The sequence below is a fragment of the Candidatus Thermoplasmatota archaeon genome (genome assembly GCA_035540375.1).
In the GTDB taxonomy this organism is placed as follows: Archaea; Thermoplasmatota; SW-10-69-26; order JACQPN01; family JAJPHT01; genus DATLGO01.
Map to the genome: position 1 here is coordinate 56,534 of DATLGO010000048.1, position 44,334 is coordinate 100,867.

A 44,334-nucleotide genomic window follows, 5' to 3' on the forward strand; every position below is an offset into this window, starting at 1 on the left:
ATCGAATGACGTTGTCCTCGTTCGCGTCGTTCCACAAGCCGAACCAGGCGTGGAACTTCGCCGCGCCCGGCAGAATCGTGGGGGGAAGGCCCAGGCGGCGCGTGAGGCTGTCGCCGCGGTGCGCGTCCTTGTACGCCCCGTCCACCGACGTCGCCGTATTCGGGGGCCCGACGAGCGCGGGATCCGCGTAGCGCAGCGCCTCGAAGTAGCCGAAGCTCGCATGGTAGCTGTCCAGGATGCGCACGCCGACCGGCGGGTGCGAAAGCTGGGTCGGGGTCAGAGGGCAGCTCTCGCTGCCACTCGTATGCACCGCCTTCACGCAGTTCGACTGTCCGAGGTCGGCTTCGAACGATGGAGGCTCGGCGAGCTCGACGGACACGTCCGTCGCAGCTTCGAGGCGGTAGGGGTCCTGCGCGAGGACCGACGGGACGACCAGGGACAGGACGAGAAGCAGCGCCATCGATGCGATACGCACAGGCAGGCCTCGGTCCCGAGGTCGGCCAACGGGAGATATAGATACCGGCCCCACGTCGGGGCGAGGTCGCCCACAATCTACTTCTACGCCCGAGCGGGATCGGCGCGGGATGACCCGCGCCATCGTCCTCGCCCTTCTCCTCGCGCTTCCCGCCGCCCTCGCCGGGTGCTTCGCGCCCGCCGATGAGGACCTGCGCCCCGGAAGCGTCGACCTGCTCGAGGGACTCGTCGTCGAGGGCGCGAAGGCGACACGTCTCGAAAACGGCGACCTGAACCTCGTGTGGGAGGGCGTGATCGAGGGCAAGAGCGTCCCCGTCGTGTTCCCGGTCCCGGAGGGCGTCACGTACGTCGAGGCGACCGCGACGGTTCCTGCCGGACGCTCGCTCGACCTGCGCGTCGTCGGCAACTCGACGGGGCGGCTCCTTTGCAACACCCACAAGACGGCGAGCTTCCTCGTCGACGCGAAGGGCCGCGTCTCGTGCTCGGGCCTCGGCGTCGCGTCGCCGGGCGAGGACTGGAAGGCGATGCTCGGCGCGTCGAATTCGCTCTCGGCGCCCGCACCGTTCGTGCTCTCGGTGAACCTCAGCACCGCGCCCCTCGACGGGTCCGCCGCGCTCATCCGCTGGGACCGGCTCTCGCGCCCGATCCACAAGGCGCTCGAGACGGAGACGGTGAAGGTGCCCGCAAGCGTCGACGGGGCGAAGCTCCACGTCGAGGTCACGCGCCCCGCTATCGAGGAGAAGGTTCCGACCATCCTCGTGTCGAGCCCGTACAACTACAATGCGCGCGCGGCGGGCAACCGCCCGTCGGATTCGCTCATCCTCGCGATGGTGCCGCGCGGGTATGCCGTCGTCGTCGCGGACGTGCGCGGCTTCGGCAACTCGGAAGGGTGCGTCGAGGTATGGGGTCCGAAGGAGCAGAAGGACCAGTACGACCTCGTGGAGTGGGTCGCCGCGCAGCCGTGGAGCGACGGCAAGGTCGCGTTCTACGGGCAGAGCTACGTGGCGACGACCCCCGTCGAGGCGGCCGTCCAGCGCCCGCCCCACCTCACGACGATCGCGATCGTCGCGCCCGTCATGAACACGTGGGCCGACTGGCACTTCGGCGGCGTCCCGAACGGCGAAAACGTCGGGTCTCCGCGCAGCTACCAGCAGGGCGGCACGGAGACGACGCCCGAGGACGGGAACCCGCTCGCGACGGTCGCGCACACGGCGAACGGCTTCTGCGACGTCACGCTCGCGGCGCGCGCGAACGACCCGCGCGCGCTTTACGACGCGTTCTACAAGGAGCGCAACTTCACGGCGCGCGCGAAGGAGATCAACGTCCCCGTGTTCTACACGCAGGGCTTCTGGGACGAGAACGTGAAGGGCGAGATGATCGTCGGCTTCTTCGACGCGCTCGACGTCCCGAAGCGCGCCTTCTACGGCCCCTGGCACCACCAGCACGCGGTGCGCGCGGACATGGAGCTCACGCTGCGCGCCTGGTTCGACCACTGGCTCAAGGGCATCGAGACGGGCGTCATGGACGGACCCCTCGTCGAGGTCCGCACGCCGCAGGGCCTCGCGCGCGAGGCCGAATCGTGGCCGCCGGCCCACGCGACGCCGCGCGCGTTCCACCTCGCGTCCGGGAAGCTCCAGGACGCGTCCGGGGCGGGCGAATCCACGTATCTCGCCTTCCCCGCGAAGACGGTCCTCGCGAACCTCCTCCCGATGGCGCCGACGCCGACCGCGGTCCGCTTCGCGTCGGAGCCGCTCGCCGAGCCTCTCTACGTGTCGGGCAAGGGCGTGTTCCGCTTCAACGCGAAGCTCGCGGGCGCGGACAACTCCTACTTCGCGGCGTACCTCCGCGACGTCGCGCCCGACGGAACCTCGACGCTCCTCACGTTCGGGTGGCTGAACGCGGCCCATCGCTTCGGGCACGAGCGGTACGAGCCGGTGCCGCCGAACGCCCCCGTCGCGTACGCGCTTTCGCTCCTTCCCGCGGACCACGTCGTCCTCGCGGGCCACAAGCTCGTCCTCGAAGTCCGCTCGGCGGACCTCGCGGACTGGTCGCAGGCCGGCGGCGCGACGGAACCCGGTCTCGTGACGCTCGACCACGCGCGAAGCGCGCTCGAGCTGCCGACGCTCCCGCTCGAATCGCTCGCGCCCGCGCCGCGGTCGGCCGCGTGATCACGCAAGCGGCGTCGGCGCGAATCCGGCCGCAAGGCGCGCGAGGAGGTCGCGCGCCGCGTCCCACTCCTCGCGTCCCTCGGACGTGGCCTCGAAGCCGCGCGCCGTTTCGATGGCGCGCGCGTCCCGCAGGAGCCGGTCGAGGCTGTCCTCGGCGACGTCGCGGTCGAGCGCGGGGTCGAACGCGGAAAGGCGCGCAAGGAGGTCCTCCCGGCGTCGCGGGGCCGCCGCGACCTCTGAAAGGATGAGCGACTCAGCGACCGTCCGTCGGGCGCGGTCCAGGTACTTTTCTCCCAAGGTGCCCAAGGTCCCTTTCACCCGACGTCGCAGGCGGGCGGGCGAGCAAGAACGTGGCGCCTTGGAGAAGGGCTGTACAACAATCCTTGACCGGATTCCCGCGCGAGCCCGGGCGGGCTCCTATCGAGGCGAATCTTCATCATCGAGGCCGCGCGTGGGCGCGGCATGCGGTTCTCGTTCGAGGCGGCGGGGTTCGACCTCGCGCCGGGCGCCCTTTTCGGCGGCGAGATCCTCGCGGAGCCCGGCCCCGGCGGCCTGCGCGCGGAGCCCGCGGGAACCCCGGACCGCCTCCACCTCGTGGACGGCCGCATCCGCGCGACGGGCCGCGTGCTCTACGCGGCCCGGGAGACGTGGACGCGGAGCGACCTCGGCGCCGAGCCGCGGCGCCGCGTCGTCGCCTCGCTCTTCGCGGGAGGGCTCACGGTCCTCGTCATCGCGGATGCCGGCGACGAGCCCCGCGAGGGCGTCCCCGCGACGGTCGAGGGCCCGTTCCGCATGGTCCTCGCCCCGGGGGACGAGCGCGCTCCGCCCCGGCCGCGCGCGGACAGCCTCGTCACGTGCCCGCTGACCTTGCGCACGGCGCACGTCGCGCCGGGAAGGACGCCGGTCGTCGAGGCCGACGTCGTCCGCGTGTGGCCGGTGGAGGTCCTCATGCCGGGGGAAGGCGGGCGCGCCGAGCGCCTGCGCCTGTGAAGCAAAGGTATAAGACGGACCACGGATTCCAGCGGTTGCTCCCGAGGTTGTTCCGGGCCCGAAGAGCCGGGATCCGGAAGGAATTCGGGGCCTTCAGCAACCCCTCGAGGTCGAAACCATGGCTCACACGGCCCGCATCTCCCTTGCCGGCACCGACCCCAAGAAGGTCGACAGCGTCTGCATCCAGATCAAGACCATCGCCGAGCGCACGGGCGTCCGCATGTCCGGCCCCGTCCCGCTCCCGACGAAGCGCCTCGTCGTCCCCGCCCGCAAGTCGCCCGACGGCGAGGGCTCGGAGACGTACGACCACTGGCAGCTGCGCGTCCACAAGCGCCTCATCGACATCGACGCCGACGAGCGCGCCCTCCGCCAGCTCATGCGCATCCAGGTCCCGGACTCGGTCAACATCGAGATCGTCCTCCGCACGTGAGGACCCGACCGGTCCACAGGGGCGGTCCGCCACAGGGGAACGCGCGATGCGTTCAAGAGGGTGGAGGAGAGACGACAGCACCATGTCGGACCTTCGCTCGTTCATCGGCAGCCGCTGCCCCCACTGCGCCCAGGACATCCTGCAGCCCGCTCCGGAGACCGCGCGGATGCCGATCAAGGACCGCCTCTCCTGCCTCGCGTGCGGCACCGTCTTCCGGCTCGCGGACCTCGAGGAGCGCGTCGCGCGCGGCGGATTCCTCGCGCGCCTCTTCGCGCGCCCCGACCGGCGCTCGGCCTGAGCCAAGATTTTAGGCGCGCCGCGGACCTTCGCGGCGCGTGCGCCTTCTCTCCATTCTCCTTCCCGAGGGCTTCGACGAGGCCGACGCCGCCCTCGCGTTCCACACCCTGCGCGCGGCGCGGGCCCTTGGCGCCTCCTTCGAGACGGAGCTGCTCGCCGCCGACCCCGTGGTGCTCGGCGCGCACGGGCTGCGCGTCCTTCCTTCCCGCCTCGGGTGGGACCTCGCGCGAAGCGAGGCCATCGTTATCCCGGCCGTCGACCCCGCGCGCCTTCCCGCGACGCTCGAGGACGCGACCCTCCTGCGCGCCCTCGCCCGCTTCGACACGGGACGTCGCCGGGTCTGCGCGCTCGGGAACGGAGCGCAGCTCGTCGCGCGCGCGGGACACGTCCGCGACCGGCGCGTCGCGGGCGCGGGCCCCCCGGGCGAGGTCCTTCGCGCCTCCGGGGCGACCGTGGAGCCGGGCCCGGTCGTCGTCGACGGCCACGTGATCACCACCCTTCCCGGCGCGCGCGCCCGCCGGGAGGGCCTCCTCGCGCTCGTCGCGGCCCTCGAGGGGGAAGCGTTCGCCGCGCGGCTTGCGGCCGAGGGCGCCGCAAGGGCTTAGCCCTCGCCCGCCCGTCGCGGAGCCGTGCCCGTCGACGAGCAGGTCCGCAAGACGCTCAGGGTCCCCGCCGAACTCCCGCCCGTCGCGAAGCTCCTCGGGATGGACCTCGCGAGCGTCGGGGCCGGCATCGCGACCTTCACGCTCGTCGCGGACGAGCGCCACCACAACCCGATGGGTTCGGTCCACGGAGGGATCCTCGCGGACCTCGCGGACGCCGCGATGGGCTTCGCGGTCATCAGCACCCTCGCCAAGGACGAGACGTTCACGACCGTGGAGATGAAGGTCGACTTCATCCGCCCGGTCTTCTCCGGGAAGCTGAGATGCCTCGCGCGCGTCGTGAACCGCGGCCGGACGCTCGCGTTCGCGGAGGCGGAGATCGAGAACAAGGAGGGGAAGATCGTCGCGAAGGCGACGAGCACGAACATGGTCCTCAAGCGCGCGGGCGACGCCGACCCGTTCCACCACCGCCTCCGCCACCGCGAGGGCCACGACGGGTGAGCCGCGGAGCGATTCGCAACGGTTAGATAGGCTCACGCGCAGTCGAGCACGGGTATCGGGATGCCTCTCGACTTGATCAGCATCGGCGTCGGCGCGGCCGCGGGCGGGATCGCCACCGCGATCGCCCTGAATCTCGGAGTCCGCAAGGTGAGGAGCGCGCCCCTGCGCGTATCGCCCCTCTGGGGCGTCGACGACGTCCGCTCGCCGGGCGCCGCGCCCCCGCGCATCATGACCGAGTACATCGGCGAGGGCGTCGCCATCCCGGACGGCGCGCGCATCCTCGTCCCGAAGACCTCGCTTGCCACGGTGCCTCCCGACGTGCTCGCGCGCGCCGAGGTCCGCACGCACGCGGAAGTGCACACGAACGTCGTCATCGGCGACGACCGCGTGCTCGTCGTCTCGGGGGCGCTCCGCCCGAAGACCTGGGCCGCCTCCACGCTCGACGAAGCCGCCGTCGCGCGCCTCAAGGCCGAATTCCAGCGCCTCTGGGAATCCGCCGAGCCCTACTTCGAACGCGTCACGGTCGCGGAGGCCGGGGAGTTCGCGGGCCGCATGGTCGAGATCACGGGCACCGCGGGCGACCTCGTCGACTACCAGTCCCGCAAGATGCTCAAGGTCACCGACCGCGAAGGTCGTTCCGTGAGCGTGGTCACGAAGGACGCGGGCGCTGCCGGCTTCCAGGGCGCGACCGTCCGCGTGACGGGCCGCGTGAAGGGCGACGGCGCCCACCCCTTCATCGAGGCCCGGTCGATCGAGCGCGTCGCGACCGAGGAGCGCCGCGCCGCGGTCCCGGTCCGATAGGCCCGATCGTTTTTTCTCCCCCGCGGGGCCTTGCGGCCCCGTGGGTTCCCTTCTCGTCCGGAACGCCGTGATCCTCACCCAGGATGCCGCGCGCCGCGTCGTGCGCGGGGACGTCCTCGTCGAGGACGGCGTCATCGCCGCCGTCGGCGAGGTCCGCGCGACCCGCCCCGACCGCGTCGTGGACGCCGCGGGCGGCCTCGTCACGCCCGGCCTCGTGAATGCGCACACGCACGTCCCGATGACCCTCTTCCGAGGGCTCGGCGACGACCTCGTGCTCGAGCGGTGGCTCGAGGACCGCATCTGGCCGGCCGAGCGCAGGCTCGACGAGCGCGCGGTGCGCGCGGGAATGCGGCTCGGCCTCGCCGAGATGATCCGCACGGGCACCACGCTCTTCGCGGACATGTACTTCTTCCCCGAGGCCCTCGCGGAGGAGACGCGTCGCGCGGGCCTTTACGCGGTCGAGGCGCACACGTTCCTCGACTTCCCCACGCCCGACGCCAAGGTGGAGGAGATGGAGTCGAAGGCCCGCGCGTTCGTGAAGCGCTTCGCGGACGATGCTCTCGTGACGCCCGCGCTCGGGCCGCACTCGACCTACGCCTGCTCGGAGGCGACGCTTGCGAAGGTCTCCGGGCTCGCGGACGAGCTGGGCGGCGCGCGACCCCTGCGCGTCCTCACGCACTGCGCGGAGACGAGGCGCGAAGTGCTCGACGTCGAGGCGAGGAACGGGCGACGTCCCGTCGGGGTCTTCGAGAGGGCGGGCCTCTTGCGCGACGGCGTCGTCCTCGCCCACTGCGGCTGGGTGACGAAGGAGGAGGCGCGCCGCATCGGGGCCGCCGGCGCGTCCGTCGCCCACTGCCCCGTCTCGAACATGAAGCTCGCGACGGGCGGCGTCATGCCGCTTCCGGAGCTCGACGCCGCGGGCGTCGCGGTCGGCCTCGGGACGGACGGCGCGGCCTCGAACAACACGCTCGACGTCCTCGAGAGCGCGAAGTTCGCGGCGCTCGCGCAGAAGAACCACCGGTGGGACCCGACCGTCGTGCCGGCTGAGCGCGCGCTCGACCTCGCGACCCGCGACGGCGCGCGGGCGCTCGGCTTCGGGGACGTGACGGGCTCGATCGAGCCCGGCAAGCGCGCGGACCTCGTCCTCTGGTCGACGGACGCGCCGCGGATGGCGCCGATCCACGATCCCGTGAGCGCGCTCGTCTACGCCGGGCGCGGCGACGACGCGCGCCTCGTCGTCGCGGGCGGCCGCGTGCTCTACGAGGACGGTCGGTTCGCGACGCTCGACGTGCCGCGGGTCGTGCGCGAGGCGCGGTCGGAGGCCGAGCGCGTCACGCGGCCGTGACCTTCTCGACGAGGCGCGTCTCCTCGATGCGCCAGACGCCGCGGTCGCGCCGCCATTCGGGCGTCGCGCGCGTGACCTCGACGCGGGAACGGAAGAGCGGTCCGTCGAGGACGATGGTCTCGTATTCGCCGCCTTCCCCGGCTGGGTTGATGCCCTTCGACCGCGCGAGCGCCTCGAGCGCGTCGCGCGACTCCTTCGTGAGACGGCGTCCGAGCCACTCGGGGCCGAGGCCGTCGGCGCTGGCCGCGACGAACCTCACGTCGAAGGCCCCCGCGATGAGCGTGTCGAGGATCTCGAGCGGCGGCTTGTGCCAGAGCGGCGTGAAGGTCTTGAGGCCGAGCCGCTCCCCGACGCGCTCGACCCGGACGCGCTGGTATTCGCTCGCGACGGCGCCCGCGACGAGGCCGTCCACGTCGAGGCCTTCGAGGCCGCGCGCGAGGTCGTCCACCTCGCGCTCGGCTTCGCCACCGCTCTCGATCGTCACGAGCGGGAGGCCGATCGCCTCGGCGAGGACGGGCGCGACGTGGAGGTTCGGGACGTGGAACATCCACGAGTCGTCGCGGGCGGGAACGACCGTGACGAGGTGGGTGACGTCCCAGCCCTGCGAGCGCGCGACCCATGCCGCGAGCGTCGAGTCCTTGCCGCCCGAGAACAGCGCGGCGACGCGCACTATCGGCCCGCCTCGAGCAGCGCGCGGAGGATCTCGGGCCGGGTGTCGCGCAGCGCCGGACGCTTCGCGCGCGCCTCGCGGACCTCGGCGAGGTCGATCTCGAGGCGCAGGATACCGGGCTCGTCGTCGGGAAGCCTCGCCTTGAGGTCGCCTTTCGGACCCCACGCCTGGGCGCCGCCCCAGAACGGGATGGTGTCCTGGAAGCCCGCGATGTTCGTGTAGAGGAGGAAGGCGGTCGTTTCAATCGCCCGGGCGGGCATCACGGCCTCGAAGTAGCGCTTCGACGTGACGGGGGACGCGCTGATGCAGACGATGATGTCGGCGCCCGACATCGCGAGCGTCTTCGTCACCTCCGGGAAGAAGAGGTCGTAGCAGATCGCGAGGCCGACGCGGCCGTGCGGGGTTTCGAAGACGGGAAGCGTCGAGCCTTCGCGGAACCAATGCCCCTCCTCGAACACGCTGAACGTGGGGAGGTACACCTTGTCGTAGGCGCCCTCGAGCCCGGGACCGATGATGTAGGCCGCGTTGTGCACGACGCCCCGCGCGCGGCCTTCCCGAGGCCCTCCCACGACGACGGTCATGTCCTTCGCGCGCGCGGCGTCGCGGATCGCGCGGACGGCCTCGGCCGTCTCGGCCGCGGCGAGCGGGATGCCGTCGCGCAGGCCGTAGCCCGAGAGGTACATCTCGGGAAAGGCGACGAGGTCCGCGTCCTCGCGCCGCACGACGTCGAGGACGTGGGCGAGATTGTCCTTGACGCTGCCGAGCACGGGTCGGTGGGCGACGAGCGCGACGCGCATGCGGGGGCATCGCGCGGCCCCCCCATTGAACCTTTTTATGCGGAGGGGGCGTTCCTGCCGCGTGGACCTCGCCCCGAACGCGGACATCCCGGCCGCGCGCCGCATCCTCGTCCGCTTCCTTGGCGACGCCGTCGAGCGGGCCCGCGCGGAGGGCGTCGTGCTCGGGGTCTCGGGCGGCGTCGATTCGGCCGTCGTCCTCGGGCTTGCGGTCGAGGCCCTCGGCTGCGCGCGCGTCGCGGCCTTCGCGATGCCGCACGCGACCTCGGACCCGACGGACGAGGCGCACGCGCGGCTCGTCGCGGAGCGCTTCGGGGTCGGCCTCGCGCGCGCGGAGGTGACGCCCATCACCGACGCGGTGGAGGCCGCGCTCCCCGACACGCCCTTCGATGCGCGCTCGCGCGGAAACGCGAAGTCCCGCGCGCGCATGATCCTGCTCTACGCGCACGCGAACGCGACGAACCGTCTCGTGCTCGGCACGGGCAACAAGAGCGAGCTCCTGACCGGCTACTTCACGAAATACGGCGACGGCGCGGCGGACCTCTACCCGCTCGGCGACCTCCTCAAGACGGAGGTGTTCGCGCTCGCGCGCCTTCTCGGCGTCCCGGAACCCGTCGTCGCGAAGCCCCCGAGCGCGGGCCTCGCGCCGGGGCAGACGGACGAGAGCGACCTCGGCATCGCGTACGCGGACCTCGACCGCGTCCTCGTCGGCCTCGAGGCGGGCCACGACGCCGCGACGATCGCGCGCGTCGCGCGCCTATCGCCAGCCCTCGTCGAGCGCGTCGTTCGGAGGATGCGCGATTCCGAGCACAAGCGATCGAGCCTCGTCGTGCCGAAGCTGAGCTTCCGGACCCCGGGCCTCGACTGGAGACAGCCCCGCGAGGGCGCGGCGGCGGAGGGAACACGATGACGCGGATCCTCGGCGTGAGCGGCACGCTCCGGAAGGGCGGGAACACGACCATCCTCCTCGAGGAGGCCCTCAAGGCCGTCGCGGGCCGCGCGGAGACGGACCTCGTCGCGCTCGCGGACGCGGCGAACGGCGAGCAGCCGCCGAAGGCCGCGCTCGCGGATCTCGCGCGCCGGTTCGAGGCCGCCGACGCGGTCCTCATTGCGACCCCGAGCCACTTCGGCGCGCCGAGCGCCGCTCTCAAGGCGCTCCTCGACGAGACGTGGGAGGCCGCGAAGGCGCACCGTCTCGAGGGCAAGCTCGCGGCGGCGCTCGTCGTCGAGGCCGAAACGGGCGGGGAGCTCGCGGCGCAGGCCCTCGCGCACTGGGCGCACGTCCACCGCATGGATTTCCTCGGCTACGTCGTGGGCCGCGGGCTCAAGGAGCGCGAGGTGCTCTTCGACATCAAGGCCGTGCGCGGGGCGCGCGGGCTCGCAACTCGGGTCGCGGACCGCCTCGAGAGGCGCTAGCCTTTCGCGAGGTCCAGCTCGAACTCGCCCCCCGCGCACCGCACGGTGGACTTTTCGCGCGCGAGCGCGTGGCCTGAAGGGCATCGGGCCTTGCGGACGAGCTTCTCGACCCACGCGTCCCTGAACGTGGCGTCGTCCGCGGCCGTGCCCGTGAACGTCTCGATCTTTGCGAGGATCTCCTTCGTCTCGGGCGTGGTCGCAAGCGCGGCAAGCGCGGCGTCGGTGGCAAGCGGCGTCGTCGGCGCCCGGAGCCGGTTCTGGAAAGCGAAGGCGGCCGCGAGCCCCACGAGGAAGCCCGAGAAGTGGCCCCACCACGCGATGCCGGTCTGGGCGAACATGTAGGCGACGTTGAAGCCGAGATAGATGAGGAGCACCCCGAAGCTCGGGAACCAGAACACCATGATCCCGAGAAGGATCGGGAGGTTCTTCCTCGGGAAGAGGACGGCGTACGTCGTGAGCACGCCGAAGATCGCGCCCGAGGCGCCGACCGCAAGCGAGAACGGCGAAACGATCCGCGGGAGGATCTCGGCCATGCCGAGGTGGCCGAGCGCGGCCGCGAAGCCCGCCGCGAAGTAGACCACGAAGAACGTCCGCTCGCCCAGACGATCCTCGAGCGCGGCGCCCGCCGTGAGCAGGATGAAGAGGTTTCCGACGAGGTGGAACGGGTCCGCGTGCACGAACATGTAGGTGAGCGGAGCCCACCAGGTCGCGCCCGAGAGGAAGGCTTCGCTCCTCAATCCGAGCTGGAGCGTGACGAAGGGGTCCGCAAGCTGCAGCGCGAAGACGGCCATGCTGAGCACCCCGAGGCCATAGGCCTTGGGGAACGCCCGCAGGCGGACGATGACGACGGTGCCCACGAGGATCAGGGCGAGGCCGGCGATCGCGAGTCCCGTCGGGAGCAGGGCCACGCCCGCGTCATGGCGCAAGCGGCGGAAAAGCCCGTCGGAGCCCCGCCTCGCGCTCGGCCTCGCGCTTGAGGTCGACGAGGTGCCGCTCCACCCCGGTCGCGAGACGGGCGCGGCGAAGGCGCGCCGCGAGGTTCTCGGCCAGGTTCGCGGGCGCGAGCGCCACGCCGTGGACGACTTCGGTGCCTTGGGGCGTGGCCCGCAGCACGTACCAGGCCTCGCGTCGGGCGTCGAGCGGCCCGCGCGGGCCCCCGCCAGGCCCTTCGTACCGCGCGATGCCGGCGCGACGCGCGCCGCGGGCCTCGAGGACGCGGGCGACGGCGTCGGCGGGAGCATCGACGACGACCGTGGAGGCCTCGCGGATGAAAACGGGCATGCGCGCGCGAGCCCGCGGCGCCCGCATCAATCTTTTCCCTGGCGGGCCCGGAGGGCCGCGACCACGCCGTCGAAACGGGCGACGTCCAGCACGAGGACCGCGCGCCGGCGCTCGGCGTGCTTCAGGGAACGCTCGGCGATCGCGGACTCGCGGGCGGCCTCCACGGCGGCGAGGCCCTTGATGCGGCGGAGGGAGCGGTCCCACGCGCGGGCGAAGGCCTCGGGCGTCGAGGCCTCCGGGGGTCGCTTCACCATGCGTCGGACGAGGCGGCCGTACCTCAGGAGCGACCACGTTCCGACCTCGCTCGTGAAGGTGTCCTCGTACTCCTCCTCGGTGAGGTCGACGGCCTCGACGGGAACGCCCTTCTCCTTCGCCCACGCGAGGGCGGCCACGAGGTCGGGCGGCGGAAGCGCGACCTCGCCGAATCGTTCGAGCGCGACCGCGTAGGCGGCCTCCGCGTCGGCGAGGGAGTCCGGGTCGACCTCGCTCGATCCCCGCTCGAGCGCCGCGAGCGACTCGACGCTCAACGCGAGAAGGAGGACGTCGGGCGGCTCGCGTTCGAGGGCGGCGAGGAGAACTCTCGCCTCGTTCGCGAGCCCGTGGACGCAGCCGAGGACGACGAGGTTGCGGACGCGCTCGGTCTCCACGTCGTCACCGGAACTTCTCGACCTGGTGGTTCTTCGTCTCGACGGAGACGATCGCGCGGTTCGCGAGCGCGACGACGGCCTCCATCCCGACCTCGGCGGCGACGGCCCCGGGGAACGTCACGAGGACCGTCAGCTTGCGGCCGTCCACCTTGAAGCTCTGCTCGATCGTGACGGGGCCTTCGAAGCGCTTCGTGGCCTCGGCGTCGGACATGGGTCCCGGGAGCCCAAGGGGGGGCCTAAAGGCTTCGCCCGCCGCTCGCGGTGACGGCCCTGAGGAGGCTCACGGGGCTCGCCATGCCGACGAGGCGTCCCTCGCCATCGACGACAGGCGCGTCGCCCCAGTCCTCGAGGGCCTCGAGGAGGACCCCGCCGGGGGCGCCCGCGCGGACGCCTTCCCACGCGTCCGTCGCGAAGTCGCGCACGGGGCCCGAGAGGACGCCGGGGGGGTTGCCCGGCATCGCGCGACCGTCGGCGCGGTCCCGGTTCAACCCGGCCTCGAAGAGCGCGCGGCGTCGCAGGATCGACCGCACGCGGCCGCGGGCGTCGACCACGGGAAGCGCGTCGACGCTCACCTCGTGGAAGTGGTGGAGCGCCTCGCCCATCGACTGGTCCTCGGCGAGCGCGGGCACCTCGACGAGGGCGTCCGAGGCCGCGATGCCGTCGACCCCGAGCGCGCGCGCGACGTCGAGGGCGGACACGTAGCCCGCCGCGCGCCGCTGGTCGCCGACCGGCATGTGGTCGACCGCGTGGTCGGTGAGCGCGCGCGCGACTTCCTCGAGCGTCGCGTCCTCGGCGACGACGCCCGTGCCGATCGCGAGGCGTTCGAGACGCTCGCGGGCCGGGAGGGCGCTCTTCGTGAGCCTGCGAAGATTGAGGATGCCCCACGGGCGGCCGCGGTCCGCGACGAGGGGTCGGTCTCGGGCCTCCCCCTTGAGCCACCCCGCAACGCTCGACACGGGCTCGCGCTTGTCCACCAGGGCGAAGTCGGTGCGGATGAGGCCCTCGATCATGCGTCCCCCTCTCCCCTGGAGACTCGTCAAGGGTTGTGGCCGCTTCCTGGGAAAGGTTCGGACTCGGAACGCTTATGGCCGACCCCCCGCGATACCGTCGACGTGCACGGCACGCCGGAGTCCGTTCCCGGTCGACCGGGGGCGCGCTGATGGAGCCCTCCTTCTGGGTCGGTTTCGCCCTCTCCGTCGGCCTCGGGGGGCTCATCGGGCTCGAGCGCGAGCATCACGCGGACGCGAGGAAGGAGGTCATCGCGGGCGTCCGTACGTTCCCGCTCGTGTCGCTTTCCGGCTACATGATGGCGGTCGTCGGCATCACGGCGGGCGAACCCCTCGTCCTCGCCGCGGGCGTCCTGTTCATCACGCTCCTCGCGATCGCGTTCCTCATCGTGCGCCACCGGCTTGGCGTGACGGGCCTCACCTCGCCCGTCGCCCTCGTGGTCACGTTCCTCCTCGGCTTCCTCGTCGCGTACAATTTCATCCAGGAGGCGCTCGTCATCGGTGTCGCGACGACCTTCCTCCTCCTCACGAAGGAGCGCCTCCACGGCTTCGCCTTCGGCCTTGACGACGAGGAGATGCTCGGCGCGCTCCAGTTCATCGCGGTCGCGTTCATCGCGCTCCCCCTCGCCTCCAACCTTCCCCCGGAGGTCGACGCGCTCCCCTTCGTGGGACGCGGTCAGGTCGTCGACCCCTACCGCATCCTCATCATTGCCGTGCTCGTCTCCGCCGTCTCGTTCGCGGGGTTCATCGCGATGCGGGCGCTCGGGAACGCGCGTGGCACGGAGGTCATGGGCCTCCTCGGGGGCCTCGTGAACTCCGAAGCGACGACCGCGAGCCTCGCGACGACGGTGCGCGACCACCCGGCCCTCGCGGGGGCGGCCGCCACGGCCGTGCTCCTCGCGATCGGCACGATGCTCGCGCGCATCCTCGTGATCGCGGGCCTCGCGGACCCCACCTTCGGCGTTCTCCTCGCGATGGCCCCCGCGATCATCGCGATGATGCTCGTCGCGGCCATCTACGCCTACCTTCGGTGGCGCACGAGCGAGGACGCGGCGCCCGAGGGCCCGATCCGTCTCAAGAACCCGTTCGCCGTCGCGCCCGCGCTGCGCTTCGCGGCCCTCTTCGCGCTCCTGGCCGGACTTTCGGAGGCGATCGCCCTCCGCTTCGGGGAGGTCGGCGTCTACGTGACGGCCCTCTCCGGTTTCTTCACGGCGGGGGCGAACGTCGCGAGCCTCGCGACGCTCTACGCGACGGGCAAGATCAGCCTGCAGGTGGCCGCGACGACCGCGATCGCGACCTCCGTCTTCGGGGTCGTGAACAAGTTCGTCGTGCTCCGCACGATGAGCCTCGACCTCCTGAAGCGCGTCGGGACCGCGCTCGCCGCGACGACGGCCGCGGGCGTCGCCGCCCTTGCGGCGCTCGTCGTCCTCGGCGTGTTCTGAGCCTCAGATCTCGCGGATGTCGTGGAGACGCTGGAGGAGCATGCCCTCGAGCCGCACGGGCGGCGTCTTCTTCGCGAGGGCGACGGCCTCGCGGAGCTTGTACTCGCTTTCCGCGTAGATGGTGAGAAGGGGCTCGCCCTGGTCAACCTTGTCGCCGCGCTTGTGGTGCACGAAAAGGCCCGCGCCCTTGTCGCGCGGAGACCCGGTCGCGCGCGCAAGCGCCACGATGGCCTTGTTGTTGATGCCCGCGACGTAGCCGTCGTCGGTCGCGTTGATCGTCTCCTGGAACTTGCCGACGGGAATGTCGCCCTTCGGGACCTTGCCGCCCTGCGCCTCCACGATCTCCGTGAACTTCGCGAGGGCGCGGCCCGACCTCAGGACCTCCTCCGCCCGCGCGTGGCCGAGCCCCCGGCCCACGACGCCGCCCATCTCGAGCGCGATGCCCGCGATTGCGACGGATTTCTCAATGAGCGAGCGGGGCGCGTGATCGAGACCGCGCAGGGCCGCAAGGGCCTCGTTCGCCTCGAGCGCGCAGCCGATGGTCTTGCCGACGGGCTGGCCGCCGTACGTGATCGCGCACTCGACCTCCATGTCGAGGCGGTCGCCGAGCTCCATGAACATGCGGCCGAGCTTCCGCGCGTCGTCGACGGTCGGGAGCTTCGTGCCCTCCCCGGTGGGAAGGTCCATCACGAGCTTGTTCGCGCCGACAGCCTTCTTCTTCGCCATGACGGAGGCGAGAAGCTGCGCCGGGGGATCGAGCGAAAGCGGATGCTCGACGCGGATGATGATGTCGTCCGCGGGCGCGAGGTTCACGCCGCCGCCCCAGCACATGACGCCGCCCGTCTTCTTCGTGATGCGGTAGATCTCCTCCGCGTTCAGGTTCACGGGACCGAAGACCTCCATGACGTCCGCGGTACCGGCGGCGCCCGTGACGGCGCGGCTCGACGTCTTCGGGATGAGCAGCCCCTCGGCCGCGATGATCGGGACGACGAGGAGCGTGATCTTGTTCCCGGGCACGCCGCCGATCGAGTGCTTGTCGAAGACGACCTCGCCGCCGAAATCGATCGTCTCGCCGTATTTCACCATGGACCGCGTGAGGTGCTCGATCTCCTCCATGTCCATGTCGTTGATCTCGAGGGCCGTGACCCATGCGGAGAGCTCGACGTCGGAGAGCGTGCCGTCGACCACGTCGACGATGATCTTGTCGATCTCCTCCTTCGAAAGCTTCGCCTTGTGCATCTTCTTCTTGATCGCGGCGATGGACTGCGGCTTCTCGGCCGGGTAGAGCCGAAGGACGGCGCCGTCCCCGACGTCGAAGCGCGTCTTGAGCTCGAGGAAGACTCCGACCTCGCCGGGTTGCACGACCGAATCCGTGGTGTCGACGAGCGCGGTCACGGTCTCGTCGTTCTGGACGCGCACGCGGTCCCCGGGGTGGACCCCGAGCGCCTCGGCGTCCTCCTTGTGCAGGAGAACCTGATACTTGCCGAGGTCGATGTCGAAGATGCGCGTCTTGAGCTCTCGTCCCATCATGTCAGGCGTTCCTCCGCGATTCGGCGTGCTGATCTGGATGCGTGATGCGGTTCATGGAGAAGTCTCCAAAGGGCGCGCGACGTCCGCGCGCGGTCACGGTTTTCTCGATTGCCATATTCCTGGGTCGTCGAAGGAGATAAACTTTCCACCAACGGGACTCCGTCGGGCCTCGCTCGCGCCGCTCGGCTCCGGCGGCGCAGGCGGTCCCCCGGGGACCTCCCCGCGCCACGCGGCGTCCTCGATCGCCTGCCTCGCGGCGCCCGCGCCCGCGGGAGCGTTGCGCCCGCCGAGCCGGGCGGCGCCGCGCGCGGGGCATCCGTCGGGACCGCGGGGCCCGCGCTCGCCAGGACCGGTGCCGTCGGCGGCGCCGCGGCGCGCCGCTTGCTGACGGTCGGGGTCGCCGCGGTCATGCCGCCGCGGCGTGGCCGCGGGCGTCCATAAGCGTGGTGCCTGGGCGGCGCGCGGCAGGGCGGACGACCGCGCGCCCGGGGGCGGATCCACCGGGCCCGGGACCTCGCGCGCCCGGCGGCGCCGTGCGGGCGGGCCGCGCGAGGCGCAAGGCCCGCGGGGTCGCGGCCCGTCCTTGGGCCAAGGAGCGCAACCCTATATACTCTGGGCGGTCTAACCGCCGCCGAGGACGATCATGGACAACGAGCGCGATCTGACGGTCCACGAGTTCCAGGAGGTCGACCTCCGCGGCGCGACGATCATCGACGGGTTCCCGAGCGTCGGCCTCGTGAGCACGATCACCGCGAACTACCTCATCGACGTGCTCGAGCTCGAGCAGATCGGGATCATGGATTCGAAGTGGTTCCCGACGGTCTCCATCGTCCGCAATGGCGTTCCCCTGTACCCCGTGCGCATCTACGCGGGGAAGGGCGTGTGCGTCTTCATCTCCGAGTTCCAGCCGGCCCCCAAGCTCATCCGGCCCATCGCCGAGGCCATCATGCAGTTCGCGCTCGCGAAGGGCGCGAAGACCGTCATCTCGCCCGAGGGGCTCGTCATCGATTCCGAAGGCGAGAAGGCGGAGGACGAAGTCGGGGTCTACGCGCTCGGGTCCACCGAGGAGACGCGGGCGATGCTGCAGAAGCACGGTCTCGAGCAGTTCGGCAACGGCATCATCACGGGCGTCTCGGGCGTCCTGCTGAACCTCGGGAAGAAGGAGGGCTTCAACGCCATCTCCATCCTCGCCGAAGCGAACCCGAACTACCCCGACGCGCGCGCCGCCGCGAAGGTGATCGAGGTCATCAACGGCCTCCTCGACCAGGTCGACATCGACGTGAAGCCGCTCTACAGCGAGGCGGAGAATATCGAGCGGACCCTCCGCATGATGCAGAAGCAGGCCGCCCCCGCCGCCGCGCCGGACCGCGACTCGGTCCCGCCGATGTACGGCTGACCCGGGAGACGCTTAAGCCGCAAGGCTGCGTTCCCGCCGCGTGGACTACGCGCGCCTCTGCTCGTACTACGACCGGCTCTCCGCGACGCGCGCCCGCCTCGAGCTCACGGGCATCCTCGTCGAGCTCGTGAAGGAGGCCGACGCCGAGGACCTGCCGCGCATCGTGTACCTCACGCAGGGCAAGCTCTACCCCGATTTCGTCGGCGTCGAGCTCGGACTCGCGGAGAAGCTCGTGATCCGGGCGCTCGTCTTCGCGACCGGCCACACGGAGGAGGCCGTCGTCGCGGCCTACCACGCGGCGGGCGACCTCGGGGACGCCGCCGAGAAGCTCCTCGGGGGCGAAGTGAAGGCCGGCAGGAAGACCGCCGCCGCGAAGCGCCAGTCCACGCTCTTCGGATTCTCGGGCCCCGAGGAGGAGACGAGCCGCGAGCCGCTCACCGTCGCGCGCGCCTACGCGGCCTTCGAATCGATCGCGCAATCGACGGGGCCGGGGTCCCAGGAGCGCAAGCTCGCGACCCTCCAGGATCTCCTTCTCGGAACGGAGCCGCGCCAGGCGCGATACCTCGTGCGCACCGTCACCGGCAAGCTCCGGCTCGGCATCGCCGACATGACCCTCCTCGACGCCCTCGCGCAGGCCTACGCGACGAAGGAGGACAAGGCCGCGCTCGAGCGCGCCTACAACGTCTCGAGCGATCTCGGCCTCGTCGCGCGGCGCGTCCGCGAAGGCGGCCTCGACGCCCTCTCGAAGCTCCAGGTCAGGGTGGGGGTGCCGCTTCGCGCCATGCTCGCCGAGCGCCTTCCGACCGCCGAGGAGATCCTCGCGAAGCTCGGGGGAAAGGCCGCGGTCGAGTACAAGTACGATGGGCTCCGCGTGCAGGCGCACATCCCGGAATCGGGCCCGATCAGCTTCTTCTCGCGCCGCCTCGAGAACCTCACCGTGCAGTTTCCCGACGTCGCGCAGGCGCTCAGGGCCTCCATGAGGGGCCGCGAAGCCGTCGTCGAGGGCGAGGTCGTCGCGGTCGACAAGACGACCGGCGAGATGCTGCCGTTCCAGGAGACGAGCCAGCGCCGCGGGCGGAAGCGCGACCTCGACCAGGTCGTCGAGGACGTGCCGGTCGCGATCTATCTCTTCGACTGTCTCCTCGCGGACGGCGAGGACCTCACGGGCCGGACGCTTCCCGAGCGCCGCGCCGCGCTCACGCGGCTCTTCCCGGGCGACGAGTCCGTCCGCCTCAGCCACTACCGGGTCGTCGAAACGAGCGACGAGCTCGTGCGCATCTTCGACGAATCCGTCGCGGACGGCGCGGAAGGCATCATGTGCAAATCGATCGCCGAGGACTCGACCTACCGCGCGGGCGCCCGCGGCTGGCAGTGGATCAAGTTCAAGCGCGACTACCGGGCCGAGCTTTCCGACAGCCTCGACCTCGTGGTCGTCGGGGCCTTCACGGGCCGGGGTCGCCGCAAGGGGTGGCACGGCGCGCTCCTCATGGCCGCCTACAATCGCGAGGAGGACGTCTTCGAGACGGTGTGCAAGCTCGGCACCGGCTTCGACGACGCGACGCTCGCCGCCCTCGTCGAGGAGCTCGCCCCCACGACCGTCGAAGCGCGGCATCCCCGCGTGCGCTCCCGCCTCGCGGCCGACACGTGGTTCGTCCCCACGCTCGTCGCGGAGGTGCGCGGCGCGGAGCTCACCCTCTCGCCCATCCACACCGCGCTCGCGGACGTCCTGAAGAGCGGGTCGGGGGTCGCCGTCCGCTTCCCGCGCTTCACGGGGACCTGGCGGCGCGACAAGGCCCCCGAGGACGCGACCTCCACGGCCGAGGTTCTCGCCATGTACCAGGGGCAGCGTCGGGGGGCCGCCGAGGACGCCCCCGGGGAAGGCACAGACATATAAACCCACCCGGCCACGGGAAGCCCGTTGCCGCCTGTCGCGGAGACGCGCCCCAGCTTCGGATCGGTCCATCCAATCGTGAGAAAAGCTCAGGAGGCCCGACGAATTTCCGGGAGCCACGGCCAGCCTAGCTCGGGTCAGTCAGGACCCCCTCTCCACAGTGCACCCTCTCCCGCCCCCGTGGAGGCAACGCCCGCGTGAATGACTTCCGCGCGGGACCCCTCAGCGTGGACAAGGCCTTCTACGCAGCGTTGAAGCTGCACGTCTACAATTCGATCAACGACTCGCTCCTGAACGCCCTCCTCGGGGGGCGCTCCATCACCATCACGGACGACGTGAAGCTCGAGATCGCCCGCTTCACGGCCCGCCGGATCAACCACATCTTCGTCTCCGAGAACGGGAACCGCCCGAACTCGTCCTGCGAGTTCTACGGCTTCACGAGCCACAAGGTCCGCGAGAAGCTCATGGACTTCGAGGAGCGCGGCATCATCGAGCTCACGGGCAAGGGCCTGCGGGACGCCTTCACGTACCGCTGGCGCGCGCCGATCAAGCACTGGGAGATCTGCTCGTACATGCGCTTCAGGCGCCTCACGGGCGACGACCTGACGCTGAATCTCGAGCTCACGCGGGTGTTCCAGAACGTGGGCCTCGAGACGTTCACCCTCCAGGATTTCATGGGCTTCTACCACGAGGCCCACGGCGAGGAATACGGCAACACGCGCTGGGGCAAGCGCAAGTTCGAGAGCCTCGTGAACTCCTACGCCTACCAGTCCTTCCTGAAAAGCCGCCTCGAGAAGCTCGTCTCCCGCAAGCTCGTCGTCGCGACCGAGAAGGACCAGTTCGCCCTCAATCCCGTCGCGCAGGACGCGGTGAACCATTTCGACCTCTTCGTGAACGAGGTCGCCTACCACCCGTCCCGCGAGATGTGCCGCGCGTGCCCCATGGACGCGCTCTGCCGCGCGGGCTCCACGCAGCTCGTCGTCATCACGCTGAACAAGAATCAGGACCCCCTTCCGACGCCGCCGACGCTGAAGATCGAGTAGGCTGGCCGCCCTCCTTCTCAGGGCGGCGTCGGAAGCGACGGGGTCACCCCGAACCAGCCCGCATCAGGACCCCCTTCCGACGCCGGCGAAGGCGGCGCCAAAGCGCCGCCAAGCCGCCAACGAACCCGCAGTTCGTTGAGCGCGAAGGCGGCGCCGCAGCGCCGCCAAGCCGCCGCCGAGCCCACAGGCTCGGCGAGCGCCGACGCTGAGGACGGATCGCCGAACCTACGCCGCGCGCCGCGTCTTCAAGGCGAGGTACCCGAGCGACGCGAGCGTCGTGAGGCCGACGAGGACGGCGGCCCCGTGGAGGCTGCGGGCCTCGACGCTCGCCCCGAGGACGGGGTGGAGGAGGCCGAAGATCGTCGGTCCCATGAGGACCGCGACGAGCACGATCGCGGCCGCGATCGCAAGAAGCCTCAGCTGACCCGCCCGGACCGCGGAAGCCGCGGCATCGAGGCGCGCGATCGTGCCGGGGGGCGCGGCCGCGGCGACGTGGAGGAACTTCGCGGCGAGGGTCGCGTTCTCGACGAAGACGACGAACCCGAGCCCGCCGGCGAGCGCGATCACCCATTCGAGGAGGGACGGAAACGCGGTCGCGACGGGGAGCGCGACGAGGATCGCGAGAAGGCCTCCCGCGGCCGTCTGGAGGTAGGCGAGGCGTTCGCCGCGACCCTCCGGGTCGTTCTCGACGTTGAAGCGCGAGGCCCGCACGAGCCCGTGCCGCGCGATCGCGGTGGCCGCGAGGCCCGCGGCGAGGGTGAGCGCCGGAATCTCGACGACGCCGAGGAACGGACGGTCGCCGAGGAGGGCGAGGCCGCCCGTCGCGAGGGCCGTCGTCGCGAGGCCCGCGGTCGCCATCGCGATGCTCGATCGGGCGCCGCGGCCGATGTCGCGCGTCAAAGCAGCGCCTCCCGGGCGAAGGTGACGGTGATCGGCTCGGCGGTGTCCCAGTCGACGACCACGGCGCCGTAGGACTTCATCTGGGCGATGGCCGTCTCGCGCTCGAGCATCGCGGTCTCGTACTCGGCCGTGCCGGGCGCGATGCCCGCCTTCTCGAGGAAGGCGCCCGCGCGCGGGGTGACCACGAGGACGCGCATCTCGTAGGCGCGCAGGGCGCGAACGGCCTCGCTCGCGGTGCCGTCGTCGAGGAGGTTCGAGATGAGGATGATGGGGCTTCGCGGCTTCAGCATCGGGAGGATCTGTCCCACGGCCTCGAGGGCCTTCATCGCGCCCTTGCCGTCGGCGTCCGCGAGGGCCTCCGAGAGCGGGATGATGGGCTTCTCGGTGCCGGTGAGGCGGACCTCGCGGATCGCGTCCTCGTAGAAGATGAGCCGCATCTTGTCCCGGCGCTTGAGGAGGAAGCCCGCGAGCGAGACCGCGGCGCGCGATCCGTACACGATGGCGTTGTCGCGCACGGTGCCGAGGCGCGCGATCTCGCGGTTGTCGAAGAGGATCGTGACGCGGGCCTGCGTCTCGCGCTCCGTCTGGTTGACGATGAAGTTCTTGCTGCGCGCGCTCGCCTTCCAGTTGATCGATCGGTAAGGGTCGCCCGTCATGTATTCGCGCAACGCGAAGAACGACGAGCCGTAGCCGGGTTGGCCGACGATGTAGTCGCCCGCGACGACGAGCGGGAACTTGCTCTTCGTGAGCGCGTCCCGCAGGTCGAATTGGCGCGGGTAGATCGTGAGGAACGTCACGCGGTCCACGTCGTTGTCCTCGTGGAAGAGCCCGAACGCGTCCTGCACGCGGAGCCGCACCGGCCCGAGCGAGAACTTCCCCTTGATGGGCGCGCGGAGCACGTAGTCCATCTCAAGCGGCTCCGCCGAGAGCGCGGTGAGGACGTAGTTCGAGCCGCCCGCGATCTCGAGACCGGGCGGGAGGGTGTCGCGGATCTCCGCGAACACCCTTCCGCGAAGGCCCTTGGCCTCGACGCGGAGCCGCGTCTTGACCTCGGCGCCCTCGTGGCCGACCTGGCTCGAGGTCTCGCGCGTGGCGCGGATGTCGACGGACTTCACCGTGAAGGCTGCGGCGGCGAGGAGGGCGAGGCCCGCGAGGCCCGCCGATCCGACGACCGGCGCGTCGAACACGAGGCCGACCGAGACGAGCAGTCCCGATCCGGCCGCGGTGAGCGCGCCCTTCAGGGTGAGCTTCATCGACGTCTCACACGGTGGGAACCGGCGCCTCGCGGACGATCTCGTTCACGACGTCGTGGTTCTTGACGCCCCGGATCTTCGATTCGGGCCGCAGGATGATGCGGTGGGCGAGGATGTGGGGCGCGACGAACTTGACATCGTCGGGGACGACGAAGTCGCGGCCCGACATGGCGGCCTTGCTGCGGCAGGCCTTGAGGAGCGCCTGCGAGCCGCGCGGCGAGGAGCCGACGTAGATGTCGGGGTGGCCGCGCGTGCGGACGACGAGGTCGGCGATGTAGTCGATCATCTCGTCCGAGATGTAGATCGTCTCGATCGTCTGCTGCATCGCGATGACCTGCTGGGGGTTCGTGACGGCGGACACGTCGACGTCGTCCTTCGCCCGACGGATGCGGCGGCGCAGGATCTCGGCCTCGTCGGCCTTCGCGGGGTACCCGACGCTGAGCTTCATGAGGAAGCGGTCCATCTGGGCTTCGGGCAGCGGGTAGGTACCTTCCTGCTCGACCGGGTTCTGCGTCGCCATGACGAGGTACGGCTTGTCGAGCTTGAGCGTCGCGCCTTCGACCGTGACCTGGCGCTCCTGCATGGCCTCGAGGAGAGCCGATTGGGTCTTGGGCGGGGCGCGGTTGATCTCGTCCGCGAGCAGGATGTTGGTGAAGACCGGGCCCGGGCGGAAGTTGAACTCGCTCGACTGCTGGTTGTAGACGTACGTGCCCGTGATGTCGCCGGGAAGCACGTCGGGCGTGAACTGGATGCGGCGGAAGTCGCAGCCGGCCGCGCGCGCGAACGTGTTCGCCATGAGCGTCTTCGCCATGCCGGGAAAGTCCTCGAAGAGGATGTTGCCCGACGAGAGGATGTTGATCGTGACGAGCTCCAGCACCTCGCGCTTGCCGACGATGACCTTCGCCACCTCGTCGATGAGGCGCTTCGTCGTGTCGGCGAGCCGGACGACGTTCGGGTTCGGGGGGCGCTGCGGGCGCGCCTGGGCGAACGTCTTCGCTGCCTGGGGTTTCGTGGCCATGATTATCACCTGCTGCCTTTGCCGTAGTTCCGGATCCTTGTCAGGAGATCCTTGAGGGTATCGTCATCGCTTGCGCCGTTTTCGCCGCGCACGACGCGACGCAACCGGTCGTCGGTCGCGAGGACCGCGAGCGTTTCGGGGGCGGGCGACTCCTCGCGCACGCCGTGGACGGCCCGCACGCGCTCGCGCGCGAGGCGCGTAATGCGCTCGATCGGGCTCGCCATGGGGGAGGTCCGGACGCGGGCGAGGCCGCTCCGGTGGTGCGTGAGCCGCTCCTCGGGTTTGACGAGGGCGAGGAGCACCGCGATCGCGAGGCCGAGGGAACCGAGGAAGATCCACTGCCAGAACGGGTCCTTCGTCGGCACGACGAGCGACGCGAGGCCCGCCGCGGCGAGCCGGGCCTGGGGCGCGGGCGCGTGACGCGATTCGTCGAAGAGGATGGTTCCGGCGTTCGACCCGCGGGCGAGCGCGTCGGGGAGGGCGAGGGCAAACTTGCGGTTGTCGCTCCCTGCGGCGTCGAGCATCTCGTTCGTGAAGAGGGCGGGGTCCGCGATGAACATGACGGTGCCGCGGCCGTGCGCGACGACGACCATCTGGGGGAAGGGACCCTTCGTGTCCGTGTCGTCCTTGCGGCGGTTCCCGTCGTTGTCGAGGTACGAGTCCGGCGAGCTCGTCGCGACGATCCGGGCCGAGGGGTTCGCGCCGGAAAGAAGGCTCGGGCTCACGGTGAGGGCCGTGGGCTCGTTGAGAAGGAGGTCGAAGGTCAGGTCCTCGCCCTTGCTCGTCGTGAGGAGCGCGCGGGCGCGGGCGAGCGAGACGTTCTTCTGGAAGTTGGAGTCGAGGAGCGGCACCTTGTCGAAGGTGACGCCGAACTTGACGGCGAGCGTGTTCGCGAAGCCGAAGTCGTCCGCGACCACGAGGACGCCGCCGCGCGTCACGAAGTCGTCGAACGCCTCGATCTCGGAGGCCGAGTACGGCCGGCTCACGCCGACCGCGAACACGATGTGGGCCGCGGGATCGGAGACGCCGCGCAGCACGAGCGGCGTCGAGGCGATGGTGTCCGTGTTGTACCCGAGGCCCCCCGCGAGGCTCGCGCGGTACGCGCCGAGATCCGCGCGGCCCGAGCTGTAGGATCCGAGCTCCGGGGGCGGGGAATAGAGGATCGCGACGACGGCGCCCCCGACAATGAGGGCGGCAAGGAGGACGGCCGCGAGGCCGAGCGCGCGCTTCACGCGCCCGCCTCCTTCGCGCCGCCCTTCGTGCGCCGGATGCGCGCGAGGTCGGCGTTGAGCGCGGCGAGCGCGCTCAGGGCGCGGTCGCGCTCGGCGGGCCCGACGCCGTGGGCGGAGTACCGCGCCTCCTCGAAGAGCGAGACGAGCGCGTCGAGCGGCGCCGCGCGCACCGGGAGAGCCGCCTTGACGGCGGCGCCGAACTCCTGCGCCGTGACGTCCGGCGTCGTCGTGTACCCGAATTTCACGAGGTAGTCGCGCAGGCGCCGGTAGGCCATGAGAATGGTGGCCGAGTACTCGTCGCCCGCGACGAGCGCGGCCTGCGTGTCGAGGAGGATGCGCTCGGCCTCGGTGACGCGGCTCTTCCTGTACCAGGCGACGAGGAGGCTCACGATGGCCGCGACCGCGAGAGCGCCGATGAGCGCGAGGACCCACGAGTTGCCGGCGCCGCCGAAGGCGCCCGTGGAGATCTGGATGCGGGTCGCCTCGTTCGTGGGCAGCAGGTCGTCGGTCCCGCCGAAGCGCACGTCGAGGTCCGAGGCGCCCGCTCCGGTGACCTTCCCCGGGAAGGAGGCGTGGCCGGTCGCGTTCGTCTTCAGCGTGAACGGGTAGTACGAGCCGCTGAAGTGGACGCGGAGCACGGCGTTCGGGACGCCGAGCCCCTCGTCGTCGAGGAGCTGGACGGTGCCCGTGAAGCTGTCGCCCACCGCGAGCTTGCGGGGGACCACGACCTCGAGCCGGGTCATGCTGATGACCTCGACGAGCGCGATCGCCGAGGCGGGCGTGTGGCTCTGGTCGCCCGCGTAACGGACCTCGATCGGGACCCGGGCGCGCTCGAAGTCGGCCGGGATGAGGGCCGCGACGTGGAAGCTCCCGTTCGGGGCCGTGCTCGCGCGCGCGAGGAAGGAGCCGTTGAAGATGAGCTCCACGGAGGCGCCGGGGACGCCGAGGCCGTTCTCCTGCTTGAGGCGGCCGTCGAACTCGAAGACCTGGCCGCGCACGGCGCGCGGGGGCGGGTGGATCTCGAGCACGGTGCGCGAGAGCAGGCGCAGCGACCCGGTCGCCCCCGAGGGCGCGTAGAGCGTGGAGCCCTCGTAGCGCGCCTCGATCGGGTAGACCTTCGCGGCGACCCCGGAGGTGTCGAAGCCGGCCTCGGCCTCGCCGCGGAAGTCGGTCGGAGTGACCGTCACGGGCGATCCGAGGAAGGTGACGCCGACGATCTCGCCGCCGATGGGCCGGCCGGCGTCGTCGTGGAGCGTGAAGTTGTACACGACCTCGCCGATCGCGGCGGTGAGGTGGGGCATGCGAATCGAGGTCGCGCTCAGGACGCGCACCGTCGAGACGAGCTCCGGCGCCCCGCGCAGGAGGCCGTCCGCGCTCCCGTCGTAGCGGGCGCGCGCGAGGACGGGGCCGAGGCTCGCGTTCGCGGGGAGCGTGAGGGGCGCGCGGAATCCTCCGGTCGCGTTCGTCACGAAGACGCCGAGATGGCGCTCGCCGAGCGTCACGTTCACGCTTTCGCCGCGGACGGGCCGCTCGTAGGCGTCGACGACGACCCCGACGAGCGCCTGCGGAACGCCGCGCACGAGGGCCTTCGTCTCGAGGCTCACGCGCGTCGCGGACGTCGCCGGAACGCGGATCGAGGTCGAGGCGGGCCCGTAGAAGTCGGATCCCGCGAATCCGAGCGCGAACGTCACGCTCCCGACCTTGGGATAGACGTTCCTCGGGATGGTGAGCGAGAAGGTTCCCGTCGCGTTGTCCACGCGCGCCTGGGTCGCGTAACCCTCCGTCGAGATGCGGATGACGAGCGCGTCGCGCGAGGTGGGGTCGCGCGCGGGGCCGCCGCCCACGTCCCGGAGGGTCCCCTGGATGACCGCGTCCTTCGCGATGTCGAGCGCCGTGACGCGGATGAGGTCGGCCCCGAGGGGCTGGAGGATCTGCGCCTCGAGGACGGGCCGGGCCCGGATGGTGACGAAGCTGAGCTTCTGCGAGGAGGCCTGGTAGAGGTCGGATCCCTCGAAGACGAGGGAAACGGGCTGGTTGCCAGGACTCGAGTCCTCGGGGATGAGGATCTTGAAGGACGCGACACCCTGCGCGTTTGTAACCGCCGTGTGGAGCGCTCCGAGGAAATGGAGACCGACGGTCTCGTTGCCGACGACCGCCCCCCGGAAGTTCCTGAGGGTCGCCTCGGCGACGAGATCGCCTCCCGCAACCGCGATGAGACGATCGTTCAGCACGCGGCCGGAGATCTTCGTGGGGAACGCGATCGCGACGCGGGCCTTCCCCGTCGAGGCGCCGTAGAGCTCCGATGGCGTGGTCTCGAGCGGGAGGTCGAAGTAGCCCGGCTCCTGGGCGGCGCCGGTCGGGAAGCTGATGTTGAACCGCCCCTCCGCGTCCGTGGTCGCGCTCTTGCGGACGCCGTTCCACGTCATGAGCACCGGCCTCCGCGGCGCGGGGTCACCCGACCCGTCGAGGAGGCGCGCGGTGCCCCCGATCTCGCCGTTCGGCGTCGTGCGGAGCGTGGGTCCGGCGTCGAACGTGGTCGGCGTGCGCAGGCGGAGCGTCTGTGTTGCCACCACGGGCGTCTCGAACGTGCCGCGGATGCCCCGGGCCCGGTAGACGGTGGAGCCCGCGCCGTCGACGACGTCGGCGGCGGTCCACTCCGCGTGGGCGCCGATGCCGTAGCTCCAGAGAAGGACGCGGTAGCTCGTGATCGCTGGATCGAGCGCGACGGAGGCCGTGTCGAGGGTCCAGCTCACCGTGGATCCCGGAGCGTGGACCTTGCCGAAGAGCACCACCGGGCCGCAGCTCGAGGGAATGGTGACGGATTGCGCGCGCACGAGCGAAAGCGTGAGCGAGAAGCGGCCGGCGGCGTCCGTGAACGCCACGCCCGCGACGCGGGACGGGTCGCTGCGGGCCCTCAGGTTGTCCTTCGAGGCGTCGTTCCAGGCGAGGTTCGCGAGGATGGGGACGCAGGCGCGGTTGACCCAGTTGCGCGTCGAGGCCGCCGGGGCGAGCGTCCCGTCGACCGCAAGCGAGCCCCCCTTGAGCAGGATGTCGTCCTGACCGGAGTGGTGCGTCACGACGAGGTCCTGGATCACGACGTCCGCAAGCGCTTCCCAGATCGGGCACGTGTCGCCGGGAAGTCGGGTCGAGGCCACGCTGAGGCGGCCTTCGCGCATCACCCAGGCGTTCCGGAAGGCGGGGTCCGCGGGGTCCGCCTCGCCCGTGTTCATCTGGTCGTAGAACGGGTGCGGATCCTCGCCGACGAAGTCGTTCAGCCCGTCCTTGTCGTAGTCGAAGTTGTTGCCGAGGATCTTGCCCGTGATCGGGTCGATGAAGCCGTCCTTGAAGGGCGGTCCCGCCTTGCACGAGCGCGTCGCGATGTTCGTGTCCGTGCGGTTGCCCGCGGCGCCGAACCACCAGGTGCCGGTCCACGACGGCGGGCGGCCGATGTCGTACCGCTGGCCTTCGGACAGGTCGCCGAAGCGCGAGACCGTGCGGGTGTCCTGGAGCGGGTCGTACCCGTAGAGCTGCTCCCACCCGTCGGGGATCCCGTCGTCGTCCGAATCCTCGTCCGTGGGGGAGGTTCCGACGGCGCACGTTCCCCCGTCGGGGCATCGCTCGCCGTAGAAGATGTATCCGCCCGGAATGCGCGTGTGCACGATGCCCGCGGCGATGAGCGCTTCGACGTGCTCCGCAAGGTCCGGCTTCGAGAGCGTCGCTTCGCACGTCGCGGGGAGGGCGCCGCCCGCAAGCTGCGCCTGCCAGTTCGGGCCGTCGAGGAGGCCGTCGCCGTCGGTGTCGAAGGCGACGACGCTCGTCGGGGGATTGAGCGCGAGCTCGTCGGCGGCGCTGAGGCCGTCGCAGTCCGCGTCGGAGGCGCCGAGGTCGTCGAGCGGGTTCAGCGGATTGGATCCCGCGAGCTTCCCTTCCTCGGTGACCTCCTTGCCGTCGCCGAGGCCGCCGAAGTCGCTGTCGGGATTGAGGGGATCGGTCGGGCCCGGCATGCCGGGCTCGAAGGAGACCTTCCACTCGTTGACGTTCGAAAGCCCGTCGCCGTCGCAGTCCGATTTCCCGCCGAGGGGGTTGCGCGGCTCGAAGAGGCTCACGCAGGAGACGTAGGCGGGGCTCGCCGAGGCGAGCCGGCGCGTGCGCGCCTCCCACCAGTCCGGCATCCCGTCGCCGTCGGTGTCCGGCACGAGCGGGTCCGTGCGGTTCTCGTACATCTCGCGCCAGGTCCAGCGGAACGGGCCCTGGATGATGTAGACCGTGAATTCCTCGGCGCGGCCCTGGGCCTTCACGCGGTGGTACCCGTTCGTCGGGGCGAGGAGGGTCTCCGAGGGCGCAAGCGTCGCGGGCGTGCCCTCGGGGACGCCGAGGGTGCGCACGTACGTGGTCTCGAACCCGGTGGCGTTCACGTCGCCGGGCTTGAGCGGGTCCATGCAGCCGCACGGCGACGCGACGCCGGGGGCGTGCGAGCCGACGCGGGAGAAGTAGTATTCCCACCCGTCGGGAACGCCGTCGCCGTCCGAGTCCGCGCGGTGGGGATCGGTCTTGAGCGCGTACTCGTCGAGGTTCGTGAACGCGAACTGGAACGGGAACAGGGTGCCGACGCGGTGGTCCACGCCGTCGCCGTCGAGGTCGCGCGTCGTGTCGGAGAGCCCGTCCTTGAGGCACGACCCGAGGCTGTCGACCCGCGTCGGATCGAGGTCCCACGCGAAGCACGCGTGGACGTACCAGGCGTGGCGGATCTCCCAGCCGTCGTCGAGCGAGTCCCCGTCCGTGTCGAAGAGGGCGGGATCGGAGGCGGGGAAGGGGTACGCGTCGAGCGCCCCCGGGGCCGCGAGGCGGCGCTCGGGCTTGAGCTCGGCCCCGTCGTTCACGCCGTCGCCGTCGGCATCCGCGTTCACGACGTTCGGGGCGTCCTGCCAGCGGCCGCAGCCTTCGCCGAGGCGTCCCTGGGGCAGGAGCGCCTCGCGGGCCTGCTGGAGCGACCACGTCTCGCCCTTGCAGCGGCGGTGCTGGTCGATGATGCGGTTCAGCTCCTCGGGCGTCGCCTGCTGGGAGCGGGTCGTCCAGTACTCGACCTCGGCGCCGTCGAGGATCCCGTCGCGATCCGTGTCGGACTCGACGGGGCTGAGCGGCGGGGACACGGCGAAGGCGACCTCGTCGAGATCGTCGATGCCGTCGAGGTCCGTGTCGGGCGTGAGGGGATCGAGCGCGCACGGGACGCCCGCCTTGGCGGCCGTGTCGTAGCAGAAGTCGACGCGGCGGCCCGCGATGACCGAGAAACCCTGACGCTTCTCGAAGTCGGTGAAACCCGAGTTGGCGCTGTCCGCGCGGGCGGGATTGCTCCACACGTGCGTCGTGCGACCGTCGACCGTGACCGACCAACCGAGGACGACCTCCTCGAAGTCGTTGAGGCCGTCGCCGTCCGTGTCGCGCCGCCGCGGATCGGCGCCCGAGAGCGCCTCCTCGAGGTTCGTGAGGCCGTCGCCGTCGGGGTCCGTGAGCGGCCCCACGACGAAGGCGGGAAGCGAGGCGCGCGAGAGCCACGCGGGGAGCGAGATGTGGGTGAGGAGCGCCGCGCGCACGCCGCCGCCGTCCGCCGCCGAGAGCGGGTCGAGCCCGTGCGCGACCTCCCACGCGTCCGACATGCCGTCGCCGTCGGAGTCCGCCCGCGTCGGGGAAAGCCCGCGCGCGAAGAGGGGCGCGAGCTCGTCGCCCGAGAGGTTCGCGTAATTGAAGCGGGCCGCGGTCCAGCGGAACTTCTCGAGCACCGTCATGCCGGTCCCGTCGAGGCTCCGGTAGGCGAGGCCCGGGTCGAGGGCGTCGAGCTTCCAGTGGAGGAGCCAGCCGTCCGCGATGCCCGCGCCGCTCGTCGAGTATCGCGTCGCGTTCGTGCGCGTCTCCGTCATCTCCTTGAGATCCTCGAGACCGTCGCCGTCGGAGTCGAGGCGCGAAGGATCGAGGCCGAGCGCGAAGTTCTCGAGGTTCGTGAGACCCTTGCCCGAGCAGTCCCGCGTCGCATCGGGAACGAGCGGGTCCGGGCACGCGGTCCCGTTGTCGGGGCCGCGCTTCGCGTAACGGGCCTCCCAGGCGTCCGGGAGCCCGTCGCGGTCCGTGTCCGCGTGGTTCGGGTCCGTTCCGTGCCGCTCCTCGTCGCGGTTCGAGAGGCCGTCGCGATCGCAGTCGCCGTCCGCGTCGGGAACCACGGGGTCGGGACAGTACGTTCCGGAGACGAAGTCGTAGCTTCGCTTCAGCGCCTCCCACGCGTCGGGAAGGCCGTCGCCGTCCGTGTCCGCGGAGTCGCGCGCCGTGCCGTAGGAGAACGTCTCGTCGAGGTCGGAGAGCCCGTCGCCGTCCGTGTCGATGAAGGCGAGATTGCCGTCCGGCGTCGCGGTCGCGAACTCGATCTGTCCCGTGCCCGCGGTCTGCGTGAGGCTCGGAAGGACGGCGGCGCCGACGAGGAGGTTCGCGAGGAGGACGAGCGCGAGGACCGCGGGAGCCACCTTCGCCTTCTGCGCCCAGGCCCACCGCGCCATGCGGGTCGCGGCTTCGCTTCCCGGAAGCGTCACGGGGCGACCCTCCGCCTAAGGAGCAGGGCCGCGCCGAGCGCCGCGACGACGATCGCGAAGGCCGGAACGGGCGTGAAGGCGCCGCTTGATCGGGCCGAAAGGTCGTATTTGAGGGCGTTGTTCGCGCGGTTCTCCTCGTGGAAGCGGTTCGAGGGATCGATCGCGATCTCGAACGTCGAGGCCCGGATGACGTTCCACGGGAGCTGGATCTTGCGGGCCTCGTTTGGGGCGAGGCTCTCGAGCGTCGCGTTCTTCACGACCTGCCCGTCCGCGACGAGCGCGACCTCGACGCGGCTCGCGGGCACGGTGCCGTTGTTGAGGACGGTGATCTCGAAGAGGACGGTCTCGCCGACCGCGAAGCGGTTGGCCTTCGCGTCGACCTTCACGACGCTGAGGTCGAGGCGCTCGATCACGAGGTCGATCGGCGTCACGCGCTCGCGCTCCTGGTTGATGACGCCGCGGACCTCGAGCCGCGCGCTGTCGCTTGTGGCGTTGCGCGGCGCGGTGACCTCGAAGGCCACGCGCGTGGATTGGCCGGGCTCGAGCCTGACGATGCGGTCATCGGGCCGCTCGAACCGCATCGTCCAACCCGGGGGCGGGACGGTCTCGAGGACGATCTCCTCGGGACCGTTGCCGGTGTTCGTGACCGCGAGCGCGACGCGCGTCTTTCCGCCGGGACGGACGAACCCGTCGGACTCCACGATGGCCTCGTAGTCGAAGAATCGCTTCACGCGGGCCGCGACGACCTTCTCGAACAGGTGGCGCGAGCCTTCCGCGTCCGAGAGGAGGAAGCCGACGCCGATCGCGAATTCGCCCGGATCCTCGTTGGGCTTCGCGGCGACGACGACCGAGACGGCGCGCGCCTCGCCCGGCAGCAGGTCGAAGGTGCCCGGCGGATTGACCTCTGCGAAGGACCAGCCGGGCGGGAGCGCGGAGGGCACGAGAGAGACCCGCATCGCGCCGTTCGCGCGGCTTGCGATCTCGAAATCGAAGCTCACCTTGGCGCCCGGGTCGAGACTGCGGGGGAGCGGGGTCGGAACGACGAGTGTGAAGTTGTTGACGACGATGGCGGTCACGCGCGTCGCGTTCTCCTTGAGGCCGCCGTCGGCTTCCTCGGTGAGCGCGGTCGCCTTCACCTGGAAGGGAAGCACCTGACCGACGCGCGCGCTCGGTCCCGGCAGCACCGAGAGGTTCACGACCCGGCTGTCGCCCTGGCCGCGGAGCGTCACGCGCGAAGGCTCGATCGCGTACGTCCAGTCGGGGGCCGCGGGGGAGACGACGCCGAGGACGACCTCCGTGTCGCTTCCCAGGTTCGTGACCTTGATCGGGAGGTGCGTCGTCGTTCCGGGCGTGACGCGGAAGGTCGAGTTCTCGGCGTCGACCCGAAGGTCCGTGCGGATGTTGATGCTCACCGTGGCCGTGACCTGGTCCTGGGTCGAGGCGTCCGCGACCGAGGCGCCCTGGACGACGAACTCCCATTGGAGGGGGAGGTCGTTGCGCGGCGCGCGCACGCGGAGCTTGACCTCCGTTTCGCCCTTCTCGGGGAGCGCGACGCGACCCTTGAGACCCGAGGAATCCGCGATGCGGCGGCCCGCCGCGTCGACGATCTCGGCCGTGAACGGGAAGCCGCCGGGACCGCCGGGGCTCACGGAGAGCGTGACGTTGTCCGCGCCCGTGCCCGTGTTCTTCACGAGGACCGTGAACTCGTGCGTGCCCGCGGACTGGAGGCTCGCGAACGAGGTCTTGGCCTGCGCGACGCGGCCGACGAACGACATCTGGAAGTCGTAACGCGTCTGCACGCTCACCGTGACGCGCGCGGTATCCTGGATGCGCGGGTTGGCTCCGCTCGTGAGCGTGAGGTTGAAGGTGATCTGCTCGCCGGTCTTCACCGAGGGGTCGATGCGGATCGCCACGGTGACGTCGCGCGTTCCGCCCGTCGGGATCGAGCGCTCGATCGCGGTCGAGACCGTGACGCGCCATTTCTGGGTCGAGCCCTGGAAGTCCTGGTCGATCTCGAAGTCGTCCGTGATGCTCGTGTTGCCGAGGCCGCGGCCGAGGTTCACCGCGGTGAGCGTGAACTTGGCCGTGTCGCCCGGCTTGAACGTCCCCGAAAGCGTTCGCTCCTTCCACGCGACGAGGTTTCCGTAGAAGTTGACGATGCCGACCTCGATCTTCACGGGCGCGAGCGTGCCCTGGTAGAACGTCCCGTAGAGCTGGCTCCCCGGCGTGTACACGTTCACGAGCACGGGCTTCGACGCTTCCACGCGGAAGAAGGCGTCCTTCGCGCCCGACCGGAAGATGGGCTGGTTGTTCTGGCGCCACACGTAGTCGTTCTGGTTGAGCGTCCGCGTGAGGCGCGTCGTGAACTGGGTCGTGCCGTTCGCGAGGAGGGTTTCCTCCTTGACGGTCACGACGGTGTTGTTGTGGACGGGAAAGATGTTCATCCATCCCGGGAGGCTGTTCGACCCGGTGGAGGGGATGCGGACCTCGAAGACGCGGCCGCCGTCGAGACCGCCCGCGGCCATGTATCCTCGTCGGCCCGAGGCGACCGAGATGGGTCCTCCTTCGACCGCGTAGAAGGTCCAGGGCTCGGCGCGGTCGTTGTGCGTGTTCTGGCTCTGGACGTTCGAGCGGACGGCGTGCGGCTTGATCGTGAGGGTTCCGTCGCAGTACGGGATGCGGCCGAGCTGCGGGGGCGTCGTGAGCTGGTCGCAGGTCGGCGAGACCATGCGCGTTCCGATGAACTCGGTGGGCGCGTAGGCTGTCGTCACGAAGGACCGCGCGAAGGCGCCGTAGACCTGGGTTCCCGCCGGTGCGCCGTGCTTCGACGGCATCTGGTAGAGATAGTTGTCGTTGGCCCCGGTCGTGAACACCATGATGCGGCCTTCGGCTTCGATCCGCATCGGCGATCCGTCCGACCCGACGAGGGTCGCGCTCGGGATGTTCACGGGCGTTTCCTTCGGAACGCGGTTCGACCACCTCGGGCCGCTCTGCGATACTCGAGCGTCGAAGATGCGCACCTCCGTGGGGCCGTCGAGCGCGACGATGTACATGGGGGTCGGCGACGTGTCGCTCTGGGGCGCGGACGCGGGAAGGAAGTGGAAGCGGCGACCGACGATGCCCCCGTCGACGGCGGGGACGACCGTCGCGGTGGGATAGAACGTCCCGACCGTCTCGGGCGGGTTGGGCCGGTAGAGGTAGTCCTGCCTCAGCGAGACCGTGACGGGCTTCGACGCGACGACCTTGAAGTAGAAATCCTGGTCGCCGTTCACGACGGTGACGGTGAGGGGCGTCGCCTGGAAATGGTCGCCCTCGATCACGATCCCGCCGTCGCGCATCTTCGTCTTCTCGTTGCCGGGGATGCAGGGCGGATTGTTCCGCGCCTCGCCGCAAAGCGGGATCGGATCGGGCTCGAAGTTCTCGAGCCGGTAGCGATAGAGCCTGACGGTCGTGTTCGGGAAGTGCGGCATGACGTCGAGCACGGCCGGCGCGCCGGCTTCCGCGCCGTTCGCGGGAGCCCACCCGTAGAAGGTGGTGCCCGAGCGGATCCAGTACATCCCGTCGAGAAGGCCCATCTGGGCCTCGGTGAACTTCGGGAGCGGCTTGTTGCCGTTCTGCACGATGTCGAAGTAGACGTAGTAGAGAAGCGGGCGGTCGAACGGCTTCGCGGGTCCGAAGGCGGACTGCCCGACGACGAACGCAAGGGTTCCGATCGCGTTCGTGCTCGCGTTGAAGGCCGGATCGAGCGGCGTCGTCGAGCGCAGCACGCCGGGGTGGAAGCGCGAGGGCATGAGGCCCGCGACGCCCTGCGCGGCGTCGACCTTGCCCGAGTCGCGGTTGTAGGCCACGACGCGCGGGCTCGCGACGTCGAGCGTGAAGCTCGACAGCCGACCGAGCGCGTCCTGGGGCCACCGCGCGCCCTCCACGGTGCCGCTGCGCACGAGCTTCGTGAAGTCGAGGTCGATCTCGACGGGATAGTTCACGAGCCCGGTCTTGCCGCCGTTCGCGCCGCCCGGCGAGAGGTCGATCCACTCGCCCTTGCGGAAGGGGTCGGGGAGGTGCGGGTGGACGAGGATCGGGACGCGGAAGTGCCACGTCGCGTTCCACCAGTCGTACTGGACGCCGGGGCGGAGGACGGGATCCTGCTCGATCTGGGCCGAGACCGGCGAGGGCACGAGCGTGGGGAGCGCGAGGAGCGCCACGGCTAGCGCCGCGCGGGCGAACCTGCGCTCGTGGGGCCTCGTGCTCATGACCTCGATCCTCTTTCCGTCTCAACGGCGCCGGCGGGCGCCCAGGACCGCCGCGGCGACAAGAACGCCGACGAGCGCGAGGGCGGGCAGGCCCGGGACGGCTTTGGCCGCCGCGCCCAGGAGACCGCCTTCCGCTCCGACCTGAACGACCTCGAGACGCGCGTTGTTGGCTTCCTGCTCGTCGCCCTCCGCGTGGACGTTGTTCGCGTCCGCGATGGCAAGGAAGGCGTGGTCCCCGGCGACGGCGATCCACTCGAACCGGACCGTCTCCGAGGCGCCCGCCGCGAGGCGGGGCAGGGTGCGGAAGCCGATGAGCGAGTCGTCGACGTACAGGGCGACCGAGACGTTGTCGGCCTCGATCCGGCCCGCGTTCTTCACGACGGCGGTCACGTTGATGGGCAAGCCCGGCTTCAAGTTAACTCGGGGGGCGTACGAGAATTCCTCGATGAGGAGGTCGGCGGCCCCGACCTCCACGCTCACCTCGCCTTTTTCGACGCTTCGGGCGCCGGCGGCGGTCACGACGAGCGGGTAGCTCTCGCCGCGCGTGACGTTGACCGGGACGAGGACCCTCAGGGAGACCTCGGTCTCGGCGCCGGGCGCAAGCGCCAGGGCGGGGCGGGCAAGGCTCGCCGTCCAGCCCGGAGGGGCCGCGACGCTGAGCGACGCCTCGCCGCGCATGTTGCCGACGTTGCGGATGGTGACGGGCACCGTGAGGACCGTCTTCGGGCGACCGAGGACGCTCGACGCCTCGAAGAAGGGCGCGAGAACGTCCGTCTCCTCCACCGTCGCCGCGAGGACCGCGCGGCTCGAGACGCCCTTCTCGTTCGTCGCGACGAGAAGCAGCTCGTACACCGCGGGGGGCGCGCTCGTGGGCGTCGTCACGCGGAGACGGACCACGGCGCGACCGTACGGGTCGACGGTGACCGTCTGGGGCGCGATCGCCCAGCCTCCCGGGAGCGAGGCGGCGGACACCGTGACGCGGTCCCGCGCGTTCCCGAGGTTCCGGAGCGGCACCTCGAGCGTGCGTTCGCCCGGGGTGAGGGACGCGCCGCCCGAGGCGAGCGCGAGCGCGTAGATGGGCTCGACCGCGAGGACGACCTCGCCCGCGCGGGATTCGGTCGTGTTCTGGCTGCGGGCGACGAACCGGAGCGTCGCGTTGCCCGCTTCGAGCTTCGCGGGAAGGTCGATGAGCACGGTGAGGTTCGCGCTCGTGCCGTTCGCGAGCGTGACGGAGGTCACGCGGACGTTGTCCTGGTAGACGAAGCCGCGCACGCCCGGCGGCCCTTCGATGCGCACGTCGAAGGTGTCGGAGGCCTCGCCGCCGTTCGAAAGCAGGATCTGGGCCGTGGGGGCCGCGCCCGGCTTCGCGGAGATGAGGGCGTCCCGCCACGCAACGTCGATGCCCAGGCTCCGGACGAGCACGGGGAGCGCGCGCAGGTTGTCGCCCTGCGTGTCGACGCGCTCGCGGATGCCCGAGAGGGGGATCGCGCTTGCGAAGACGACGGTCTTCCCGGGGAAGAGCGCGCGCCACGTCCGGTTGACGTGGACGGTCTCGCCGGGCTCGATGGAGCGGATGATGAACGGCGATCCGTCGAGGCTGCTCACGAGGTCCGTCGCGCCGACCTTGAGGGAAACGCGGACGCTCGTCGCCGCGACGCCGCCGTTGTTCGTGATCGCCGCGTCGAGCCACACGGCGTCGCCGACGTTCGGCTGCTCGTTCGCGGCGCGGATCTCGACCTTGAGATCGGGGAAGGCGGCCTTGAGGACGTTCACCCGCGTCACGGCGACGTTGTCGTCCTCGGAAAGCTCCACGATGGCGTTCGCGAGGTCCACGATCGCCGTGAGATCGTGCTGGCCCGGCGCGAGCGGCGTCCACCGCAGCGTGAGGGTGCGGCTCTCGTCGACCGGGATGATCGGGATCACGGGGATCTCGGTTCCGTCGAGCATCCGGAGGTCCTGCGGCGCGTCGGGGTTGCGGTCCTCGACGTCGAGCGTGACCCCGCGGGCCTCGAGCAGGCCCTTGTTCCGGATCGTGACCTCGACCGCGCGCGGCTGGCCCGGCGGGAGCGACGCGTCCTCGGGCGAGAGGCGCGGCGGCTCCACGACGAGGTTCGGCCACTTGAGGTACTGGTAGTTCAGCGTGAGCTTGACCTCGCTCCGCGTGTAATTGTCGGTCTCGGAGACCGCGACGACGGGGAAGGGCAGCTGCCCCTGCTTGCCCGCGAGGTTCGCGACGGTCGGGACGCAGATGCGGAGGCCGAGGACGACCTCCTCCTGCGGGTCGAGCTCGATCGTTCTCAGGCGGTCGCGCTCGCGGCCCGGAGGACAGAGGTCGCGCGAGACCGGCAGGCCGGTCTGCGCGAGGATGCGGCCCTTCGGGTCGAGGATCGTGACGTTCCACGCGGCCGGCAGGACCGCGGGACGCATGTCGGCGTCCGCGAAGTGGAAGGCGTAGGCGTCGCGCACGCCGCCCGCGTTCCGCATGACGAAGCGGAAGGTCTTGTCGACGTTGTCCGTGATGAAGCTCTCCTCGTCGCGGTACAACGTGGCGCCGTAGGGGCCGATGCGGAGGTCGTCGATCCACCAACCGCTGAAGACCTCGCGCTGCTGAATGGCGACGACGAAGGCGATGCGGATCTTCTCGACGCCGGGCACCGCGCGCGCCTCGCGGACGGCGTCGGAGATCGAGATGCTCCGGGACACGAAGTGGCGGATCGCGAAGCCCGCGGTTTCGGCGCCGAACAGATCGTCGATGTCGGCCGCGCGGATGGACTCGAGCGTCACGAGCTGGTTGCTCGAATCGTAGCCGAGCACGTGCAGGCTCACGTCGTGCACGCCGCTCTTGCGCCGCTCGAAGAACGAGACGAGGCCGGCTCCTCCGTCGGGCCCGACGAAGACCTTCGCGTCGAGGAAGGGCGTGTAGAGCGTCATGTAGACGGGCGTGCAGGGGTCACGGTTCGGGACGCCGCAATCCTCGGTCGGCTTCGGAGGCTCGGCCCCCTCGCCCGGCTTCATGATGGTGTACGAATGGAGGGGGAAGTGGAACGCGTGGTCGGGCGTGTGCGAAACCTGCGTGGTGATCGACGGCGCCTGGAGCGTCGGGGAGGGCGTCGCGCCGTCGCCCCAGTTCGGCGGGCGGCCGAAGGGATGGGCGGGCCCGTCGACGCGGTCGCCCTCGTTCCGGCCGCACCAGGCGTTGTCGATGCAGGAGAGCGAAGCGTCCCCGTCCTCGACGAGAACGAGGGCGCGGAACGGCTCCTTTCCGAGGTAGAACGTGGTCGAGAGCGAGCGCTGGCCGTTCTCGAAGACCGACGTCGCGGTGATGCGGTAGATCCCGTGGCGGTGATGCTCGAGGGTCGCGAACGGGATGGACCACGCGAACGTGCGCGTTTCACGGGCCTCGCGCAAAACCGAGGACCCGCCGCGGATCGCGTCCGAGAGCGTGACGCGGATCGGGTTCTCGAGCGCGCCGCCGTGACCCAGAGGGCCTTCGATGACGGCGTAAAGCTCCTGGATGCGGATCTCCGAGATGCCGTCGTTGCGGACGTCCACCTCGAATTCGAACGGTTCCTTCCGCGAGAGGTTGTAGGCCGAGGGTTTCGGCTCGATCGCCGTCACGGCGACCGCGCTCTCGGTCACGAACTGGCGCGAGGGCACGACGTGGGCCGGCGGCTTGTTGTCGCCGACGAGCATCTCGAAGTCCTCGCCCGTGCGGGGGCGGTCCTGGCGGTGCTCGATGAAGGTGGTGATCACGAGATCGTGGCCGCCCTTGGTCGGCGCGGACATCGCCTCGAAGACCGCCCCTTCGCGGAACTCGCAGAGCCGGTAGGTCGTCGAGACGGGGATCACGTCCTCGCCGAAGGTCCGGCCGTCGCACGCGCGGAACTGCGAGAGCGTCCCCGCGAAGGTCCGGCGCGTGGCGGGATCGGCATTGCCGAAGGCGTCCACGTTCTCGATCCGGACGGTGAGGCGGACGTCGCGCAGCGTCTGCTGCCCCTTGTTGATGGCGTCGATCTCGACGGGGAGCGCGACGCCCGAGCGGTAGAACTTCGTCGGGTCGGGCGCGACCACGTTCGAAGCCGCGTTCACGAGGTGCTTCACGCCGATCACGCGCACGTCCTGGATGTCCCATCCGCGGCCCTGCACGCTCGAGTCGCTGAAGGCGCGGAACCGCAGGAGCAGGTCCGAGGCGTCGAGCACGCTCGCCGTGACGGTGATGTTCGTCACGTGGAGGAAGTCCGGAAGGCGTTGGGTCTCGCCCGCTGCGAACTGCGACCCGATGGTCGTCGCCGCCGTGCCGAAGCCGACGTGCCACCCGACGAGGACTTCCTTCCCCTTGTAGGCGGAGAGGTCGTACGTGAAGTGGCATCGGAGATCGAGGCACGCCGTCCCGGAGTCGAGGAAGACGCCGTGGGCCGGGAAGCCGAACGGGCTGTTGAACTCGGGGTCGCCGCCGCGGCCCGCGCAGTGGCTGTGGACCGCGAGGGACGGGCTCGTCTTGTCGACCCAGAGCGTCGATCCCGTCGCAAGCGAGAGGCCGTTGCCGCGCCGCGCCGAGGTCGGGACCTGGGGCTCCCACGTGGCGCCGCCGTCGGTCGAAACCTCGACGCGCGCGCACGAGAGCTGTTGGGAGCGGAACTCGCCCGCCAGGATGAACTGGTGCATCTCGAGCTTGTAGCGCGCGTCGAAGGTCATCCGCACGTCGCCCACGGCGGCCTTGAGGTCGACGGGGGTGATGTAGCGGCCCGCCCCGCCCGCCGTGACGCCGGGGGTCGGGTGCGCGAGCTTCTTGATCGTGTTCGGGTTGAACGTGATGTCTTCCTCGTTGTGCGCGAGGTCGACGCTGTTCATCGCGCAGAATCCGCGGCCGGTCGAGAACGTGGAGTACACGCCCGGGGGCTTGCTGTACGGCACTGCGCAGGTCTCGGGCGTTCCGGTCACGGAGTCGGACCACATGCGGGGCTGGCCGACCTGCGGCGCGACGCGCCACGCGCTGCGGTTCGAAGTCTGGACGTGGTTGACCTCGCCGTTGTCCGTGCGGACCATCTTCGTGACGTAGCCGCCCGTCCAGTTCCAGCCCGAGGGGAGCGCGGGGTTCGGGCCGCAGCCGTTCGACGGGTTCGCGTGGCACTTGAGATCGTCGAAGTTCTCGTGCACGAGGTCGACGAGCCCGCCGCCGGGGCGTTTCATCTGGATCCGCACGTCGTCGATGGCCCACCCGTAGTGGTTCGAGAGGACGTCGGTGTCGCCGCCCTTCCCGTGGATGCCCGACGCCTTGTGCGTCCCCACCGCGACCTGGTGGGAGAAGACGAGGGAGAGCGGCTTCGACGTGTCGAGGCCGGCAAGCGCGATCTCGTGGACGTTGAGCGTCCAGTCCCGATAGTTGTCGTTGTACTGGCGCGAGGGCGGCGTGACGAGGCTCACCGCGCGCCCCTGGCCGTCGCAGCAGATGGCCACGACGGCCGCGTTCGGCTCGCGCGGTTCGCGGGGCTGCGTGTTCGTGCTGGGTCCGACCTCGCGGCGGATGAGGCCGAGGCCGCGCCAGTCCTGGAAGGTGATCACGAGGCTCGAGCCGGGCTCCGCGTTCGAGAGCGTGAAGTGGCGCGAGATGTTCTTCGTCGTCTCCGCGTAGCCGCCGTAGCGCGGCGGCTCGGGGTTCGTGTTGCTCGACTGGGCATTGATCTGGCTCTGGCAGCGGCGGTACTTGTCCACCACGAGCAGGTCCGTGTTGTAGCGGGGGTCGTTCACGACGGACGTGAGCGCGCTCGTGTCGGTCGGGATTTCGCAGAAGAGGGCCGACTTGTCGCTGAACAGGAGGCCCTTTCCGCTCCGGGGCTTCACGATGTGCGTCTCATAGGAATCGTTGCGCCACGTGCCCGTGAGCTGCGGGTAGCGGACGAGACCCTCGTTCTGCTTGTCGAGGAACCGCTCCTCGAAGAGGATCGCGCCCGTGCGGATGACCTCCGTGAACTGGGAGAGGTCGAACGAGTCGTTGCGGAACCCGTTGCTCGTGCCCGTGAAGGCGCGCTTGACGATGCGGGGGTCGCCCGCGGCCGCCGACGAGAGATGGTCCGGATAACCCGCCTCGGGGTGGAGCGTCCGCCATTCGATGCGGCCGTTCCTGAGGAACCCGACCTCGACGATGCCGCCGTCGTGCTGGCGCTCGAAGTCGTACGAGTGGTTCATCACGATCTTCAGGTTGCGGATCGACCGGAGGTTCTGGAGGCGCAGGAGCGTGAGGGACGCATTGAGGTCCGGGCCGTAGCCACCGTCCTCCGAGAAGCGCCAGGCCCCGGCCGTCCCCGCCTTCGGGTCGAACCACCAGGGGGCCTCCGGCACGAAGGCCGTCGTGAGGTTCTGGTCGGGCGCGGGCACGAGGTTGTCGAACACGTCGAACTTGATGCGGCGCACGTTGTCGGGCAGGTCGACGGACTCCGCGGGATGGTGGACGCGGAAGACGACCTCGTACACGCCCGAGGCGCGCGGCGTCCAGCCGCGCGGCACCGTCACGATCTGCGCCTGCCCCGCGGGGAGGTCGTAGATCGGGAGCACGATCGGCGCGGGAAGGTCGGAGACTCCCGTGCCCTCGCGGAGGACGTCGATCTCGAGATAGAAGGAGCGCTCGCGCGGAAGCGAGGGATCGAACTCCTCGGGGAAGCTGCCGACGTTCTGGACGGGGATCGAGAACGTGACGGGCGCGCCGAGGTAGCCGAGGCAGCCCGCATCCGAATAAACGGCCCGGCACGAGTTCCACTGGAGCTTCGGATCGAAGACGTCCACCGCGGGCGCGACGCGCACGCTTCGCACCTTGCGGAGCTCGACCGTGCGCGTGAACGCGTCGTTCAGCGGGTTCTCGTCGAGGAAGCGGAACGATTCGCTCTCCGAGGCGTTGAGGTCCGTCCAGACGATGATGTCGTAGAAGCCCGGCTCCGTGGGGGTCCACTCGATGGGGAAGACGCGGGTGCGGTTGCGCTCCGGGTTCTCCAGGTTGAGCTTCCCGGGGATCGCGTCCGCGGCGGCGAAACCCGTGGAGAGGCTGTAGCGCGTGATGGGGATGAGCGGAGCGTCCGGGTTCGCCACGTAGTCGACGTTCGGATCCTTGCGGAGGGCGATCACGGTCGGGGCGCCGTTCTGGTGGATCTCCACCGAGACGTTGATCCCGTTCTGCGTGTAGAGACCGTGGTTCGTCACGACGGCAACGAGCGTCTGCGCGTTCTTCACGGGCCGATCGGTCTTGACGCAGTCCGCGAGATCGCGTTCGACGCCGTCGATCGAGCAGATGGCGGGACCCACGATCCTGCCGTCCGGCGGGGACACGATCGCGGAGACGCCGACGTCGTTCGCGAGCGCGCGTTCCGCGACGCGGATGTCGTCGATCGCCCAGCCCATCGAGGGCTTGTGGAGGTGGTCGTAGGTCTGCTTCGTCGCGTGGAACTCGATGCGGTAGGTGAGACCGCGCAGCTCGTTCGCCGTGTACTTGCCGAGGTCGAACCGCTTCTCGGTCCAGCGGCTGGCCTCCTCCTGGCCCGCGGGTGAGCCCGAGCGGTCGGCGAAGGCGTTCTTCACGACCGTACCGTCGTAGTTGATGCCCGTGAGGTTGCAGCCGCGAAGCAGCGTCCGCGCGGCCGCGTTGGGGCACGAGGCGAGGAGCGCTTGGCCCTCGGGCAGGTGGCGGAAGACGCCTCCGGTTTGCGTGACCGCGCACGGCGTCATCATGATGCCCGCATCGTAGCCGCCGTCGGGGATGAGGAGGTCGTGCACCACCGTGCGTCCGAACGCGTCGACGCCGGTGATCCAGACCTGGCCCCCGTCGAGCACGTAGTTCGCGGGATTGAGACCGGGGCGGACCTTGTAGCCGGTGTCGGCGCAGATCGGGGGATTCGACGGATTGCTCACCGTGCCCTTGTCCTTCTGGAACGTGTAGTTCGTGACGAACGAGAGCACCGGCTCCTGCGAGCTCGCGAGGGAGAAGGTGGGCGTTCGGGCGACGGTCCAGACGATGCGGTTTGCGGGGTAGTCGTTCTCGCCGAGGAGACCCCACCGGAGGCCGAGCGTGCTGTCCTTCCGGCCGACGGGCTCGTAGCGGTTCGCGCTCTCGAGGTGCCAGAGCGAGGGGAAGCGGTAGCTGCGCATCGTCTTGACGAAATTCTTGCCGGCCTCGACGCCGAAGTGCGTGATGTTCCAGCCGCGGCAGTACGGCTCGCGCTGCGCCCGCTCGACATAGGCGTTCTGGTTCTCGGCCGAGTTGAGCATCTTCGCGGGCGCGCAGTTGATGAACTTCGCGTACGCGGCTTCGCCCGCGAACTGGTCGTCTCCGTTCTCCTCGAAGAGCGGCGCGCCCTGGTAGCCTTGGCCGACGCGGGTGCGGACCCGGATGTCGT

At 70.6% G+C, this 44,334-nt stretch carries 31 protein-coding genes (1 of these 31 running past the window's edge); 14 read left to right on the forward strand and 17 right to left on the reverse strand.

The genetic code is table 11. From position 1 onward, the window contains the following. Positions 1–475 carry the 5' end (the start) of a hypothetical protein gene (locus tag VM889_05455; protein HVL47982.1) on the reverse strand. 1,265 nt of this gene lie to the left of the window's left edge, so 475 of the gene's 1,740 nt are visible here — the first part of the coding sequence; the start codon lies at positions 473–475; its stop codon lies beyond the left edge, outside the window. Positions 476–584: 109 nt separating this feature from the next. On the opposite strand from VM889_05455, the gene VM889_05460 reads away from it, so the two are divergent. Next, positions 585–2,642 carry a CocE/NonD family hydrolase gene (locus VM889_05460; protein HVL47983.1) on the forward strand — a complete coding sequence of 686 codons (2,058 nt, stop codon included), beginning with the start codon at positions 585–587 and terminating at the stop codon, positions 2,640–2,642. On the opposite strand, the gene VM889_05465 is transcribed toward VM889_05460, so the two are convergent. After that, positions 2,643–2,960: a hypothetical protein gene (locus tag VM889_05465; GenBank protein HVL47984.1), complete on the reverse strand. Its 318-nt coding sequence runs from the start codon at positions 2,958–2,960 to the stop codon at positions 2,643–2,645. It abuts the gene before it with no gap. Between the two features lie 144 nt (positions 2,961–3,104). On the opposite strand from VM889_05465, the gene VM889_05470 reads away from it, so the two are divergent. The 7 genes from VM889_05470 to VM889_05500 all read left to right on the forward strand — a co-directional run bounded on the left by VM889_05470 (position 3,105) and on the right by VM889_05500 (position 7,608). Further along, positions 3,105–3,632: a hypothetical protein gene (locus tag VM889_05470; protein HVL47985.1), complete on the forward strand. Its 528-nt coding sequence runs from the start codon at positions 3,105–3,107 to the stop codon at positions 3,630–3,632. 118 nt (positions 3,633–3,750) lie between these two features. Further along, entirely contained in the window at positions 3,751–4,062 is a 312-nt protein-coding gene (rpsJ, locus tag VM889_05475) for a 30S ribosomal protein S10 (GenBank protein ID HVL47986.1), read from the forward strand. 82 nt (positions 4,063–4,144) lie between these two features. Next, positions 4,145–4,360 (forward strand): hypothetical protein, encoded by a 216-nt coding sequence (locus tag VM889_05480; protein ID HVL47987.1) that lies wholly within the window; start codon positions 4,145–4,147, stop codon positions 4,358–4,360. A 37-nt stretch (positions 4,361–4,397) separates the two neighbouring features. Further along, positions 4,398–4,964 carry a DJ-1/PfpI family protein gene (locus VM889_05485; GenBank protein ID HVL47988.1) on the forward strand — a complete coding sequence of 189 codons (567 nt, stop codon included), beginning with the start codon at positions 4,398–4,400 and terminating at the stop codon, positions 4,962–4,964. A gap of 24 nt (positions 4,965–4,988) precedes the next feature. Next, on the forward strand, positions 4,989–5,462 hold the full coding sequence (locus VM889_05490; protein HVL47989.1) for a PaaI family thioesterase: 474 nt from the start codon (positions 4,989–4,991) through the stop codon (positions 5,460–5,462). Between the two features lie 60 nt (positions 5,463–5,522). After that, positions 5,523–6,263, forward strand: a complete 741-nt coding sequence (locus VM889_05495) for a hypothetical protein (GenBank protein ID HVL47990.1) — start codon at positions 5,523–5,525, stop codon at positions 6,261–6,263. Positions 6,264–6,303: 40 nt separating this feature from the next. Then, positions 6,304–7,608: an amidohydrolase gene (locus VM889_05500; protein ID HVL47991.1), complete on the forward strand. Its 1,305-nt coding sequence runs from the start codon at positions 6,304–6,306 to the stop codon at positions 7,606–7,608. Here the strand turns inward: VM889_05500 and VM889_05505 are convergent. Both VM889_05505 and VM889_05510 read right to left on the reverse strand, forming a co-directional pair. Next, positions 7,595–8,278, reverse strand: a complete 684-nt coding sequence (locus VM889_05505) for a TIGR00289 family protein (protein ID HVL47992.1) — start codon at positions 8,276–8,278, stop codon at positions 7,595–7,597. The two genes, VM889_05500 and VM889_05505, sit on opposite strands and share 14 nt — an antisense overlap. Then, the gene (locus tag VM889_05510) at positions 8,278–9,075 is read right to left on the reverse strand and encodes a carbon-nitrogen hydrolase family protein (GenBank protein ID HVL47993.1); all 798 of its coding nucleotides are present in this window, start codon (positions 9,073–9,075) and stop codon (positions 8,278–8,280) included. Before VM889_05510 ends, VM889_05505 begins: the two co-directional genes overlap by 1 nt. 61 nt (positions 9,076–9,136) lie before the next feature. Here VM889_05510 and VM889_05515 point away from each other — a divergent pair, with 61 nt between their 5' ends. Both VM889_05515 and VM889_05520 read left to right on the forward strand, forming a co-directional pair. Then, complete coding sequence (locus VM889_05515; GenBank protein ID HVL47994.1) at positions 9,137–9,982, forward strand: NAD+ synthase; 846 nt, start codon at positions 9,137–9,139, stop codon at positions 9,980–9,982. Next, the gene (locus tag VM889_05520; GenBank protein HVL47995.1) at positions 9,979–10,488 is read left to right on the forward strand and encodes an NAD(P)H-dependent oxidoreductase; all 510 of its coding nucleotides are present in this window, start codon (positions 9,979–9,981) and stop codon (positions 10,486–10,488) included. The genes VM889_05515 and VM889_05520 overlap by 4 nt, the downstream gene beginning before the upstream one ends. On the opposite strand, the gene VM889_05525 is transcribed toward VM889_05520, so the two are convergent. From VM889_05525 to VM889_05545, 5 genes are read right to left on the reverse strand one after another with little or no spacing between them, the layout of a single operon-like run. Further along, a complete protein-coding gene (locus VM889_05525; protein HVL47996.1) occupies positions 10,485–11,396 on the reverse strand; it encodes a rhomboid family intramembrane serine protease in 912 nt (303 codons plus the stop codon). The two genes, VM889_05520 and VM889_05525, sit on opposite strands and share 4 nt — an antisense overlap. A gap of 7 nt (positions 11,397–11,403) precedes the next feature. After that, positions 11,404–11,769 (reverse strand): hypothetical protein, encoded by a 366-nt coding sequence (locus VM889_05530; GenBank protein ID HVL47997.1) that lies wholly within the window; start codon positions 11,767–11,769, stop codon positions 11,404–11,406. 26 nt (positions 11,770–11,795) lie between these two features. Then, entirely contained in the window at positions 11,796–12,416 is a 621-nt protein-coding gene (locus VM889_05535; GenBank protein ID HVL47998.1) for a hypothetical protein, read from the reverse strand. 4 nt (positions 12,417–12,420) lie between these two features. Continuing rightward, positions 12,421–12,627 carry a hypothetical protein gene (locus tag VM889_05540; GenBank protein ID HVL47999.1) on the reverse strand — a complete coding sequence of 69 codons (207 nt, stop codon included), beginning with the start codon at positions 12,625–12,627 and terminating at the stop codon, positions 12,421–12,423. 25 nt (positions 12,628–12,652) lie between these two features. Continuing rightward, the gene (locus VM889_05545) at positions 12,653–13,426 is read right to left on the reverse strand and encodes a CBS domain-containing protein (protein ID HVL48000.1); all 774 of its coding nucleotides are present in this window, start codon (positions 13,424–13,426) and stop codon (positions 12,653–12,655) included. Positions 13,427–13,575: 149 nt separating this feature from the next. Between VM889_05545 and VM889_05550 the strand changes: the two genes are divergently transcribed. Beyond that, positions 13,576–14,865, forward strand: a complete 1,290-nt coding sequence (locus VM889_05550; protein HVL48001.1) for a DUF4010 domain-containing protein — start codon at positions 13,576–13,578, stop codon at positions 14,863–14,865. A gap of 3 nt (positions 14,866–14,868) precedes the next feature. Here the strand turns inward: VM889_05550 and VM889_05555 are convergent, their stop codons facing one another. Next, positions 14,869–16,395: an AMP phosphorylase gene (locus tag VM889_05555; GenBank protein HVL48002.1), complete on the reverse strand. Its 1,527-nt coding sequence runs from the start codon at positions 16,393–16,395 to the stop codon at positions 14,869–14,871. 643 nt (positions 16,396–17,038) lie between these two features. Between VM889_05555 and VM889_05560 the strand changes: the two genes are divergently transcribed. The 3 genes from VM889_05560 to VM889_05570 all read left to right on the forward strand — a co-directional run bounded on the left by VM889_05560 (position 17,039) and on the right by VM889_05570 (position 20,725). After that, positions 17,039–17,791, forward strand: a complete 753-nt coding sequence (locus tag VM889_05560; GenBank protein ID HVL48003.1) for a PAC2 family protein — start codon at positions 17,039–17,041, stop codon at positions 17,789–17,791. A 40-nt stretch (positions 17,792–17,831) separates the two neighbouring features. After that, positions 17,832–19,685 carry an ATP-dependent DNA ligase gene (locus VM889_05565; GenBank protein ID HVL48004.1) on the forward strand — a complete coding sequence of 618 codons (1,854 nt, stop codon included), beginning with the start codon at positions 17,832–17,834 and terminating at the stop codon, positions 19,683–19,685. 194 nt (positions 19,686–19,879) lie between these two features. Further along, positions 19,880–20,725, forward strand: coding sequence for a hypothetical protein (locus tag VM889_05570; GenBank protein HVL48005.1), 846 nt, complete (start codon positions 19,880–19,882; stop codon positions 20,723–20,725). A gap of 225 nt (positions 20,726–20,950) precedes the next feature. Here VM889_05570 and VM889_05575 read toward each other — a convergent pair whose 3' ends face one another. The 7 genes from VM889_05575 to VM889_05605 all read right to left on the reverse strand — a co-directional run. Next, positions 20,951–21,625, reverse strand: coding sequence for a hypothetical protein (locus VM889_05575; protein HVL48006.1), 675 nt, complete (start codon positions 21,623–21,625; stop codon positions 20,951–20,953). Further along, entirely contained in the window at positions 21,622–22,878 is a 1,257-nt protein-coding gene (locus tag VM889_05580) for a DUF58 domain-containing protein (GenBank protein ID HVL48007.1), read from the reverse strand. Before VM889_05580 ends, VM889_05575 begins: the two co-directional genes overlap by 4 nt. Before the next feature lie 7 nt (positions 22,879–22,885). Then, the gene (locus VM889_05585) at positions 22,886–23,896 is read right to left on the reverse strand and encodes a MoxR family ATPase (GenBank protein HVL48008.1); all 1,011 of its coding nucleotides are present in this window, start codon (positions 23,894–23,896) and stop codon (positions 22,886–22,888) included. A 5-nt stretch (positions 23,897–23,901) separates the two neighbouring features. After that, complete coding sequence (locus tag VM889_05590) at positions 23,902–25,128, reverse strand: DUF4350 domain-containing protein (protein HVL48009.1); 1,227 nt, start codon at positions 25,126–25,128, stop codon at positions 23,902–23,904. Continuing rightward, on the reverse strand, positions 25,125–31,703 hold the full coding sequence (locus VM889_05595; protein HVL48010.1) for a DUF4129 domain-containing protein: 6,579 nt from the start codon (positions 31,701–31,703) through the stop codon (positions 25,125–25,127). The genes VM889_05590 and VM889_05595 overlap by 4 nt, the downstream gene beginning before the upstream one ends. Then, complete coding sequence (locus VM889_05600) at positions 31,700–35,953, reverse strand: NEW3 domain-containing protein (GenBank protein HVL48011.1); 4,254 nt, start codon at positions 35,951–35,953, stop codon at positions 31,700–31,702. Before VM889_05600 ends, VM889_05595 begins: the two co-directional genes overlap by 4 nt. 21 nt (positions 35,954–35,974) lie before the next feature. Continuing rightward, positions 35,975–44,334: CARDB domain-containing protein (locus VM889_05605; protein ID HVL48012.1), on the reverse strand; the 8,360-nt coding region annotated here is incomplete at its 5' end.

Coding starts and splice junctions, on each gene's coding strand:
- VM889_05460 (HVL47983.1), top strand. CDS start 585: ATGACCCGCGCCATCGTCCTCGCCCTTCTCCTCGCGCTTCCCGCCGCC.
- VM889_05470 (HVL47985.1), top strand. CDS start 3,105: ATGCGGTTCTCGTTCGAGGCGGCGGGGTTCGACCTCGCGCCGGGCGCC.
- rpsJ (HVL47986.1), top strand. CDS start 3,751: ATGGCTCACACGGCCCGCATCTCCCTTGCCGGCACCGACCCCAAGAAG.
- VM889_05480 (HVL47987.1), top strand. CDS start 4,145: ATGTCGGACCTTCGCTCGTTCATCGGCAGCCGCTGCCCCCACTGCGCC.
- VM889_05495 (HVL47990.1), top strand. CDS start 5,523: ATGCCTCTCGACTTGATCAGCATCGGCGTCGGCGCGGCCGCGGGCGGG.
- VM889_05510 (HVL47993.1), bottom strand. CDS start 9,075: ATGCGCGTCGCGCTCGTCGCCCACCGACCCGTGCTCGGCAGCGTCAAG.
- VM889_05520 (HVL47995.1), top strand. CDS start 9,979: ATGACGCGGATCCTCGGCGTGAGCGGCACGCTCCGGAAGGGCGGGAAC.
- VM889_05530 (HVL47997.1), bottom strand. CDS start 11,769: ATGCCCGTTTTCATCCGCGAGGCCTCCACGGTCGTCGTCGATGCTCCC.
- VM889_05540 (HVL47999.1), bottom strand. CDS start 12,627: ATGTCCGACGCCGAGGCCACGAAGCGCTTCGAAGGCCCCGTCACGATC.
- VM889_05545 (HVL48000.1), bottom strand. CDS start 13,426: ATGATCGAGGGCCTCATCCGCACCGACTTCGCCCTGGTGGACAAGCGC.
- VM889_05550 (HVL48001.1), top strand. CDS start 13,576: ATGGAGCCCTCCTTCTGGGTCGGTTTCGCCCTCTCCGTCGGCCTCGGG.
- VM889_05555 (HVL48002.1), bottom strand. CDS start 16,395: ATGATGGGACGAGAGCTCAAGACGCGCATCTTCGACATCGACCTCGGC.
- VM889_05560 (HVL48003.1), top strand. CDS start 17,039: ATGGACAACGAGCGCGATCTGACGGTCCACGAGTTCCAGGAGGTCGAC.
- VM889_05580 (HVL48007.1), bottom strand. CDS start 22,878: ATGAAGCTCACCCTGAAGGGCGCGCTCACCGCGGCCGGATCGGGACTG.
- VM889_05585 (HVL48008.1), bottom strand. CDS start 23,896: ATGGCCACGAAACCCCAGGCAGCGAAGACGTTCGCCCAGGCGCGCCCG.
- VM889_05600 (HVL48011.1), bottom strand. CDS start 35,953: ATGAGCACGAGGCCCCACGAGCGCAGGTTCGCCCGCGCGGCGCTAGCC.